Origin of the sequence: Pseudomonas sp. GD03842 (assembly GCF_029841165.1) — a bacterium.
Classification (GTDB): Bacteria; Pseudomonadota; Gammaproteobacteria; order Pseudomonadales; family Pseudomonadaceae; genus Aquipseudomonas.
This window is the reverse complement of record NZ_JAOCEA010000015.1, coordinates 1-56,523: the sequence shown is the minus strand read 5'-3', so window position 1 is coordinate 56,523 and position 56,523 is coordinate 1. Positions and strand designations below refer to the sequence as shown.

At 60.8% G+C, this 56,523-nt stretch carries 51 protein-coding genes and 1 pseudogene (1 of these 52 only partly in view); 25 read left to right on the top strand and 27 right to left on the bottom strand.

The genetic code is table 11. The features are described from left to right. The 4 genes from N5D61_RS20370 to N5D61_RS20355 all read right to left on the bottom strand — a co-directional run. Positions 1 to 1,946, bottom strand: the 5' portion of a protein-coding gene (locus N5D61_RS20370; RefSeq protein ID WP_279893998.1) for a lipopolysaccharide biosynthesis protein. It extends 49 nt beyond the left edge of the window; the window shows 1,946 of its 1,995 coding nt (coding positions 1-1,946); its start codon is at positions 1,944 to 1,946; its stop codon lies off the left edge, out of view. 18 nt (positions 1,947 to 1,964) lie between these two features. Beyond that, positions 1,965 to 2,738, bottom strand: a complete 774-nt coding sequence (locus N5D61_RS20365) for a polysaccharide biosynthesis/export family protein (protein WP_108238665.1) — start codon at positions 2,736 to 2,738, stop codon at positions 1,965 to 1,967. A gap of 179 nt (positions 2,739 to 2,917) precedes the next feature. Then, complete coding sequence (locus tag N5D61_RS20360) at positions 2,918 to 4,372, bottom strand: mannose-1-phosphate guanylyltransferase/mannose-6-phosphate isomerase (RefSeq protein WP_279893996.1); 1,455 nt, start codon at positions 4,370 to 4,372, stop codon at positions 2,918 to 2,920. Then, a complete protein-coding gene (locus N5D61_RS20355) occupies positions 4,372 to 5,808 on the bottom strand; it encodes an undecaprenyl-phosphate glucose phosphotransferase (protein WP_279893995.1) in 1,437 nt (478 codons plus the stop codon). The genes N5D61_RS20360 and N5D61_RS20355 overlap by 1 nt, the downstream gene beginning before the upstream one ends. Before the next feature lie 463 nt (positions 5,809 to 6,271). Here N5D61_RS20355 and yegS point away from each other — a divergent pair, with 463 nt between their 5' ends. Further along, on the top strand, positions 6,272 to 7,183 hold the full coding sequence (gene yegS, locus N5D61_RS20350) for a lipid kinase YegS (RefSeq protein WP_279893994.1): 912 nt from the start codon (positions 6,272 to 6,274) through the stop codon (positions 7,181 to 7,183). Positions 7,184 to 7,314: 131 nt separating this feature from the next. Here the strand turns inward: yegS and N5D61_RS20345 are convergent, their stop codons facing one another. The 3 genes from N5D61_RS20345 to N5D61_RS20335 all read right to left on the bottom strand — a co-directional run bounded on the left by N5D61_RS20345 (position 7,315) and on the right by N5D61_RS20335 (position 9,788). Continuing rightward, on the bottom strand, positions 7,315 to 7,974 hold the full coding sequence (locus N5D61_RS20345; protein WP_108238661.1) for a response regulator transcription factor: 660 nt from the start codon (positions 7,972 to 7,974) through the stop codon (positions 7,315 to 7,317). Continuing rightward, positions 7,971 to 8,861 (bottom strand): sensor histidine kinase, encoded by an 891-nt coding sequence (locus tag N5D61_RS20340; RefSeq protein WP_108238660.1) that lies wholly within the window; start codon positions 8,859 to 8,861, stop codon positions 7,971 to 7,973. The genes N5D61_RS20345 and N5D61_RS20340 overlap by 4 nt, the downstream gene beginning before the upstream one ends. A 414-nt stretch (positions 8,862 to 9,275) precedes the next feature. Next, a complete protein-coding gene (locus tag N5D61_RS20335) occupies positions 9,276 to 9,788 on the bottom strand; it encodes a hypothetical protein (protein WP_279893993.1) in 513 nt (170 codons plus the stop codon). A gap of 534 nt (positions 9,789 to 10,322) precedes the next feature. Between N5D61_RS20335 and N5D61_RS20330 the strand changes: the two genes are divergently transcribed. Both N5D61_RS20330 and N5D61_RS20325 read left to right on the top strand, forming a co-directional pair. Then, on the top strand, positions 10,323 to 11,249 hold the full coding sequence (locus N5D61_RS20330) for a chemotaxis protein CheV (RefSeq protein ID WP_279893992.1): 927 nt from the start codon (positions 10,323 to 10,325) through the stop codon (positions 11,247 to 11,249). Positions 11,250 to 11,370: 121 nt separating this feature from the next. After that, a complete protein-coding gene (locus tag N5D61_RS20325) occupies positions 11,371 to 12,180 on the top strand; it encodes an MOSC domain-containing protein (protein ID WP_279893991.1) in 810 nt (269 codons plus the stop codon). A gap of 173 nt (positions 12,181 to 12,353) precedes the next feature. Here the strand turns inward: N5D61_RS20325 and N5D61_RS20320 are convergent, their stop codons facing one another. Next, positions 12,354 to 14,282, bottom strand: a complete 1,929-nt coding sequence (locus N5D61_RS20320) for a transglycosylase SLT domain-containing protein (RefSeq protein ID WP_279893990.1) — start codon at positions 14,280 to 14,282, stop codon at positions 12,354 to 12,356. A 215-nt stretch (positions 14,283 to 14,497) separates the two neighbouring features. Between N5D61_RS20320 and N5D61_RS20315 the strand changes: the two genes are divergently transcribed. Then, positions 14,498 to 16,420, top strand: coding sequence for an ATP-binding cassette domain-containing protein (locus N5D61_RS20315; protein WP_108238656.1), 1,923 nt, complete (start codon positions 14,498 to 14,500; stop codon positions 16,418 to 16,420). Positions 16,421 to 16,483: 63 nt separating this feature from the next. Here the strand turns inward: N5D61_RS20315 and N5D61_RS20310 are convergent, their stop codons facing one another. Continuing rightward, entirely contained in the window at positions 16,484 to 16,927 is a 444-nt protein-coding gene (locus N5D61_RS20310) for a universal stress protein (protein WP_279893989.1), read from the bottom strand. A 110-nt stretch (positions 16,928 to 17,037) separates the two neighbouring features. On the opposite strand from N5D61_RS20310, the gene N5D61_RS20305 reads away from it, so the two are divergent. From N5D61_RS20305 to N5D61_RS20275, 7 genes are all read left to right on the top strand, one after another. Next, positions 17,038 to 17,475, top strand: a complete 438-nt coding sequence (locus N5D61_RS20305) for a hypothetical protein (RefSeq protein WP_279893988.1) — start codon at positions 17,038 to 17,040, stop codon at positions 17,473 to 17,475. Positions 17,476 to 18,058: 583 nt separating this feature from the next. Further along, complete coding sequence (fadB, locus tag N5D61_RS20300; RefSeq protein WP_279893987.1) at positions 18,059 to 20,206, top strand: fatty acid oxidation complex subunit alpha FadB; 2,148 nt, start codon at positions 18,059 to 18,061, stop codon at positions 20,204 to 20,206. 23 nt (positions 20,207 to 20,229) lie between these two features. After that, positions 20,230 to 21,405: an acetyl-CoA C-acyltransferase FadA gene (gene fadA, locus N5D61_RS20295; protein ID WP_279893986.1), complete on the top strand. Its 1,176-nt coding sequence runs from the start codon at positions 20,230 to 20,232 to the stop codon at positions 21,403 to 21,405. A gap of 101 nt (positions 21,406 to 21,506) precedes the next feature. Then, positions 21,507 to 21,743, top strand: coding sequence for a DUF1653 domain-containing protein (locus N5D61_RS20290; RefSeq protein WP_108238651.1), 237 nt, complete (start codon positions 21,507 to 21,509; stop codon positions 21,741 to 21,743). Between the two features lie 110 nt (positions 21,744 to 21,853). Further along, positions 21,854 to 24,457: a type I DNA topoisomerase gene (gene topA / locus N5D61_RS20285; RefSeq protein WP_279893985.1), complete on the top strand. Its 2,604-nt coding sequence runs from the start codon at positions 21,854 to 21,856 to the stop codon at positions 24,455 to 24,457. A 138-nt stretch (positions 24,458 to 24,595) separates the two neighbouring features. Beyond that, positions 24,596 to 25,117: a DUF6586 family protein gene (locus tag N5D61_RS20280; RefSeq protein ID WP_279894056.1), complete on the top strand. Its 522-nt coding sequence runs from the start codon at positions 24,596 to 24,598 to the stop codon at positions 25,115 to 25,117. Positions 25,118 to 25,241: 124 nt separating this feature from the next. Further along, positions 25,242 to 25,478, top strand: a complete 237-nt coding sequence (locus N5D61_RS20275; protein ID WP_108238648.1) for a hypothetical protein — start codon at positions 25,242 to 25,244, stop codon at positions 25,476 to 25,478. Between the two features lie 94 nt (positions 25,479 to 25,572). On the opposite strand, the gene sulA is transcribed toward N5D61_RS20275, so the two are convergent. Together sulA and lexA are read right to left on the bottom strand one after the other, a co-directional pair. Next, positions 25,573 to 26,076 (bottom strand): SOS-induced cell division inhibitor SulA, encoded by a 504-nt coding sequence (gene sulA / locus N5D61_RS20270; protein ID WP_279893984.1) that lies wholly within the window; start codon positions 26,074 to 26,076, stop codon positions 25,573 to 25,575. 11 nt (positions 26,077 to 26,087) lie between these two features. Continuing rightward, entirely contained in the window at positions 26,088 to 26,696 is a 609-nt protein-coding gene (lexA, locus tag N5D61_RS20265; protein WP_108238646.1) for a transcriptional repressor LexA, read from the bottom strand. Between the two features lie 250 nt (positions 26,697 to 26,946). Here lexA and N5D61_RS20260 point away from each other — a divergent pair, with 250 nt between their 5' ends. Together N5D61_RS20260 and nagZ are read left to right on the top strand one after the other, a co-directional pair. After that, positions 26,947 to 27,660: a TetR/AcrR family transcriptional regulator gene (locus N5D61_RS20260; RefSeq protein ID WP_108238645.1), complete on the top strand. Its 714-nt coding sequence runs from the start codon at positions 26,947 to 26,949 to the stop codon at positions 27,658 to 27,660. A gap of 101 nt (positions 27,661 to 27,761) precedes the next feature. Further along, positions 27,762 to 28,760 (top strand): beta-N-acetylhexosaminidase, encoded by a 999-nt coding sequence (gene nagZ / locus N5D61_RS20255; protein ID WP_279894055.1) that lies wholly within the window; start codon positions 27,762 to 27,764, stop codon positions 28,758 to 28,760. A 36-nt stretch (positions 28,761 to 28,796) separates the two neighbouring features. Here the strand turns inward: nagZ and N5D61_RS20250 are convergent, their stop codons facing one another. The 9 genes and pseudogenes from N5D61_RS20250 to N5D61_RS20210 all read right to left on the bottom strand — a co-directional run bounded on the left by N5D61_RS20250 (position 28,797) and on the right by N5D61_RS20210 (position 34,232). Next, positions 28,797 to 29,450, bottom strand: coding sequence for an HAD-IA family hydrolase (locus N5D61_RS20250; protein ID WP_279893983.1), 654 nt, complete (start codon positions 29,448 to 29,450; stop codon positions 28,797 to 28,799). Between the two features lie 74 nt (positions 29,451 to 29,524). Beyond that, the gene (locus N5D61_RS20245; protein ID WP_279893982.1) at positions 29,525 to 29,737 is read right to left on the bottom strand and encodes a hypothetical protein; all 213 of its coding nucleotides are present in this window, start codon (positions 29,735 to 29,737) and stop codon (positions 29,525 to 29,527) included. Between the two features lie 88 nt (positions 29,738 to 29,825). Further along, complete coding sequence (locus N5D61_RS20240) at positions 29,826 to 30,299, bottom strand: periplasmic heavy metal sensor (RefSeq protein ID WP_279893981.1); 474 nt, start codon at positions 30,297 to 30,299, stop codon at positions 29,826 to 29,828. Next, entirely contained in the window at positions 30,296 to 30,730 is a 435-nt protein-coding gene (locus N5D61_RS20235) for a hypothetical protein (protein WP_279893980.1), read from the bottom strand. Before N5D61_RS20235 ends, N5D61_RS20240 begins: the two co-directional genes overlap by 4 nt. Further along, positions 30,727 to 31,323, bottom strand: a complete 597-nt coding sequence (locus N5D61_RS20230; protein ID WP_279893979.1) for an RNA polymerase sigma factor — start codon at positions 31,321 to 31,323, stop codon at positions 30,727 to 30,729. The genes N5D61_RS20235 and N5D61_RS20230 overlap by 4 nt, the downstream gene beginning before the upstream one ends. Before the next feature lie 116 nt (positions 31,324 to 31,439). Then, positions 31,440 to 31,757 (bottom strand): YXWGXW repeat-containing protein, encoded by a 318-nt coding sequence (locus N5D61_RS20225; protein ID WP_279893978.1) that lies wholly within the window; start codon positions 31,755 to 31,757, stop codon positions 31,440 to 31,442. A gap of 355 nt (positions 31,758 to 32,112) precedes the next feature. Further along, positions 32,113 to 32,244 (bottom strand): annotated as a pseudogene (locus N5D61_RS20220) (ABC transporter substrate-binding protein); the annotation flags it as partial. Positions 32,245 to 32,634: 390 nt separating this feature from the next. Continuing rightward, positions 32,635 to 32,859 carry a DUF6555 family protein gene (locus N5D61_RS20215; protein WP_108240541.1) on the bottom strand — a complete coding sequence of 75 codons (225 nt, stop codon included), beginning with the start codon at positions 32,857 to 32,859 and terminating at the stop codon, positions 32,635 to 32,637. A 227-nt stretch (positions 32,860 to 33,086) separates the two neighbouring features. Further along, positions 33,087 to 34,232 carry an aldose epimerase family protein gene (locus N5D61_RS20210; RefSeq protein WP_108240542.1) on the bottom strand — a complete coding sequence of 382 codons (1,146 nt, stop codon included), beginning with the start codon at positions 34,230 to 34,232 and terminating at the stop codon, positions 33,087 to 33,089. 267 nt (positions 34,233 to 34,499) lie between these two features. On the opposite strand from N5D61_RS20210, the gene N5D61_RS20205 reads away from it, so the two are divergent. From N5D61_RS20205 to bla, 9 genes are all read left to right on the top strand, one after another. After that, the gene (locus tag N5D61_RS20205) at positions 34,500 to 35,192 is read left to right on the top strand and encodes a FadR/GntR family transcriptional regulator (protein ID WP_108240543.1); all 693 of its coding nucleotides are present in this window, start codon (positions 34,500 to 34,502) and stop codon (positions 35,190 to 35,192) included. A 57-nt stretch (positions 35,193 to 35,249) separates the two neighbouring features. Continuing rightward, positions 35,250 to 36,128 (top strand): SMP-30/gluconolactonase/LRE family protein, encoded by an 879-nt coding sequence (locus N5D61_RS20200; RefSeq protein WP_279893977.1) that lies wholly within the window; start codon positions 35,250 to 35,252, stop codon positions 36,126 to 36,128. A 163-nt stretch (positions 36,129 to 36,291) separates the two neighbouring features. After that, positions 36,292 to 37,296, top strand: coding sequence for a substrate-binding domain-containing protein (locus N5D61_RS20195; RefSeq protein ID WP_108240545.1), 1,005 nt, complete (start codon positions 36,292 to 36,294; stop codon positions 37,294 to 37,296). 62 nt (positions 37,297 to 37,358) lie between these two features. Then, positions 37,359 to 38,894: an L-arabinose ABC transporter ATP-binding protein AraG gene (araG, locus tag N5D61_RS20190; RefSeq protein ID WP_279893976.1), complete on the top strand. Its 1,536-nt coding sequence runs from the start codon at positions 37,359 to 37,361 to the stop codon at positions 38,892 to 38,894. A gap of 39 nt (positions 38,895 to 38,933) precedes the next feature. Then, complete coding sequence (gene araH / locus N5D61_RS20185; RefSeq protein ID WP_177411069.1) at positions 38,934 to 39,902, top strand: L-arabinose ABC transporter permease AraH; 969 nt, start codon at positions 38,934 to 38,936, stop codon at positions 39,900 to 39,902. A gap of 330 nt (positions 39,903 to 40,232) precedes the next feature. Next, on the top strand, positions 40,233 to 40,856 hold the full coding sequence (locus N5D61_RS20180; RefSeq protein WP_108240548.1) for a glutathione S-transferase: 624 nt from the start codon (positions 40,233 to 40,235) through the stop codon (positions 40,854 to 40,856). Positions 40,857 to 40,946: 90 nt separating this feature from the next. Beyond that, complete coding sequence (locus N5D61_RS20175; RefSeq protein ID WP_279893975.1) at positions 40,947 to 43,004, top strand: pyridoxamine 5'-phosphate oxidase family protein; 2,058 nt, start codon at positions 40,947 to 40,949, stop codon at positions 43,002 to 43,004. A 39-nt stretch (positions 43,005 to 43,043) separates the two neighbouring features. Further along, on the top strand, positions 43,044 to 43,247 hold the full coding sequence (locus N5D61_RS20170; protein WP_146749674.1) for a hypothetical protein: 204 nt from the start codon (positions 43,044 to 43,046) through the stop codon (positions 43,245 to 43,247). 235 nt (positions 43,248 to 43,482) lie between these two features. Further along, positions 43,483 to 44,367 (top strand): class A beta-lactamase, encoded by an 885-nt coding sequence (gene bla, locus N5D61_RS20165; protein WP_279893974.1) that lies wholly within the window; start codon positions 43,483 to 43,485, stop codon positions 44,365 to 44,367. A gap of 27 nt (positions 44,368 to 44,394) precedes the next feature. Here the strand turns inward: bla and N5D61_RS20160 are convergent, their stop codons facing one another. Both N5D61_RS20160 and N5D61_RS20155 read right to left on the bottom strand, forming a co-directional pair. After that, positions 44,395 to 44,877 (bottom strand): DUF2938 domain-containing protein, encoded by a 483-nt coding sequence (locus tag N5D61_RS20160; protein WP_279893973.1) that lies wholly within the window; start codon positions 44,875 to 44,877, stop codon positions 44,395 to 44,397. A gap of 209 nt (positions 44,878 to 45,086) precedes the next feature. Continuing rightward, positions 45,087 to 45,971 (bottom strand): LysR substrate-binding domain-containing protein, encoded by an 885-nt coding sequence (locus N5D61_RS20155; protein ID WP_279893972.1) that lies wholly within the window; start codon positions 45,969 to 45,971, stop codon positions 45,087 to 45,089. Positions 45,972 to 46,129: 158 nt separating this feature from the next. Here N5D61_RS20155 and N5D61_RS20150 point away from each other — a divergent pair, with 158 nt between their 5' ends. Beyond that, positions 46,130 to 49,159 carry an FAD-binding and (Fe-S)-binding domain-containing protein gene (locus N5D61_RS20150; protein ID WP_279893971.1) on the top strand — a complete coding sequence of 1,010 codons (3,030 nt, stop codon included), beginning with the start codon at positions 46,130 to 46,132 and terminating at the stop codon, positions 49,157 to 49,159. A 161-nt stretch (positions 49,160 to 49,320) separates the two neighbouring features. Beyond that, entirely contained in the window at positions 49,321 to 49,908 is a 588-nt protein-coding gene (locus N5D61_RS20145; RefSeq protein WP_108240554.1) for a LysE family translocator, read from the top strand. Here N5D61_RS20145 and N5D61_RS20140 read toward each other — a convergent pair whose 3' ends face one another. Both N5D61_RS20140 and N5D61_RS20135 read right to left on the bottom strand, forming a co-directional pair. Continuing rightward, positions 49,909 to 50,733: an AraC family transcriptional regulator gene (locus tag N5D61_RS20140; RefSeq protein ID WP_279893970.1), complete on the bottom strand. Its 825-nt coding sequence runs from the start codon at positions 50,731 to 50,733 to the stop codon at positions 49,909 to 49,911. Positions 50,734 to 50,739: 6 nt separating this feature from the next. Then, positions 50,740 to 52,383 carry a phosphoethanolamine--lipid A transferase gene (locus N5D61_RS20135; protein WP_279893969.1) on the bottom strand — a complete coding sequence of 548 codons (1,644 nt, stop codon included), beginning with the start codon at positions 52,381 to 52,383 and terminating at the stop codon, positions 50,740 to 50,742. Positions 52,384 to 52,676: 293 nt separating this feature from the next. Between N5D61_RS20135 and N5D61_RS20130 the strand changes: the two genes are divergently transcribed. After that, positions 52,677 to 53,288: a glutathione S-transferase N-terminal domain-containing protein gene (locus tag N5D61_RS20130; RefSeq protein WP_279893968.1), complete on the top strand. Its 612-nt coding sequence runs from the start codon at positions 52,677 to 52,679 to the stop codon at positions 53,286 to 53,288. Positions 53,289 to 53,352: 64 nt separating this feature from the next. On the opposite strand, the gene N5D61_RS20125 is transcribed toward N5D61_RS20130, so the two are convergent. The 3 genes from N5D61_RS20125 to N5D61_RS26480 all read right to left on the bottom strand — a co-directional run. Further along, entirely contained in the window at positions 53,353 to 54,102 is a 750-nt protein-coding gene (locus N5D61_RS20125; protein ID WP_279893967.1) for a transporter substrate-binding domain-containing protein, read from the bottom strand. An 18-nt stretch (positions 54,103 to 54,120) separates the two neighbouring features. Beyond that, positions 54,121 to 55,467: a GGDEF domain-containing protein gene (locus N5D61_RS20120; protein WP_108240559.1), complete on the bottom strand. Its 1,347-nt coding sequence runs from the start codon at positions 55,465 to 55,467 to the stop codon at positions 54,121 to 54,123. 2 nt (positions 55,468 to 55,469) lie between these two features. Further along, positions 55,470 to 56,523: transporter substrate-binding domain-containing protein (locus N5D61_RS26480; RefSeq protein ID WP_347881582.1), on the bottom strand; the 1,054-nt coding region annotated here is incomplete at its 5' end.

The following is a 56,523-nucleotide window of genomic DNA, read 5'->3' as shown; positions in this document are numbered from 1 at the left end:
ATTTCGAAGCGTCGGCGGTTGAGGATGATCCCGTCGACGTGCTTGAAGGCAGTGGACAGGGTGCTCAACGTGTTCTGCAGTCGAGGCACCGTCGACGTCTCCGCTCCGATCACCAGCACGATCAGATCCGCTTCGCGCAGGTGGATGAAGACTTCTTGCCTGGCGAAGAAATTGGAGGCATCGATCAACTGGATTTCACCCGCTTCGGCAGGACGCCCGTCGCCCAGCCGAACCTGATGACCATGCTCTTCGAGCAGCCGACGCAGGTGCTCGATGACGAAACTCACGCCTTCCCCGGCGTGAGCAGACGTCAGCCCGATGCTCAGCCCTTTTTCCGGCACCTGCTTGAGCGGCAACACGCTGTACAACCGATAGAGGCTGGCGATGAAGCCACTTCGCTGTTGGGGCGTGACCGTGTTCAAATCCGGCAGGGTGGTCCACAACGGGACCTTGAACTGGGCTTCGATCTTGTCGCCGTCATGAATTCGCTGATCCAGCAGGTAGAACAGGTACAAAGCCAGCAGGCCAACGCCCAGGCTCAGCGGAATCGCCAGCAACAGCATCAGCAGGCTCTTGGGAAACACTCGGCTGGGATTAAGCGTGGCGTGTTCGACCACCGAGATGTTGCTGATCTGCTTGTTGTCCAACTCGCGGTCGATCCGCGCTTTTTCGAGGCTGTCGGTGTAGAGGACGAAGTTCTTTTCCTCGGCATTCAGCTCGTTCTGCAACCGTGACAGCCTGGGTTCCAGCGCCAGTGCCTGCTGGCGGTCTTTCTCCCACTGCTCCAGTTGCGCGTCCAGTTGCTGCTTCTGCACCAGCAGGCGGGTGTAGCTGGCTTGCTGGTCATTGAGAATGTTCTGCAGACGGGTGAACAGCGGGTTCGGCGCGATGTTTTCGGTGCGCTGCACGGTGTGGCTTTCCTTGGCCCATAGCGCGCGAAGGTTAGCGATTTCCGAGTCCAGCGCCTTGACGGGCGGTGCGTTTTCCTTGAACGAACGCAGCAACTCCTGACGCTCCTCTTCCTTGCCGTTGATGCGGGTCTGCAAGTCTTGGCGGGAAGGGTTGAGGGCCATTTCCTTGCCCGAACTGATCAGGCGCGTCTGTCGGTTGATCTGCTCCTGGATCTTGTCGATCCCCGCCTTGGTCGAAGCAATGGCGCGCATCGTGTTGTTGCGCTCGGTGCGCAAGTCGTTGAGCCCTTGGGCGACATCGGCCAGCCGCTGGTTGATGCTGACGGTGCCGATCTGATCGAGTAGCGTCTGAATCTCGCGCTTGTGTTGAAGGATGTTGGCCTGGGTATCCTTCACCTCCTGTTCGTAGAAGGCATACAGATTGACCCGGCCGAGAATCCGCGCGCGCTCGATGCCGTATTGATCCACCCAGCTCTTGAGGATGGCCTGCGCCACCTCGGGGTCGTCCCACGTAAAGGTCAGCTCCATGACCGAGGAGCCGGGGTCATGGCTGACCTTGAAGTGCTTCTCCAGGTCTTCGGCCAGCCGCTCCTCGGGTGTCCTTGCCTCGATCAATCCGAGAAATTCGAAGACGCTGCGGGCCGCACCCACCAGGCCTCGCACCATGGTGCCGGGCAGGCGCTTGAGGGTAGCCAGCATCCCGGCGTTCTCTTGCGCGTCGGACACTTTAGCGATGTATTGCTGAGCCACTGCGCGGATGATCGGGCGCCCGGTGAGCATGCGCTCCTCGTCCAGCAATGGGTCGCGCAGGCCGCTGGGTGCAACGACGGTCTGACGGTCGGCGAGTTCGATCGGCACGGTACTGGTGTCGCGGCCGGGCTTGACCAGCAGCAGCGCAGTAGACTCGTAGCGGTTGGGCAAGAGAAAGGCACCCAGCACGATGATCGCGAAGGTCGCCAGGACAGTGATCTGCACTTCGCGCCGAAATATGAAGAACAGGCGCAGCAGATCGCGAAACGAGCGAATGGTGATCATATCGGTAGTCCCTTCCGATCAGTTGTTGTCGCGCAGGTTGTAATTCACCCCGAAGCCGATCGATTTCGCGAAGGGAATCAATTGGTTGAAGTACAGGTTCACGCCGTCGATCCGGTTGCCGACGGACGACTTGGGAACGAACACGACATCACCGCGTTGTAACAGCACCGGCGCGGCAGGGCCTCCGCCGCCCGCATAAAGCAGCTTGCTGTAATCGAAGAAGTAGGTCTTGTACAGACCGTCATCGCCCTGGCGCAGCAACGCGACCAACCGAGCATCGGCGTCCGGGTTGATGCCCCCGGCGCCGACCAGCGCCTGCTCCAGGTTGGTGACCGTGGACACGGAGAGGGGAGCCGGATTGCGCACGGCGCCGCCGACGAATACCACGTTGCTCGGTGCCTGACTGATGTTGATGGTCAACGCCGTTTCCCGGTAGATCGGTGCCAGTTTGTCTTCCAGTACGTGCGTCAACTGGGGAATGGTCAGGCCCGCGGCCTTCACGGAGCCAATGTAAGGGTAGGAAAAGGTGCCGTCGTTGAGCACCGGAAACAGCGTCAGCTCGTAGATCGAGTTGGCGGTGAAGGCGGAGATCGACGGCGACTCGCCGGTGTTGCGCACGATCCGCAACGTATCTCCCGCATGGATGCGCTCGGGGGGCAGCGGCTTGCCCACCAGCGCCCGGCCGGCCTCCTGCGCGGCCTTGATCTGCGGATCGTCCGGCACGCCGACGCGAGAGGGCGTGTTGCAGGCGCACAGCAGCAGAACGCTGGCGAGCCACAGCGCGGGTTTCATTGGTCCAGAACTCCTGTCATGCATGAATACGGCTCCCTTGCGGGTAAAACAATCATGTCGGCGGTACTGCCGAGTCCAATGTCACTGAGTGTCGCGGTAGCGTGGTGTCAGCGGTCCGGCCTCGCTGTGAACAGGTAAACGGGTTGCAACCGCGACAGGCGCGGCTGCCGTTGTCGACCTCAGGCTTTGGCGGTTTCCGGCACGCGGCCGTAGACATCGGTGAAACGTACAATGTCGTCTTCACCCAGGTATTCGCCGCTCTGCACTTCGATCATGACCAGGTCGATCACCCCAGGGTTGACCAGACGGTGGGTGTGCCCGGGCTTGATGAAGGTCGATTCGTTGGTGTCGAGCATGAATTCCCGATCGCCGTTGGTGACCCGCGCCATGCCACTGACCACGATCCAGTGCTCGCTGCGATGGTGATGCATCTGCAGCGATAACGAGGCCTGCGGCTTGACCACGATGCGCTTGATCTTGAAGCGCTTGCCTTCTTCCAACACCGTGTAGGTGCCCCATGGGCGCGTGACGGTGTTATGCAGCAGGTAGGCCGGGTGACCCTGGCGCTTGAGCTCCTGCGCGATGAGCTTGACCTCCTGAGTCCGGTCGGCATCGGCAATCAGCAGGGCATCGGGGGTGTCGATGATGATGAGGTTGTCCAGCCCGACGCCTCCCACCAGCCGTTTTTTCGAATCGATGTAGCAATTGGAAACGTCGTGCAGCACCACCTGCCCGTTGCACTGGTTGCCGTTGGCGTCGGCGGGGGCCAGTTCACGAATGGCCTGCCAGGAGCCGATGTCGCTCCAGCCCAGTTCACAGGGCACCACGGCGACTTTCTGGGAGCGCTCCATGAGCGCGTAGTCGATGGAGATGTCCGGCGCCAGGGCGAAGGTCGTGGCATCCAGTTCCAGTTGCAACTCGTTGCTGCCTTCCTTGCTCGTGCAATGGGGCAGACACTGGCGGACCGCTGCCAGCACATCCGGGGCGTGGGTTTCCAGTTCCTGCAACAGGGTGTCGACCCGCATGCAGAACATGCCGGCGTTCCACAGATGCAAGCCGCCGTTGAGGTACTCGGTCGCCGTCGCGCTATCGGGCTTCTCCACGAAACGCGCGACCTGGTAACCCTTGTCGCTCAGCGCCTGGCCTTTTTCGATGTAGCCGAAGCCGGTTTCCGCTCGCGTCGGAATGAGTCCGAATGTCACCAGCCAGCCGTCGTCGGCCAGCGCACGCGCATCGCTGACGGCGGCGGCAAAGGCCTCCAGGTCGTTGATCAGATGATCGGCCGGGAGGATCAACAGCTGCGCCTGATCACCGTGCAACGCCTGCACATGCAACGCGGCCGCCGCGATGGCGGGCGCGGTGTTCCGGCCGAAGGGCTCGAGGATGAAGTCCAGGTGAATCTTGCGTTTGTTCAGCAGCCGATAGTCATCGACCGTGCGGAAATAGACTTCCCGATTGGTCACGGTCAGCAGGCTTTCAACGCCTTCCAGGCCGCTGGTGCGGTTGAAGGTCTTTTGCAGCAGGCTTTCGCCATCGGGCAAGCGCATGAAAGGTTTGGGCATGGCCTCCCGTGAAACGGGCCACAGCCGAGTACCGGCACCGCCGGCGATAATGCAGGGAATAAGGGTGCCCATCAGTAAGCCTCGCGAGAGAAGAGCACTGCAGGAACAGTGCGCAGAAGAATGTACAGATCGAACCAGACGGACCAGTTTTCGATGTATTCAAGATCGAATTCCACCCGCTTCTCGATCTTCTCCACAGTGTCTGTCTCACCACGAAAGCCGTTGATCTGCGCCAGCCCGGTAATCCCGGGCTTGACTCGATGACGCGAGGTGTACTCCTTGACAGCTTGTTCGAACAAAATGCCCGCGGCCTTGGTCGCCGTGGCATGTGGGCGCGGCCCCACCATTGACATGCTGCCCGCGAACACATTGAACAGTTGCGGTAGTTCATCCAGGCTGGTCTTGCGGATGAAACGGCCGACCCGGGTGACTCTGGCGTCACCCTTGACGGTTTGTTGCTCGGCGTGGGCGTCCGCTTGGTGGGTGTGCATCGAGCGGAACTTGCAGACGGTGATCAGGCGGTTGTTGTAGCCGTAGCGCTTCTGCCAGAACAGCACCGGCCCGGGCGAGTCGAGCTTGATGGCCAGGGCAATCGCCAGCATGACCGGCGAGAGCAGCATGATCGCCAGGCTGGAGAGCACCATGTCCTCGACCCGTTTGAACAAAGGTGACCAGCCGCGCAAGGGCACATCCGAGGCATTGAACATCGGCAAGCTGGCCACTTCGGTGATGCGGTTATGGGCGTGGCGGAACGCGACCATGTCGGGCACCAGCAACACGTTGACCGGCAACCTGCGCAATTCGCGGATGATGTAATCCATGCGGTTTTCGGCGGACCAGGGGAGGGCGACCAACACCTGCGTGACCTTTTCCTCGCGGATGAGCGCTTCCAGGTCCTTGGTATTGCCCAGCAGTGGCAGCCCGGCCATGGTCTTGGGGAGGCGTCCGATCCGGTCATCGATGAAACCCGATACCCCCGAACGGATGTCCTGGTTCTGCAACAAGTATTCCGCCAGACGCTGGCCGTTTTCCGTGGCGCCCAGGATGACGGCGCTCTGCAGAAAAAAGCCGCGGGCCATCAGGCGTTGATAAAGCATCAGTAACAGTAGGCGTTCAGCGCAGAACAGCGAAAGGCTCGCGAAGAACCAGACCATCAGTTGCTCTTGCGTGATGTAGTCGAACAGGTCCATGGCCTTGTGCATGAATAGCAGCACGCAGAAGGCCAGCGACCAGACGAACAGGATCATTTTGAACCGGGATTTGTTGCTGAAAATCGTCTCTGAGTACACGCCCAGCGCCTGGAACATGAGGACACAGACGACGCCGAAGAGCACTTGCACCATGAAGTAGCTTTCGGGGGTTTGGGGGGCGCCGGTCTTCCAGTAGGCGAGAATCAACACGCCGGGGACAATCGCGGTCACTCCGTGGACGAGCCTGACGGCGAACAGGAAATACTCGATCAGACTGGTGCGAGTGAGCAGCAGGCTGTCGACCGGTTGCAGTCGCATAGAACACCTCTTCGATCCATGAATCCCTTTACTGGCCCATCTGCCCGATCGTGCGACTGAAAAGTCAATATAATGACTTTTTATCCGGGTGTTTCAAAATAAGCCAATTATTTGTCGATTAAGCACCTGATCGACCTGCATTTCAATCCCATGAATGCGAAATAAACCGTTTCTTCTCGAACGGCGCAGGAATTCACACCCTCAGCGCAGGTCGGAAACCCTCAAACGGGTGCCTGACCAGAGTAAAGCCCATGAAACAGCGAGTGTCATGGCACCGAACGTCGGGCAGCGCAGAAAAGTGGCTTTGAGATATCAGTCGAGTGCCGTTTTTGTCCCGCCACTCCTTGACGGGATGGGGCTTTGACGATTTGCACAGTAGCGAGAAAAAAATGCGCAGCGTGGGGCTATTTCACCCGGGCACGCGGTCAACATGGCACGCACGATATTCTTAGAGGGAAGGCACATGACAGCACGCAGAGCGATTTTGATTCTTCACGGCAAGCAGGCGCTCAACGAAGATGTGCGAGCTGGCGTGGAGCGTAAACGCAAACACGGTTGGGAACTGGACGTGCGTGTGACCTGGGAGGCCGGAGATGCCCAACGCCTGGTGAACGAAGCCCTCGCCGCCGACCATCAGGAAATCATCGCAGGGGGTGGCGACGGCACGTTGCGAGACGTGGCTGAAGCGCTGGCTCTGGCAGAGAAGGAAGCGAACCTGACCATTCTGCCGTTGGGCACCGCCAACGACTTCGCGCGCGCCGCAGGCGTGCCATTGGAGATCGAGCAAGCTCTCGATCTGCTCGACGTGCCGGCACGCAGCGTGGACATCGGCGCGGCGGGTGGCCATCTGTTTCTGAACATGGCCACGGGCGGCTTTGGCAGTCAGGTGACCGCCAATACCTCCGAAGACCTGAAAAAGGTGCTGGGCGGGGCGGCGTATCTGTTTACCGGGTTGTCGCGCTTCAGCGAGTTGAAGGCCGCCTATGGCGAACTGAGCGGACCGGATTTTCACTGGAAAGGTGAATTGCTGGCCCTGGGGATCGGCAACGGTCGGCAGGCGGGCGGTGGCCATCCGTTGTGCCCCAATGCCTTGGCCGATGATGGGTTGTTGGACATCAGCATCCTGCCTGCGCCGCAAGAAGTGGTGAGCGCGCTCAAGGGCTTCCTCGAAGGCGGCTTGGGCCTCGACAACCTGTTCGTGCGCGCACGCTTGCCGTGGGTCGAGCTCAAATCGGCGCAAGGGCTGGACATCAATTTGGACGGTGAACCCCTGAGGGGCGAACACTTGCGCTTCGAAGCCCGCCCCGGCGCCTTGCGAATCCACTTGCCCGCCCACTCACCGCTGCTGGGGCAGGCGAAGCGAATCGAGAAATAAGCGGCCGCCTTGTCCAGGTTGCGGTTTGCCGGGGTCGAGGGCGGCTGAAAACTGCCTTTGATCGTGACCCGCGAACCTGGGAACAGAACCCGCAACGCCCTGCCCCATGGGGGCGACAAACGTTTGCGCGATCAGTCGTCCAGGCTGATGATCTGCTCTTTTACGCAGAAGAGCACCAGGCCGGCCACGTCGTAGATCTGCAGGCGTTTCATGATCTGCGACCGGTGGGTCTCCACCGTCTTCACGCTGAGATTCAACCCGCTGGCAATCTCCCGTGTGGATTTGCCACGCACGATCAGACGCAGAATTTCAAGTTGGCGCGCCGTGAGATTGTGGTTCTCGACGGCTTCAGCCTTGCTCGAATGGGTGCTGATCAACGCCTGGTTGATCACCGTGTGCGCGATGGCCGGGCTCAGGTAGCGCTCATCGTTGCGCAAGGCCTCCAGCGCCTGCTCGATTTCGGTCGCCGTGGCGTCCTTGAGCAGGTAGCCGTGTGCACCCCCTTCCAGCGCGCGCATGATCATCTGTGGATCCGTGTGCATGGACAGGATCAGCACTTTGCTGTCCGGCAAGGCGCGGTGCAAACGTTCGAGCGCGTCGAGCCCGTTGCTGTCCCGCATCGAAATGTCGAGCAGAATGATGTCCGGCTTGAGCTCCATGGTCATTTCCAGGAGATGTTCGCCGGTGGCCGCTTCGCCGATGACCTCGTAACCGGGGATGTCTGACACGAGGGCACGAACGCCAGCGCGGATGAGGGCGTGGTCATCGACCAGAAGAAGTGTGCAAATCATGAGGGCTTGGTGATCTCCGCACGCCCCCGGACGCGCGGCGCCCAGGGGAACAGCGCATGAATGTGGGTGCCGTTGCCGGGCTGGCTGTCGACCGTCAAGTGTCCGCCCAGCAGCGTCGCGCGCTCGAGCATGCCGGCCATGCCGCGTTGGCCCTCTTGGCCGGGGTTCGAGGCCGGGACGAATCCGGCTCCGTCGTCCGCGATGCTCAGTGCCAACCCCTCCGGACGGCGCTGGATATGGACCCGCAGGTTTTTCGCCTGGGCATGGCGAAGCATATTGGTGACAGCTTCTTGCGTAATCCGAAACGCCGCAACGGACATTTCCTCGGGAATGCCCGCCAGCTGCTGGTGGCATTCGAGACTCCAGCGCACCGGCGTGTCCGCCAAGGTCTGGCGAAGGTGTGCCCGCAGGCTGGCCTCCAGCCCCAGGGTGGTCAATTGCCGCGGATTGAGAATGGCCGACACGTCTCGCACCTTGGCGAGCGTTTCATCGAGGATCCCGCTGAGCAGGGTGCAGTGGGGCTGCAGGTCGTCACCGGCGCGACGTTGCAGCCAATCACTCTGCAATTTGGCCGCCGTCAACATCTGGCCGATGTCGTCGTGCAATTCACGACTCAAGCGGTGGCGCTCGGTTTCCTGCACCTGGAGCATGTGGTCGGCGAGCTCTTGAGGTTGAAACTGGATGGTGTGGTTGGGGCGGCTGAGGCAGTAGCCGACGCACAGGCACGCCAGACCGTTCAATAGCCCGAGGCTCAAAGGCATGCCGCTGCCAAGGAGCCAGAACGCGCTATTGCACACGGTTGTCAGTAAACACAGTCCGGCCGCCCACCGAAATGCGTTGATCGAGCCCATAGTCCGTGAATTGAAGGTCTTGTTGCTGCCATGCATAGCGGATGAAGCCATCGGATAATTGTTGCGAATACCTGAGCAGTTGTTCCCCAGGTCACTTAATGGGGCCAGCGAGGCCCCTATAGCCCGCTCGCCTTATACGTGCGTGTACAAAAACAGGGTCGAGGTTCAACAACGATAGCGCTTACAGATGCGTTCAGTCGCGGGCGCCGATATTACCTTAAATACCGGGTTTATTAAGCGCTAAGTTCAAACAAGGGACTGGACAATAAGTTGTCCGAGTCGTCAGGAAATGATCCGATAAGAGCGAATTCATGGGCATTGGAAGATCTTCAACCCTCGACGCACGACAGGTCATTGCGGGTCATTTCACTGCCCGCCGGAGATGAACACCCAAGCGCTTGCCCGGCACGCTCGGCCCTGTGTACGAACGCGTGGGAGAGACTTCGCCGCTCAGAGAGGGCCGGGATGATCGCCGTTGCTGGCGAGCGAATCGGGCAAAGGGTGGGCCACAGCCCGGGGAACCGTCCAGTTCACTGAGACGTCTGGGCTGCTTTCAAGCTGACCGACCCCGCAACAGCAACCGAATTGATCGAGCAGTTCGCGCTGCTCGGTGTCGTCCAATGGCAGTCCACCTGTCGCTGGGTCGACCAGCTCGACCTGCCACGCCAGGAGCGACAGGCATTGACGCAGGGAGACCAATGCCTTGGGCTGCAAGCGCCCGGCGGCACTGGCGAAATACAACAGGTAGCGCAGTTGCCGGGCAAAACCGGCGATAGGTTGAACCGAAGCGGCGTCCGCCCTGCCCGCAATCCGTTGCAGGGTGCCCAACAGGCATTCGATGGCGTCTTTATCGTCGCCAATCAACTCCAGATGAGTGAGGCACTCTTCCGCGCGCGTCATCAGCTGTTGGGCGTCGTACAGAAAATCACTGTGCACCTCATGCCATTCATTGCCGTTCAGCATGTGAAATCTCCACTCTTCATGGAACGCGATCCGAGGACGCGCGGGGCGAGTGGCCCAAAGTTAAGGTTGAAGGCAATGGGAAGTCTGTAGGGCTTTTCTGAATATTGTGATGTGCGTGTCACCGAGCAGGCGTTGCCTTTCGGATTGCACCACGCAAAACCGCGGATCCCTGCGTCCGTTTCTATTGCTTCGACGAGGGGATCGGGATAGTCCACGAACGCGGCCACGTAGCTGACTCCATTCACTCAATGAGAATGGCGTCACAATAATGAGTATTGGAAACCGCGAATATCAGGTTCGCCCTGATGGAGATTAAGGGATACCCCTAGGGTGCAGCGTAGATGCGCCTCGCCGATCGAGGAAATAGCGCTACGGTTGGCGGGCGTTGAAACCAGAAGAATGCCAATGATTGCATCGTGATGTTACTATGATATCAAATTTTTGATAAGCAGACGTCCTTGATTAAGGTCTGCGCCAACCCTGCCGATAACTCAAGTGCGGACTCACTTGAAACCCCTGCTCCAGGAGCAACCGATGGCTGGCATTCTCGACACAGTAGACCAACGTACACAGCTGGTAGGTGAGAACCGCCTGGAAATTCTCATGTTCCGCCTGGCCGGTCGACAGTTGTTCGCAATCAACGTATTCAAGGTTCAGGAAGTCCTGCAACTGCCCAAGCTGACCCTGATGCCCCAACGTCATCCCTACGTGTGCGGCGTGGTCAACCTGCGCGGGCAGACGCTGCCCGTCATCGATCTGTCGCAGGCCATCGGCATGCGGCCGCTGGTGCCTGGCGCGTCCAGCACCATCATCGTCACTGAATACAACCGCTCTGTTCAGGCGTTCCTGGTCGGCGGCGTGGATCGCATCGTCAACATGAACTGGGAGGCGATTCTGCCGCCGCCCGGCAGCGCGGGACGTCAGCACTACCTGACCGCCATCAGCAAGGTCGACGACCAGTTGGTCGAAATCATCGACGTGGAAAAGGTCCTTGCGGAGATTGTGCCGTACAGTGCCAAGGTGTCCCGCGAAAAGCTGGACGATCCGATCCTCAGCAAAGCCCGCGGGCGCGAAGTCCTGCTGGTGGACGACTCCAAGGTCGCCCTGTCGCAGTTGCGCGACACCCTGGGCCAATTGGGCGTGAAATTGCACGTGGCCAGCGACGGTCTGAAAGCATTGAACATGCTCAAGGCGTGGGCTGACAGCGGCGAAGTCATGACGGATAAATTGCTGATGGTCTTCACCGACGCAGAAATGCCGGAAATGGACGGCTATCGCCTGACCACTGAAATTCGTCACGATCCCCGTCTGCGTGGCTTGTATGTGGTGCTGCACACCTCGCTGTCGGGCAGCTTCAACGAGTCGATGGTGAAGAAGGTCGGCTGCGACAACTTCCTCTCCAAGTTCCAGCCGGACAAGCTGGTGGATGTCGTGCGCGAGCGCCTGATGCTAGAGAACTGATCACCCGACCCACCAGGCCCCTCGCTGTATCGAGGGGCTTTTTTGTATCTGTACCGTTCGCGATGGCTACGGCTCGTATAGAGTGAGCTTTTTTCGCTCACTTCACCTCAAGGACGCGTCCATGCTGCACCTCAGCGCGCTGTACCGCTACCCCCTCAAGTCCTGCAAGGCCGAACCGCTGCAACAGGCCCGTTTCGATGAGTTGGGACTCAGTGGCGACCGACGCTGGATGCTGGTGGACGAAAGCAATGGCCGTTTCTTCACCCAGCGTGCCTTGCCCCATATGTCTCAGTTATCGGTCTCGTGGAGCGAGCAGGGTGGGGTGACACTGTCGGCCCCCGGCCATGCGCCGTTGCACGTCCCGTTGCCCGACGACGTCGAGGGCAACCTGCGGGGTGTGACGGTCTGGCGCGATACGTTGCGTGTGCCCGACGCGGGCGACGAGGCGGCGCGCTGGGTCAGTGACTTCATCGGCAAGCCTACCCGCATGGTGCACATGCCCAAGGAGCGCGCACGCTGGCTGCCCTCCGGATACGGCACCATCGACGACAAGGTCAGTTTCGCCGACGGTTTTCCACTGTTGTTGATCGGCCAGGCGTCGTTGGACGATCTGTCGGCCAAGATCGGGCGGCCTCAGGAAATGCTGCGGTTTCGTCCGAATCTGGTGATCGAAGGCGCTGAAGCCTTCGCCGAGGATGGCTGGAAGCGAATTCGCATCGGCAACCTGGAGTTTCGGGTGCTCAAGGGCTGTTCCCGCTGCATCCTGACCACCATCGACCCGGCCACTGGTGTGCGCAGCGAAGACCGGGAGCCATTGAGCACGCTCAAGACATACCGTGAGCGCGAGGGCGAAGTCTGGTTCGGGCAGAACCTGGTCAGCGATGGTGCCGGGGAGGTTGCCGTCGGGATGCAAGTCGAGGTGTTGGAATAGCGGCGGCGACTAGCGCACTCCGGTTGCCAGTGAACCGGATCACGGTTCCGCCAGTGTCGAAACGGCCTTCAACCGAGCGTTTCTGACGCATACCGGTGACGTCGAGGGGCGGTGATCCCTCGACGCTTCTCGATGATCCGGCGTTCGGGGTATCGCTGCCCCGGGTGGACCTGTCACAGATCGTCGAAGAACCGCTCGTGCCAGTCCACCAACGGCTGTGGAGCATTGAGCTTCTGGCCGTAGATCACCGCATAGGACAGCACGTTCTGCACGTACTGGCGCGTCTCGTCGAACGGGATGCTCTCCACCCATACATCGAATGCGAGGTGATTGGCTCCCCTGAGCCATTGACGCACGCGGCCTGGGCCGGCGTTATAGGCGGCCGATGCCAACACCCGGTTACCGTTGAACTGCGCGTGGACCTGGCTCAGGTAGGCGGCCCCCAACTGAATGTTCTTGTCCGGGTCCAGCACCTGGGCTGGGGACGCCAGCGGGATGCTGAACTTGCGCGCGGTTTCCTTGGCCGTCGCTGGCATCAACTGCATCAGGCCGCTGGCACCGACGCTGGAGCGCGCGTCATCCATGAAGGCGCTTTCCTGACGGGTGATGGCGAACACCCAACTGGAATGCAAGCCGCGAACCTGGGCTTCACGGACCAGCGTGTCGCGGTGGGCCATCGGGAAGCGAATGTCCAGATCGTCCCAGTACTGCGCCTGGCTGATGGTGCGAATGGCCGGGAAATACCAGCGCATGTCGTAGGCCAGCTTCGCCTGCGCGACCATTTCATCGCGGGTGAAGTGTCGGGTGACGTGATACCACTCGCGGCGCCCGTTCACCACTTCGCCCCGGTCGTAGAATTCCAGCGCTCTGCGAATGCCCGGCGTGTTGCGCACCTTATTGATTGTCGCCTGGGTCAATGGCAATGGCTTGTTGTTGAGCATGTAGGGCGTTTGCGTGCGATCGGCAGCGAGGAACCCATAGAAATCGCGTTCTTTGGACACTGCGCGGTACAGCGCAGGCAATTGCGGGTTGTTGGGCTGGGACAGCTCCAGCGCTCGGGCCTGCCAATAGCGCCAGCGGTTGGTGGTCGCCAGGTCCTGGGGCAAGCGCCGAGTCAGTTCATAGGCATCGCCCCAGCGCCCGAGGCGAAGCAGCAGGCGCAAGCGCCACTCGGTGACGGTGTCGTCACGCAGGTCCGGGTCATATTTGGTCATGACTTCCAGTGCGCGGCCATCGTAGCTGCGGGCCAGGGTCAGGCCGATTTCCTTGGCAATCTGCACCTGCTCCTCATGGGAAAAACGCAGCACGGGCGAGTAGCTGTCCAGCAGCTCCATGGCGCGCTGCGGGTCCTGCTTGGCCAGGCGTCTCAACCCGAGGCCGACCACGTCGGACATGGCCTCGTCGGCCGGCATGAACTGGCTCTGGTTGTTGACCAGCTCGGGCTTCTGCGCGACAGCGATCAGCAAGCGGCCCTGAGGGGCCAGGGTGGTCATGCTGTTCACCAGTTGGTTGGCCAGCGCGTAGTTACGGGCCTGGGCGGCGAGTTTGGCGCGCTGCCAGCGCTTCTGCTCGGTGAGTTGCCCCTCCACGGCCCATTGCGTGAAAAGTGCATCGCAGGCGGTGGGCAGCGTTTTGCCGGTCATCCAGAGCTTCTCGGCGTTGGCGTAGCCCTCCGAGCGCATGTTGTGGCTGAGCTGGTAGCTGCCATAGAGGCAGTCCAGTTCGGTGAAATTGAGTTTGGGGTCGTAGTACCGAACGAAAGGTTGCCAGTCGCCACGAGCGGCCAGCAGGCGGAGCCAGCGCAACTTCATGAAGTTGGCCTGCGGCAGGTCGCCATGCGCCGCGAGAAACTTCTCGACTTCGTCATTGCTCGCCGTGTTCAGGCGTGCCGTCAACTCATCGTAGGCCAGATAGGGTTCAAGCGGGTAGTCGGCCAGGGCCGATGCGTACATCCGGTACGGCCCGGCATCGCCCTTGGCCAGGGCGCGCTTGGCTTGATCGTAGTATTGACGTTGAGTGGTGATATCGACCGCTTGGACGGACTGGGCAGCGGTGGCCGACAGAAGCAGGCAGGACAAAAGGCTGAACAAACGACTGCGCATGAGACTTCCGTGCAGATGAACCGTGAAAAGTGTCGCTAGCTTAGCGGTTTGCCCGCGCCGGTTGAAGCACCCGGTCGTAGACAGTCACAGATGGATACAAACCGCCGCTGCGAACACCCTCTGCCTGGCCAGTGTGCAGCAACGCCACGTGTCATTCAGTCCCCTATGCGCGGATCATCTCAGGTAGAATGCGCGCCCGGTTTTTGGAGAAGCTCATGACCCTGCTCAAATTAAGCGATGTGTCCCTTGCGTTCGGCGCCATGCCGTTGTTGGACAAGGTGTCCTGGCAGATCGCCCGTGGCGAGCGGGTGTGCATCATCGGTCGCAACGGCACCGGCAAATCCAGCATGTTGAAACTGGTCAAGGGCGTGCAACTGCCTGACGACGGGAGCGTCTGGCGCGCGCCGGGTCTGAAGATCGGCGAATTGCCACAGGAGTTGCCGGTGGCCGACGGTCGTACCGTGTTCGACGTGGTGGCGGAGGGGCTCGATGGCGTCGGCGCGTTGCTCGCCGAGTACCATCACCTGAGCCAGAATATCGTGACCGCTGAAGACCTGGACAAGCTGATGCACGTCCAGTCGGACCTCGAAGCCCGTGACGGCTGGCGTCTTCAGCAACTGGTCGAGAGCACATTGAGCCGCCTGCAGCTCCCGGCCGACAAGACCCTGGCCGATCTCTCGGGTGGCTGGCGCCGGCGCGTGCTGCTGGCCCAGGCGCTGGTGGCCGAGCCGGACTTGCTGCTGCTCGACGAGCCGACCAACCACTTGGACATCGGTGCCATCGCATGGCTCGAAGAGGCCCTGAAGGACTTTCAGGGCGCCGTGCTGTTCATTACCCACGACCGGTCTTTCCTGCAGAACCTCGCCACCCGGATTCTCGAGCTCGATCGCGGCGGGCTGATCGACTGGAACGGCGACTACGCCAGCTTCCTCGTGCACAAGGAAGCGGCCCTTGCCGCCGAGGAGACCGCCAACGCGCTGTTCGACAAGCGCCTGGCGCAGGAGGAAGTGTGGATTCGCCAGGGCATCAAGGCGCGTCGGACCCGTAACGAAGGTCGTGTACGCGCCCTTAAAGCGTTGCGTGTCGAGCGCAGTCAGCGCCGTGAGCGCACCGGCAAGGCGAATATTCAGCTGGATACCGCGGAGAAGTCCGGCAAGCAAGTGATGGTCCTGGAAAATGTCAGCTTTGCCCATCCTGGCGGCCCGACGTTGATCAAGGATTTTTCCATGGTGCTGCAGCGCGAAGATCGCATCGGCCTGCTGGGCGCCAACGGGACCGGCAAGACCACGCTGCTCAAGCTGATGCTCGACAACCTGCAGCCGACGTCTGGCAAGGTGGAAGTGGGTACCAACCTGGAAGTCGCGTATTTCGACCAGTTGCGCCATCAGTTGGACCTGGAAAAGACGGTGATCGATAACATCTCCGAAGGTCGGGACTTCATCGAAATCGACGGCCAGAACCGTCACGTATTGAGCTATCTGGGCGATTTCCTGTTCAGTCCGCAACGTGCCCGAACCCCTGTCAAGGCGCTGTCCGGAGGAGAGCGGGCGCGTCTGTTGCTGGCCAAGTTGTTCAGCAAGCCTGCCAACCTGCTGGTGCTCGACGAACCGACCAACGACCTGGACGTTGAGACGCTCGAGCTCCTTGAAGAAGTGCTTTCCAACTTCAAGGGAACGGTGCTGATGGTCAGCCACGACCGGGCCTTCCTCGACAACGTGGTCACCAGCACGCTGGTGTTCGAGGGCGAAGGCAAGGTCCGCGAATACGTCGGGGGTTATCAGGACTGGCTACGCCAGGGCGGTTCGCCGCGTCTGCTGGGTGTGGCAGAAAGCAAATCCGGCAAGGCGGACCTTAACTCGGCGATCGTCCAGCCGACGGCTGAAGCGCCCGCGCCCGTGCGCGAAGACGGGGCCGCACCGAAGAAGAAGCTGAGCTACAAGCTGCAGCGTGAGCTGGAAGCGTTGCCGGGTGAAATCGACGCCAAGGAGCAGGAGATCGCGGCGATTCAGGCCGAGATCGCGCAACCAGGCTTCTACCAGCGTCCCGCAGCAGAAACCACTCAGGTGCTGAGTGCGTTGGAACAGGCGAATCAGGCACTCGATGCACTGGTCGAGCGCTGGGCCGAGCTTGACGAGTGACAGCAGGGCAGCGCTATAAAAAAGCCCGAACCTACAGAGGTTCGGGCTTTCGTCTGAAGCGGGTCACTCGGTTCGCTTGATCAGCCGAACCGCCAGCACGTCGCACGGGGCGCCATGCAGCACATCATTGGCGGTTGAGCCCAGCAGTAGCGACAGGCCATGACGGCCATGGCTGCCAACCACGATCAGGTCGACCTTGTGTTCTTTGGCCAATTGATGGATCTCTTGCCGCGGCTGGCCGTAGGTCAGATGGCTGTCTCCGGTTTTCACCTCCGGATATTTGAGTTTCAACGCCTCGAGTTTTTCCTTGGCCTGGTCGAATTGCTGTTGTTGCAGTTGGGACAGATCCATCGGCACATCGCCGCCGAACGCCATCGCCATGGGTTCGACGATGTGCACCAGCGACAGCTTGGCGTTGGAGTTCAAGGCCAATTTCGTGGCTTTCTTGATGACCGGATCGCACTCTTCAGTGAGGTCCACGGCTACCAGAATATGTTCATAGGACATGGGATGTTCCTTCTGAGGTCTGCGATGGTTTTGATTATGGCTCTTTTCACGCGCCTCATGGCACGCCGTGACGTTTCGCTCGTCGCTCCCCGCGACTGGGGCATAGACATATGACGGTGTGGATAGTGCTGTCAATCATTGCCGTCGTATTGAGCCCGTTGGTGTGGCTTCGCCCGTCCCGTTCGCAGAGCGGTCGAATGGCGATGCGCATGGCTGCGCGGCGCATCGGCCTGGCCATGCAACTGACCCCTCAGGAGTGGCCGCACTGGTTGCCGGCCGAGCCGCCCAGTCCTTGCGCGCAATACTATCGGCCTCGCGCGAAACCTGAGCCAGACCTTTGGGCGTATTGGCAGACAGCTCCGGGTCAGTGGGTCAATACATGGCGAGAGCCTTGCGACGATCCACGTGTGCTCCCGCACCTGCAGACGCTACCTGAGGACGTCTACAAGATAGAGGCTGGGCCCCAACTGGTCGCGGTGTATTGGGCCGAACGTGGCGATGAAGAAGTGTTGCAGCGCATTGCTGCGGCGTTGAAGGCGCTGGCCTAGGCATCAGCACCTGGCCCGTGAAGCTGAAATGCAGGCATTAAAAAGCCCGATAACAACATCGGGCTGGGGGTTGGCCAGGCAGGCCGTAATTCATGGCATTTTGCGGTGCAAGGCCGCGAGAAACGTTCCGATTCGATCCACTTCCTTTTCGAAAACGACCCGTCTTGATGCGCAGTGCGCTGAATGTAGACCTTATTGGTGCATTTGTCTGCCATGGATCCGATTATTTTTCGCTATCGGCAGGTCAATCGTCGGTTCATGCGTTTAACGGTGCGCGCCTGCATTGAACGTGATCAGCACGATGAATATCCCCACATCAGGTGTTTCTTTCACCTGCGATTTGCCAGTTTTGTCCGCTGTCAGGTGAATTGACAATTGCTGGAATATGGCAGAAGGTAGGCGCACCCAAATCAAACGGGCGTATGAATTGAGCGTTTGCCGTAGGAATGCTCTTACAGACGCTCGAATCGCGTCGACGGGGTGACTGGCGTTTGGTATCTGCAACCACGAAAGCCTCGTGTTTTGCGCCGGATTTCAGCGTCTGATGCGTATTGTTCAGCTTCCATATCGTGGAGATCAGTTGATGATTTACGAAGGTAAAGCCATCACGGTTAAGGCTCTTGAAAGCGGCATCGTCGAATTGAATTTCGACCTCAAGGGTGAGTCCGTCAACAAGTTCAATCGCCTCACCCTCAACGACCTTCGTCAAGCGGTGGCTGCCATCAAGGCCGACGCTTCGATCAAAGGCGTTATCGTCACCAGCGGCAAGGACGTCTTTATCGTCGGCGCCGACATCACCGAATTTGTCGACAACTTCAAACTGCCGGAGGCCGAACTGGTTGCCGGTAATCTCGAAGCCAACAAGATTTTCAGTGACTTCGAAGACCTCAACGTCCCAACCCTCGCGGCCATCAATGGCATCGCGCTGGGTGGCGGGCTGGAAATGTGCCTGGCAGCGGATTTCCGCGTCATGTCCACCGACGCCAAGATCGGTCTGCCGGAAGTCAAGCTGGGGATCTATCCCGGCTTCGGCGGAACCGTTCGGTTGCCACGCCTGATCGGCGTTGATAATGCGGTCGAATGGATCGCTTCGGGCAAGGACAACCGTGCCGAAGATGCACTGAAAGTGGGCGCGGTCGACGCCGTAGTGGCTCCGGAAAAACTGCGCGAGGCCGCGCTGGACTTGATCAAGCGGGCCATCTCCGGCGAGTTCGATTTCAAAGCCAAGCGCCAGCCAAAGCTGGACAAGCTCAAACTCAATGCTATCGAGCAGATGATGGCGTTCGAAACGGCCAAAGGCTTCGTGGCCGGCCAGGCGGGGCCGAACTACCCGGCACCGGTCGAAGCAATCAAAACCATCCAGAAAGCCGCCAATTTCGGTCGTGACAAGGCGCTTGAAGTCGAAGCCGCCGGTTTCGTGAAGATGGCCAAGACTTCGGCTGCAGAGAGCCTGATCGGTCTGTTCCTGAACGATCAGGAACTGAAAAAGAAAGCCAAGCGTTATGACGAGGTCGCCAAGGACGTCAAGCAAGCCGCGGTTCTGGGCGCCGGCATCATGGGCGGTGGCATCGCCTACCAGTCCGCTGTCAAAGGCACGCCGATCCTGATGAAGGACATCCGTGAAGAGGCCATCGGTCTGGGCCTGAACGAAGCATCGAAATTGCTGGGCAAGCGCGTCGAGAAAGGTCGTTTGACCCCTGCCAAGATGGCAGAAGCGCTGAGTGCGATTCGTCCGACCCTTTCCTACGGCGATTTCGGCCATGTGGATCTGGTGGTTGAGGCTGTCGTCGAGAACCCGAAAGTCAAGCAGGCAGTGCTGGCTGAAGTGGAAGGGCAGGTGGGCGAAGACGCCATTCTGGCGTCGAACACCTCGACCATTTCGATCAGCCTGTTGGCCAAGGCGCTCAAGCGTCCCGAGAATTTCGTCGGCATGCACTTCTTCAACCCGGTGCACATGATGCCGCTGGTCGAAGTGATTCGCGGCGAGAAATCCAGCGAAGTGGCCATCGCCACCACCGTGGCGTACGCCAAGAAAATGGGCAAAAACCCCATCGTGGTGAATGACTGCCCAGGCTTTCTGGTCAACCGCATCCTGTTCCCTTATTTCGGCGGGTTCGCCAAGCTGGTCAGCGCCGGTGTGGACTTCGTGCGCATCGACAAGGTCATGGAGAAATTCGGCTGGCCCATGGGCCCGGCGTACCTGATGGACGTGGTGGGTATCGACACCGGCCATCATGGTCGTGACGTGATGGCAGAAGGCTTCCCTGATCGTATGAAGGACGACCGCCGCTCTGCCGTCGACGCCTTGTACGACGCCAATCGACTGGGCCAGAAGAACGGCAAGGGCTTTTACGTCTACGAAACCGACAAGAAGGGCAAGCCGAAGAAAGTCGTCGACGCTTCGGTACAAGAGGTGCTCAAGCCGGTCATCTATGAACAGCGCGAAGTCAGCGACGAGGACATCATCAACTGGCTGATGATCCCGCTGTGTCTGGAGACCGTGCGCTGCCTGGAAGACGGGATCGTCGAGACGGCCGCCGAGGCTGACATGGGCCTGATTTACGGCATCGGCTTCCCTCCGTTCCGCGGCGGTGCGCTGCGTTACATCGATTCGATCGGTGTGGCTGAATTCGTTGCCCTGGCTGACCGATACGCTGATCTGGGCGCCCTGTACCACCCCACTGCGAAGCTGCGCGAAATGGCCCGTAACGGCCAACGCTTCTTCGGCTAAGTGCCCAACGAACAGGTGAGAATATGAGCTTGAATCCTAGAGACGTCGTGATCGTCGACTTCGGTCGCACACCGATGGGCCGCTCCAAGGGGGGCATGCACCGCAACACCCGCGCCGAAGACATGTCGGCGCACTTGATCAGCAAGTTGCTGGAACGCAACACCAAGGTCGATCCGGCGGAAGTCGAGGATGTGATCTGGGGCTGCGTGAACCAGACGTTGGAGCAGGGCTGGAACATCGCGCGCATGGCGTCGTTGATGACTCAGATCCCCCACACGTCGGCCGCTCAAACCGTCAGCCGCCTGTGCGGCTCGTCGATGAGTGCCTTGCACACCGCTGCTCAGGCGATCATGAGCAACAATGGCGACGTTTTCGTCATTGGGGGGGTGGAACACATGGGCCATGTCGGGATGATGCACGGTGTCGACCCGAACCCGCACCTGTCGCTCTACGCCGCCAAGGCTTCGGGCATGATGGGCCTGACCGCCGAAATGCTCGGCAAAATGCATGGCATCACCCGTGAGGCGCAGGATGCTTTTGGCGTTCGCTCCCACCGTCTGGCGCATCAGGCCACCGTTGAAGGCAATTTCAAGGACGAAATCATCCCAATGCAGGGGTATGACGAAAACGGCTTCCTGAAGATGTATGACTACGACGAGACCATTCGTCCCGAGACTTCGCTGGAAAGCCTGGCGACGCTCAAGCCGGCCTTCAACCCCAAGGGCGGTACCGTGACCGCGGGCACTTCGTCGCAGATTACCGACGGCGCCTCCTGCATGATCGTCATGTCGGGCCAGCGAGCGATGGACCTGGGCATTCAGCCGATGGCCGTCATTCGGTCCATGGCCGTTGCCGGTGTGGACCCCGCCATCATGGGCTACGGCCCGGTCCCGGCGACCCACAAAGCCCTCAAGCGTGCGGGCCTGAGCATCGAAGACATCGACTACTTCGAACTCAATGAAGCCTTTGCGGCGCAGGCACTGCCGGTGCTCAAAGATTTGAAAGTGCTCGACAAGATGGACCAGAAGGTTAACCTGCACGGCGGCGCTATCGCTCTGGGGCATCCGTTTGGCTGTTCGGGGGCGCGCATTTCCGGCACGCTGCTCAATGTCATGAAGCAGAAAGGCGGCACCCTCGGTGTGGCCACGATGTGTATTGGTCTGGGGCAGGGCATTTCCACCGTTTTCGAACGCGTTTGATCGGTGCGAATGCGCAAGCCGGGGCCTGGTGCCCCGGCTTTTGTTTTTGTCGGGAAACGTTTTTTAAAGTTTTTTTCCCGTTCGTCCGTGAGGTCAGCAGCATGCAACTACAACCAGGTCTCTACCGTCACTACAAGGGGCCCGAGTACCGAGTATTCGGGGTCGCGAAACATTCCGAGACCGAAGAGGAAGTGGTGTTCTATCAGGCGTTGTACGGCGAGTACGGGCTGTGGGTCCGTCCCTTGAGCATGTTTCTGGAGTCGGTCGAGGTTGACGGCGAGCAAGTGCCGCGCTTTGCTTTGGTCCAGGCCGAACCTGACCTTTTTTCCCGGTCTTGAGGCGAGACCTTGCAGTAGCCTCTGCTTGACCTCACCTTATAGCCACTATATATAGCGGGGCCTCGACGGCTCCAACGTCTTTTTTTCTAGCATTAGGAATTTTCCGATCCATGGGCAAATCGCTGGTCATTGTGGAATCCCCGGCTAAGGCCAAGACCATCAACAAGTACCTGGGCAGCCAGTACGTGGTGAAGTCGAGTATCGGCCATATCCGAGACCTGCCTACCAGCGGTTCGGCTGGCGCTGCGAAAGAGCCGGCTGCCAAAAAGGGCAAGACCGCTTCCGAGGCGCCGGCGTTGTCGCCCAAGGAAAAGGCCCGGCGCCAGTTAGTGGCGCGTATGGGGGTCGACCCCGAGCATGGCTGGAAAGCCAAGTACGAAATCCTTCCCGGCAAGGAGAAGGTGATCGACGAGCTGCGCCGCCTCGCCAAGGATGCCGACACCATCTATCTCGCGACGGACTTGGACCGCGAAGGGGAGGCCATTGCCTGGCACCTGCGGGAAGCCATCGGCGGTGACGACGAGCGCTACAAGCGCGTGGTGTTCAACGAGATCACCAAGAAAGCCATTCAAGACGCTTTCTCCAAACCTGGCGAGTTGGACATTGCCCGGGTCAACGCCCAGCAGGCCCGGCGCTTCCTCGACCGCGTCGTGGGCTATATGGTCTCGCCGCTGCTGTGGCAGAAGATCGCCCGCGGTCTGTCGGCAGGCCGGGTGCAGTCGGTGGCGGTGAAGCTGGTGGTCGAGCGCGAGCGTGAGATCCGTGCCTTCATTCCGGAAGAGTATTGGGAAGTTCACGCCGACCTGGGCACGGCCAAGGGCGCTAACGTGCGCTTCGAGGTCGCTCGGGAGAACGGCGAAGCCTTCAAGCCCCTGAACGAAGCGCAGGCCATGACGGCATTGGAGAAGCTCAAGGCTTCGTCCTATAGCGTGGCAAAGCGCGAAGACAAGCCCACCAGCAGCAAGCCGTCGGCGCCGTTCATCACCTCGACCCTGCAACAGGCGGCCAGTAACCGGCTGGGCTTCGGTGTGAAGAAGACCATGATGATGGCCCAGCGGCTGTATGAGGCGGGCTACATCACCTACATGCGTACCGATTCCACCAACCTGTCCGCCGATGCCGTGGCCATGGCGCGGACTTACATCGAGAGTGAATTCGGCAAGAAGTACCTGCCCGATTCGCCGAACGTCTACAGCAGCAAGGAAGGCGCGCAAGAGGCTCACGAAGCGATTCGGCCGTCCGACGTCAACACTCACCCGAGCAAACTGTCAGGGATGGAGCGTGACGCCGAGCGACTGTACGACCTGATCTGGCGTCAGTTCGTGGCTTGTCAGATGCCGCCTGCCCAGTACCTGTCGACCACTGTCAGCGTGACCGCGGGCGATTTCGAACTGCGCGCCAAGGGTCGCATCCTTAAGTTCGACGGTTACACCCGCGTACTGCCGCAAATGAGCAAACCGGGGGATGACGCCGTGTTGCCGGACATGGCTCAGGGCGAAACACTGAAACTGATCAAGCTCGATCCGAGTCAGCATTTCACCAAGCCGCCGGCGCGTTATTCGGAAGCGAGCCTGGTCAAGGAGATGGAAAAACGCGGCATCGGTCGCCCTTCGACCTATGCGGCGATCATTTCGACGATCCAAGACCGGGGCTACGTGGCCCTGCACAACCGGCGTTTCTACTCGGAAAAGATGGGCGACATCGTCACCGAACGTCTGTCCGAGAGCTTCTCCAACCTGATGGACTACGGCTTCACCGCCGGTATGGAGGAAAATCTCGACGACGTGGCGCAGGGCGAGCGCGATTGGAAGAACGTACTCGACGAGTTCTACGGTGACTTCAAGAAAAAGCTGGAAGTAGCCGAAGTCGCTGGCGGCGGCATGCGTGCCAATGAGCCGGTGATGACCGACATTCCGTGCAAGGTCTGTGGTCGTCCGATGCAGATTCGTACCGCTTCGACGGGGGTCTTCCTCGGCTGCTCGGGCTACAGCCTGCCGCCGAAAGAGCGCTGCAAGGCGACCATCAACCTCACGCCTGGCGATGAGATCGCTGAAGATGACGAAGGCGAATCCGAATCTCGCGTGCTGCGGGGCAAGCATCGTTGCCCGATTTGCAGCACGGCGATGGACGCCTACCTGCTGGATGAAAAGCGCAAGCTGCACATCTGCGGCAACAACCCCGACTGCCCGGGTTACGAGGTTGAAGAGGGGCATTACCGGATCAAGGGCTACGAAGGTCCGAGTGTCGAGTGCGACAAATGTGGCGGCGAAATGCAGCTCAAAACCGGTCGTTTCGGCAAGTTCTTTGGCTGCACCAATTGCAAGAACACCCGCAAGCTGCTGAAGAACGGCGAAGCGGCGCCGCCGAAGATGGACCCGGTGAAGATGCCCGAGCTCAAGTGCGAGAAGGTGGACGACACCTACATCCTGCGTGACGGTGCCTCGGGCCTGTTCCTGGCGGCCAGCCAGTTCCCGAAAAACCGTGAGACCCGTGCACCTTTGGTCTTGGAGATCGTGCCGCACAAGTCTGAGATCGACCCCAAGTATCATTTCCTGTGCGAGGCCCCGCAGAAGGATCCCGATGGCCGTCCGGCAGTGATCCGCTACAGCCGCAAGTCGAAGGAGCAATATGTCCAGACCGAAGTGGACGGCAAGCCAACCGGCTGGCGTGCGTTCTACGACGGCGGGGTATGGAAGGTCGAAGACAAGCGGTGATCGCTTGACGCCGCGTCCAAATCGTCTGGCGGCCCAAGGCGCTTTGCGTTAAAAGAATCCCTCGGTGGCCGTGTTATGCCTCGAGGGATTTTTTTGCCTGGCGTGCTCGTTCAATTCTTTGATGGGAGGCCACAAGTCATGGCTCACGAACTCTATACCCGCACCAACCAAAAGCTGTTCTTTGCTGGCCTTGCCTTGGATGCGATGGCCAAGGCCTCGGCCAGCACCGCGATGAACGCACAGGGTCTGCTCCAAGCTGAACGCGAGGCGGCGGTGTTTCATCTCTACGGCGCGCTGCTGGGGTTGTGTCACGAAATTGCGGGTTTCTACCGCTTGCCGCAGGCCACCACCGCGCGCGCCGAAGATTTGCTGACGCCCAAGGTCCTGGAAGCCATTGCCATTCCGGAAATGGCTGAGTTAGTGGAGTTGGCCGGGCAGCGCGAAACCTGGCTGGCGCAATTGCTCGGCGCTTATGGCGCGTTGTTCCAACCCCCGCGCGAACCGAAGAAGCCGAAGGCGGATGTCACGCAGCCGCTGATCATTGCGGTGGCTGTCGAGGAGGTTGACGCGGAGGAACTCACGCGCGAGGAGATGGAGTCCTGGCGCCAGCAGCTCAAGGGCTTGGCGATCAGGTTCCGCGAAGGTCTCAGCGAGTGTTGAGCGCTTGAACGGAAAAGACTGATCCGCCCTGTCGGTGCGCCGAGCGTCAGTGCATTTCTTTCCAGGCCTAGGGGTGGCGTCATCAGGCTGTTATACTGCCCGCCTTTCGTGGAGAACAGTCCTGATGCCAACCTCTTTTCTGGAAATTGTCGAACTGCCTGACGGCCGCATCGAGTTGCGCCGCGCTGAAGATGAAGGTTCCCTCGTGACCTTGAACTTCTCTGATGACGCCAAGGCATTTCTGCAAGGCCAACACGTCGAGGTCGCCAAGGCGATGCTCAGCGTCGGTGTTCAAATGGCCGGTCGTCTCGCTGAAGGCGAGCTGACCAAGGAGGAAGAGGGCCCTCGCGTTCTGCATTGAGTTTCCGGCGTACCCCGGCAGCCCGAGCTGCCTGTAGCATGCTTGGATTCGCGGAACGTCTTTCTTCTCAAGCCTCTGAACGGCCTGCGAGCAATCACCCCAGGCGGATGTTCAGGCTTTGCGCTTCGCCAGCGCGCGCAGCGTGGATCAACTGCTGCTTCGCACTGCTCGAGATAGGGTTGATCCAACTCACGACAGTATGGCTGCGACCCAAGCGCAGCGCTTCACAGGTCAGTTCCAAGGCCGTTTGAGTGCCGCGGGGGTGCATCAGGATAATGCGTTCCCGGTTCAGGCCCGCGTCCCTCAGCCAGGCTTGTGTCACACTGGCGGGTGGCGCAACAAGGGTCAACCAGCGGTCGTTTCGGCCTTCGCTCAGATCGCGCAGAATCGGCGCCAGCAGATTCAGGCAACTACCCGCAGCACCGCGCAACGACAACTCACTGAAAGCTTCAGGCTCGTTGTTCCATGGGGCTTCGACGACCGTGTCGAGCACCGGGATCTGAACCAGAGCCGTTTCCAGCAAGTGCGCGCCGGGCATCATGAACGCTTCGAACAGCGGCAATTGTGCGTGTTGTTGCGGTGTGTGCGGGAACTGCATAAACATGCTCCTTAGCGGCGAATGACGCCGACGCTCAGCCCTTCGATGACCAGATCCTGGTCTTTGAGATTGACTTCGATAGGGGCGAATTCAGGGTTCTCGGCGATCAGCCAGACCTTGCTGCCTTCACGCTTGAAACGTTTGACGGTCACCTCGTCGCCGATGCGTGCCACGACGATCTGCCCGTTGCGCGCCTCTCGAGTGGTGTGCACGGCCAACAGGTCGCCGTCGAGGATGCCGACATCCTTCATGCTCATCCCATGGACGCGCAGGAGGTAGTCTGCAGCCGGATGGAAAAACGCAGGGTTGATCGCCAGTGATTCTTCGACATGCTGCTGGGCGAGAATCGGCGCACCCGCAGCGACCCGTCCGATGATTGGCAGCCCGCTTTCCTCGGGCTTGGCCTCGAAACCGGGGATGCGAATACCGCGAGAAGCACCGGGCGTCATTTCAATCGCGCCCTTGCGAGCCAGCGCCTTGAGGTGTTCCTCAGCAGCGTTGGGGGATTTGAAACCGAGTTCCTGAGCGATTTCCGCACGGGTTGGCGGGTAGCCGTTCTCTTCTAGACAGCGTTTGATGAAGTCCAGGATTTCGGCTTGGCGTGATGTCAGTTTGATCATGTGAATCGCTCTGTCTTTTTATACAGTGACTGGGATTATATACAGTGATCGCAACTTGGCAATCCTCCTTTTGACGATGGGCGCGTACGACAGGAGGCCGCTGACATTGCAACCTCGCGCAAGAGTGGCTAAAAGCCGTGATTTATATGATTAAATGCCGTGACCGGTCGGACAGAAAGCGAACAGCCAGGGTTGACAGGTGGTCGGCTGAAACGTATGTTTCAAACAAGTGTTTGTCAGGCGGATAACCATGGCTCAGTCGGAAACAGTTGAACGGATCCTCGACGCTGCGGAGCAGCTGTTCGCGGAAAAGGGTTTTGCAGAAACGTCGTTACGGCTGATCACCAGCAAAGCGTCGGTCAACCTGGCGGCGGTGAATTATCATTTCGGGTCGAAGAAAGCCCTCATTCAAGCGGTCTTTTCCCGTTTCCTGGGACCGTTCTGCGCCAGTCTCGACAAAGAGCTCGAGCGCCGCCAGGCCAAGCCCGATCACAAGCCTTCGCTGGAAGAACTCCTCGAGATCCTCGTCGAGCAAGCGATGGTGGTGCAACCTCGCAGCGGCAACGATCTGTCCATTTTCATGCGTCTTCTGGGGCTGGCATTCAGTCAGAGCCAAGGCCATTTGCGTCGTTACCTGGAAGACATGTATGGCAAGGTGTTCCGTCGTTACATGCTGCTGGTGAATGAGGCGGCGCCGCGTATTCCTCCCATCGAACTGTTCTGGCGCGTGCACTTCATGCTGGGTGCCGCCGCGTTCAGCATGTCCGGCATCAAGGCACTGCGGGCAATTGCCGAAACCGATTTTGGCGTCAACACCTCGATCGAGCAGGTGATGCGTCTGATGGTGCCGTTTCTGGCCGCGGGTATGCGCGCAGAGACCGGCGTCACGGATGCGGCGATGATCAGCGCTCAGCTCAAGCCTCGCAGCAAGAGCAGCGTCCCGGCGGCCCCCGCCAAGGTCTGATGTAGCCTCAGGGTGCGGCGCATTTGCATCGCACCCGTCGATCCCGCACCATGCGCGCTCTGAGCAATGGTTGTTGAAGGATCTTCCTTATGAGTTCTGGCCTGCATGGCTCCCTGATGGTGGACATCGCCGGTACCTGGCTGACGTCCGAAGACCGTCAGTTTCTGCGTCAGCCCGAGGTGGGCGGCCTGATCATTTTTGCCCGAAACATCGAAAGCCCTCGGCAGGTCCGCGAGTTGAGCGCGGCCATCCGGGCGATTCGCCCTGATCTGCTGCTCGCCGTCGATCAGGAAGGCGGGCGGGTGCAGCGTTTGCGCCAAGGCTTTGTGCGGCTGCCCGCCATGCGTGCAATTGCTCATCGTCCTAACGCGCAAACCCTTGCCCGGCAGTGTGGCTGGCTGATGGCGACCGAGGTGCTGGCCGTTGGGCTGGACCTCAGTTTCGCCCCGGTGCTGGACCTCGATCACGAACGCAGTGCGGTGGTGGGCAGCCGTGCGTTCGAAGGCGACGCCGAACGCGCCGCCCAACTCGCCGAAGCCTTCATCCAGGGCATGAACGAGGCAGGGATGGCGGCCACTGGCAAGCACTTCCCTGGCCATGGGTGGGCCGAGGCGGATTCCCATGTCGCGGTTCCCCGTGATGAGCGCAGCCTGGACACCCTTCGCGCCAATGACCTGATACCGTTCGCGCGTTTGAGCAAGCGCCTGGCTGCGGTCATGCCGGCCCATGTCATTTATCCGCAGGTCGATACGCAGCCCGCGGGTTTCTCCCGCCGTTGGTTGCAGGACATCCTCCGCGGAGAGTTGGGCTTCGAGGGGGTCATCTTCAGCGATGATCTGTCGATGGCTGGCGCCCATGTGGTAGGTGATGCCGCGAGTCGGATCGACGCCGCCTTTACCGCAGGCTGTGACATGGGACTGGTCTGTAACGATCGTGCTGCGGCGGAGTTGGCACTGACCGCCGCGCAACGGATGAAGGTAACCCCTCATCCAAGGATCGCGCGCATGCGCGGCCAAGGGATCTCGACCACCGAGTATCGTCAACAGCCACGCTGGCTTGAAGCGCTCAGCGCCCTGCGTGCGGCGGATCTGATCGATTGACCGGCAGGCTGCTGCCGGCCTGTGAAGGGGTTTTCCTCAGCGAGGGCGCAAGGCCAGCCAACCCTGCTCGGTGATGCTCACCTGGTAGGTGTCGTAGCTGGCGAGGGTTGGATGTTCGGTGTCGAGCGCATGCCGGTGGGTGGCGGTGATGACCATTACGTGGGCGCCAGCCGCTTCGGCCGCTGCGATTCCCGCCGGTGCGTCTTCGAATACCAGGCAGTCTTCGGGGCGGGCACCCAGCTTGCGCGCCGCGAGCAGGAAACAGTCCGGCGCGGGTTTCCCCTGCTCGACGTCTTCGGCGGACACCATGATCCTGGGCAGTGGAAGGCCCGCTGCCTGGATTCGGCGTTCGGCCAGTAAACGAGGAGCGGAGGTCACCACCGCCCAGCGGTCGGCAGGCAGCGTTGCGAGAAATCGCGCCGCACCTTCGATGGAAATTACCCCTTCTACGTCATCCATTTCGGCTTGAGCCATCAGTGCCGCCTCATGCTCCGGGTCCACGCCGGGCAAGTTCAGGCGGCGGATGGTGTCGATGCAGCGTACGCCGTGGATGGTGGACAGCAGCGATTCGACATCCAGTCCCTTATGGATCGCCCACTGACTCCAGACGCGTTCTGCAGCGGCAATGGAGTTGGTCAGCGTACCGTCCATGTCGAACAGAAACGCGGCGAATGTGTGCTGCTTCAGCATCCCGATGCTCCCATGCCTGATGCGTAGTGACAGGATCGGGATGCTAGCACGCGGGCTCCGGATAGCGAGCAGCTTCAATACCGGCGCCAGTGGCCGGGTTCCCACAACCATGCATTACCCGCCCAGCGATAATGGCCTGGTACCCATTGGGCGCCGGGCGCGGGGATGGCCGGGATGACCTCGACGGGGGGAGGGGGGCGGCGCGGATGTGTCTGTTCAACGACGCAACCGGACAGCGAAAAGGTGACGGCCATGGCCAGTAAGATGGCTTTGCGAGTAGGGGACATGGTAGATCCTTGTGGCAGATAGCCCCGCCTGAATAACGGAGCCTTCCACCCTTGAACGTCTCAGATCAGGAAAATCCGTCGCAGGCAGTCACTGTTTTTGAGGTTCGACGTGTGGGGACTGGCGCCGGGTTGTCATGGCAAGTGCCAAAGCGTGGCGTTCGTCCGCGGGCAGGCTGGCGGCAAAGTCCGCCAGCGTCGAATCGACGCGGCTGCGCAGCGTGATGTCGGCAGTTCGAGCGCGGTCCAGGTCCTGATCCAGCGCGTTGCGATCCAGCGTGTCGCCCTGCAGGCGGCGCACCACATCCTGGTGAGCCTGGCGACTGGCAAGTATCAAGGACTGGTTCTGCGCATGGGTTTCTCGCAACATGCGTCGCAATTGGTGGCGACGGGCCTCAGGCAACTGTGCCAGGGCCTGACGCAGGCCGTGCTGGACGTTGACGACCTGAGGGCGCTTCTGGCTCGACCATTGGTAGACGCCGCCCGCGACGCCGCCGATCAGGAAAACGTTGGCCAGCAATGATGCGATCAACCAGCTTCTCAGGCGTCCGGAGGAGGGTGTCATTGCTCGGCCTCCCCGGCATCCAGGTTGAGTATCCATTCCGCGTCGCCGTGGTCGAGGACGCTGGGCAGCAGATCTGGCGCACCGGAGAGCGGCAGGCTGAGCGAGGCCACGAGCATGCCGGTGGCCACGCCAGCCAGGCCGACGCCAACGAACCCTAGGCGCGACCACCAGTCGCCGTATCGTCGCCATGCTGACGGGCGCCGTGCCGAGACAGCCGAAGCAAGCACGTGGCGCTCCAATCCTGCGTCTGGTACGGGAGGGCGATGGCGGTCGAGTCGTTGATCGAGCCATGCAGCTTCTTTCAAGGCGCACAGCGCCTGTGGATCGTTGCGTTCGATCAGCGCCCTGGCGCTCTCCCGGTCGGCCGCGGGCCAGCGGTCCAGGTTCGCGCCATGGGCATCGGCCAGATCAGCGAAGCGTTCAGGGGTCATGAGGTTCCTCTCCTTGGGGTGTGCTTGCCCGTGCCGGTAGCAAGCTCCGACTCGATGAGTTGTTTACGCAGATTACGGCGCGCCCGGGACAACAGGCTTTCCAGCGCCTCGACAGTGATGTCCATCGCAGCCGCCGCCTCGGTGTTCGACAATTGCTGGTAGTACTGCAACACAATTGCTTCCCGCTGGCGCTCCGGCAGCGCTGCGAGCGCCGCCGCCATTTGCTGATGTTGAGCTTCAGCCTGCCACTGGTCATCGAGCGCCGGGGCGGTATCGACCAGCTCGCTGAGCCGAGAATCATCGTCCAGGGGTTGTTCTTTGCGCCGGCGCAGGCGGTCGTAGCACAAATTCAGCGTCACCCGATGCAGCCAGGTGTCGAAGCGCGCCTGACCCGCGCGCCATTGGCCGGCCGCTTTCCATAGCCTGAGAAAGCTCTCCTGGGCCACATCGCGGGCTTCTTCGGCGTCGCCCAACAAGCGGCCAGCCAGTGCTAACAAGCGTGGAAGCTTGCGCGACACCATTTCTTTCACGGCTTCCGGCTCGTTGTTGCCAATGCGGGCCAACAGTTCAAGGTCCGGATCAGGTTCGTTCAATCGGGCGTCTCGATCGTAGAGTTAAACCGTTCTGTCCAGATGACTCTGGCCCAGAGGAGCGCTGGCGGGCTCGCCTGCAAGATTCTGTATCTACAGACCGCAGCGCTGCCATAGGTTCAGCGGACCCAATGACCTTCTATCCAGTACCAGTTTGGCCCACGGGCCTCCCAATGCCCTGGTTGCCACCGGGCATTTTGGCGGACGGGTTGCCAATGCCCGGGCAGCCATACGTATTGCCCCCGTTCCCAGCGCCAGTGGCCTTGGTCCCAGACATACCCGGGCCTTGCCATGGGAACCGGCTCCACGCGGACGGGGGGTGGTGCCTGAATGATGAATTCTTCCCGGGCGTAGCTCGGTGTGCTGGCCAATGCGGCGAGTGCGACCGGGATGAGCAGGGCATAGCGTAATTTCGCCAGGGATCGTGCTGCGCTCATTTCAACTCCTCCAGACCTGCACATGAAGTGGGTGCAGTTGACGGATTAAACGCAGCCAATGAAAAAATCCGTCGCGCTCCTTCGAAAGATTTTCGTGCAGAGATATCGGCTATGCAACGCAATGATCGGCCGTAGATGTCAAGCGTGATACGTAGGAAAAGTTGTCCACGAAAATCGTGAATATCTCTGTGGATAACCTGCTGTAAGCCCTCAGCGACAAGGGCTTACTTACAATGATCGTTTAATGATCAGTTCTTTCAATCGCTCTGATCGGAGGCGCCAATGGTCAGAAAATGCTTCAGTGGAACGCGGAACTGAACGAGGAATCGATCACGCGCTGGGTGTCCGAGCGAGGATGTTTCCAGTCGACTGTGCAGGGCGCGTCCTTCAGGACGCCTGATGCTTTGATCGAAGCGCGAACGTTGTCGTCATTCTGATCGCCGACGACCAGCGTGACGGGGAGTGCGGCGTGGGCGACCGGGCTCAACTAAGCCAGGGCGATCAGGTCCAGGCGGATATACAGAACAGAGTCATTGCGAAATCTCGATGTACGCCGGGCTGGTGCAGCGGCGCCGACGCGAGGGGTTGAAGCGACCAGGAGGGCCTGGCCGTGAGGATAGGACTGCAGGGATGTGCCAGTTTCCAGCCACTGAATCGAGTGGCGATTAGGGAGCCGAGCCGCCACGGTTTGTTCCGCTTTGGGCTAGATGTGAAGAACGGGGGCTATGGGGGGGCAGGCAGCGCGCGCTCTTTCATGCAGAGTGTGGAAACGGCGTTGCTCAGTCGACAGGGTGCGGGTAAAGGGCGGGACGAGGCACTGCCTCGCCCCGCATAGCCCAGCGATGCGCGCCGATCTACCCGCGCCGCGTTTCGCTCATCAGGATTCGGCCCACTCCACATCCGTCAGGCCCAACTGTTCGGCCTTGGGTTTAGTCACTTTAGGCACCTTGTCCGAGCGGTATTTCGGGATCTGTCCAAAGCCTGCATCCACGGACGCCCAATGCCAGGCCGAAGCGTTATCCATGGCTTCAGCGCTGATATAGAAGCTCTTGTACTTACCATGCAGCAGGTAGTCGATTCTGAAATGCTTATACTGTGCCACTCTCCCAAACCTCCCTTTCAGTCACTCACTGTTCCTTGAGTCGCATCCGGACAGAAAATTCACTCGAATTGATCCTTTCGCTCCAAACGGTGGGGAATCGTACAAAAAAGCGCTTGCGGCCGACAAATGCCATCCATATGGATTGTTTTGAAGATGAATGGTAGAGGTCGCGAGCCGTCACGACGGTGGAAGAGACGCTGCTCTTCACCGCCGCGCGTGAAACGTCGTTATTCGCTGGAGAATTTGAAGACGGTGGTCTGGGTGTACGCCTTGCCGGGATCAAGTCGGGTCGATGGGAATCCCGGCTGGTTCGGCGAGTCAGGGTAATGCTGGGTCTCGAGGGTGAAGGCGCCCCAATGCGGATAAATTTTGCCCGCTTTGCCTTTCACGGTTCCGTCCAGAAAGTTGCCGGTATAAAGCTGCACGCCCGGCTCGGTGGTGAACAACTGCAGCCGTCGGCCGGATTTCGGGTCAACCACATCGGCGGCCAGGCGGCTCACCTTGCCTTGCGTGTCCAGCACCCAGTTATGGTCGTATCCGCCTTGGGTCGGCTCGGCAAATTTCAGCTGCTGATTGTCTTCACGTATCCGCTTGCCGAACGCGACAGGTTTGAGAAAGTCCAGGGGCGTGCCGACCACCGAAGGCAATTCGCCGGTCGGAATCAGCTTTTCGTTGATCGGGGTGTAGTGGCTGGCATGCACCGTGGCGACCTGGTCAAGGATGTCGCCATTGCCAGCGCCCGCCAAGTTGAAATAACTGTGATTGGTCAGGTTGAGCACCGTCGGTTTATCGGTGGTGGCGTGGTACTGAATGCGCAGTTCGTTCTTCTCGTTCAGGCTGTAGGTCACTTCGGTCTTGAGGGTTCCTGGAAAGCCCATTTCACCGTCTGCCGACACGTAGGTCAGCCTGACGCCCACCCAACCTTTGTCCTTGATTGGCTCGGCTTTCCAGACCTGCTTGTCGAAGCCCTTTGTACCCCCGTGCAGCGCGTTGGTCTTGTCGTTTTGCGGCACCTGGTAGGTTTTGCCATCGAGCGTGAATTGGCCGTTGGCCAGGCGGTTACCGAATCGGCCGATGGTGGCGCCGAAGTACGCGGTGCCATTGATGTAACCCGCGACGTCATCGAAGCCCAGCACCACATCCTCGGTCTTGCCGTGTTTGTCCGGCACCAGCAGGGATTGCAGCGTACCGCCATAGGTGATCACGGAGGCTTGCATGCCATGGCTGTTGCGCAGGGTGAATTTCTGAATGGCGGTGCCATCAGGCATTTGCCCAAATGCAGCTTGTTCGCTCATCAAGCCTGCGGCGGCGTGAGCCTGCAGGGCGGTGGTCAGCACGGCCAGGCCGATGGCAGGGATCAAAGTCTTACTCATCGCTTGCTTCCTTTTTTGTTATGAACGCCACTTCTTAAGGTATTTGGTCTTACTAATTGCGATGTTTCTGTCTCGTTCTCTCGTCCATAAGCAAAAATAGCTCGATTTTAAATTTAATCGTAATACTATTTGTGAATCCTGAACGAGGTGGGATCCACTGCCCATGAGGTGTAGTCCAGCTTTGACCCCCTGTACAGCCGTTTGACTCTCATTCATATGATGATTAGCTTCGTTTCCGCGGACCACTCCGCAGAAAGGGGCTGAGGAATGAGCAACAGTTTTCATGCGTCAACGGTGGACCGCCTGGGCGCCTGGATTGCTCACGGGAATGTCGTGCCGGGGCAGTCGTTGAAGGTTGAGGCGGCGTTATGTGAAGAATTCGGCGTGAGCCGGACGGTGATCCGCGAAGCGATCAAAACGCTGGCCGCCAAGGGCATGCTGGAGGTAGGGCCCAAGGTCGGGACGCGGGTATTACCGGTCCGCGAATGGAACCTGTTCGATCCGCAAGTCGTCGGTTGGTTGGCAGCCAAGGGCTTGTCGAGAAGCTTTGTCATGGATTTGCTGGACCTGCGTCGGGCCATCGAGCCGATGGCCGTGCGCTGGGCGTGCGAGCGGGCGACCCCCGATCAGATCGCGGAGATTCACGGCGCTTATGCGCAATTGGCCGCAAGCGTCGCGGACAAGGGTGACTACAACCATGCCGACCAGCGTTTTCACGAAGCGGTGCTGGCGGCCAGTCACAACCAGTTCATCGAGCAGATGCTTCCGGCGCTGGGTGCATTGCTGGCCATCTCATTCGAGGTGTCGTCCGCCGTGCCAGGAGAGCTGGGCCGCACGCTGCCCTTGCACAAGGACCTGGCCGACGCCATCGCCACCCGGGATTCGGCCAGGGGCGTGTGGGCCTGCATGAGTTTGATCGAGAACGCCTGCGAGGTGATTTCCCGCTCGTTGGCGACGTGACACCGATCATCGTCGGTGCGGTGAACGCTTTACAACAACAAGAACAGGACATTCACGATGAAGTGGCAAGCGGTCAGTGACCAGCGATTCAAATTGGCCGAAGGGCCTTTCTGGGATGATCAGCAGCAGGCCCTCTACTGGGTAGACATTGCTGGCTTCCGCGCCTTGCGCCTGTATCAGGGCCAGGTACGCCACTGGCAATTCAATGAGCCGGTTTCGGCATTCATACCGACCTCCAAGGGCGACGCATTGGTGACGCTGGCCAGTGGCGTATATCGCCTGAATCTCGATTCGCCTGTCGAACGGCCGGCGCTCACCTTGCTGTGTGTCGCCGATCCGATGGCGGGTAACCGCGCCAACGAAGCGCGTTGCGACAGTCAGGGCCGCCTGTGGTTGGGCAGCATGCAGAACAATCTGGATGCCGAAGGCGGTGATGTGCCGCTGGAGCGACGCTCCGGTGGCCTGTTTCGCGTCGAGGCCGGCGGGCGCGTTACAGCGTTGCTCGCCGGGCAGGGGATCGTCAATACGCTGCTCTGGGCGGACGATGATCGCACGCTGCTGACCGCCGACAGCCTGGATGGCGTGATCTACCGTTACCCCATTCAAGCCGACGGCGCGTTGGGCGAGCGTGATGTCTGGGCCTCGGAGCACCCGCGAGGTGTGCCGGACGGCTCAGCGATGGATGCACAAGGGTATGTCTGGAACGCGCGCTGGGGAGGCCATTGCCTGATTCGTTTCGCGCCGGATGGGCGCGTGGACCAACTCGTGGAATTGCCGTTGAGCCACCCCACCAGTTGCGTGTTCGGTGGGCCGGACATGACCACGCTCTTCGTCACCAGTGCACGGCCCGCCAGCGAGGCGTTGCCGCTGGATGGCGCGGTGCTGCAGGTCGAGACCGGCATTCGCGGATTGCCCTCACACCGCTTCGCAGGCTGAGGCTGGAGGAGAACGAGGAGGTGTGACACTCGGTTACATAGGCGTCATTGATAATATGATATGACTGTTTTCAGTCGTTTGGCCCGTCGCGTTGCCTCGTGCGGGCTGTCACGACACTCACTGCTGGACGCTGTAGCTAGTCAATAAAAATAAGGAGTTAGCTATGTTGAGTCGCCACGGGATTCGTTCCCTGTGCTGTGCTGCTGTTGCCACCGCAATCGTCGGAATGAGCGGCGGCGCTATCGCCGCTGACACGGTCAAGATCGGTTTCCTCGTCAAGCAGGCTGAAGAGCCCTGGTTCCAGACCGAGTGGCAATTTGCCGAGAAAGCGGGCAAGGATCATGGCTTCGAAGTCATCAAGATCGCCGTGCCCGATGGCGAAAAAACCCTCACCGCGATCGACAACCTGGCCGCCAACGGCGCCAAGGGTTTTGTCATCTGCCCACCTGACGTGTCCCTCGGCCCAGCCATCGTGGCCAAGGCCAAAGCCAATGACCTGAAGGTCATGGCGGTCGATGACCGGTTCGTCGATGCCAAGGGCAAGTTCATGGAAGACGTTCCCTACCTGGGCATGGCGGCGTTCGAAGTCGGCCAGAAGCAGGGTGCGGCCATGGCCACCGAGGCGCAGAACCGCAAATGGGACTGGAAAGAAACCTACGCCATTATCAACACCTACAACGAACTGGACACTGGCAAGAAACGCACTGACGGCTCGGTCGACGCGCTGAAAAAGGCTGGCCTGCCGGAAGACCACATCCTCTTCACTCCCCAGAAAACACTCGACGTGCCCGGCAGCATGGACGCCACCAACGCTGCACTGCCGAAGCTGCCCAGTGGCGCGAAAAACCTCATCGTCGGCGGCATGAACGACAACACCGTGCTCGGTGGGGTACGGGCCACCGCAGGCGCGGGTTTCGCCCCGGATAACGTGATCGGCATCGGCATCAACGGCACTGACGCCATCGACGAACTCAAGAAACCGAAAAGCGGCTTCTTCGGTTCGATGCTGCCCAGCCCTGACAAAGAGGGCTACAACACTGCGCTGCAAATGTACGAGTGGGTCACCACCGGTAAAGAGCCGGCCAAATACACGGCCATGGACGACGTGACCCTGATCACCCGCGAGAACTTCAAGGACGTGCTGACCAAGATCGGTCTGTACAAGTAATCCGCAGCGTACAGTGCAAGGCCTCGCTTTACCTTGAGGGTAGGGCGAGGAGGAGGTGGTTCATGCACCAGGCTTCAGTAACCCAGGCGCAACAGTCGCGTGCAGGCGGCAGTCTGCGTTTCAACGGCATCGGCAAGACGTTTCCGGGCGTGAAGGCGCTGTCCGACATTCACTTCGAAGCTCGGCCAGGGAGCGTCCACGCGCTGATGGGCGAGAACGGGGCGGGCAAGTCCACGTTGCTCAAGATTCTCGGGGGCTCCTACCAGCCCAACAGTGGCGATCTGCAGATCGGTGATCAGCATCTGGCCTTCAAATCCACGGCAGACAGCATCGCTGCGGGCGTGGCGGTCATTCATCAGGAATTGCATCTGGTGCCCGACATGTCCGTGGCCGAAAACCTGCTCCTCGGGCACATGCCCAATCGTTTCGGGCTGGTCAATCGACGAGCGATGGTGCGTCGCGCGCGTGAGCTGCTCACGGGGCTGGCGGACGAGATCGACCCGGCAACGCGGCTGGGTGATTTGTCGTTGGGGCAGCGTCAACTGGTGGAAATTGCCAAGGCCATGTCGCGCAACGCGCATGTCATTGCCTTCGATGAACCCACCAGCAGCCTGTCGGCCCGGGAGATCGACCGCTTGATGGCGATCATCGTCAAGCTGCGCGATGAAGGCCGGGTGATTCTTTACGTGTCCCACCGCATGGAAGAGATTTTCCGGGTCTGCGACGCCGTCACAGTGTTCAAGGATGGGCGCTTTGTGCGCACCTTCGAGGACATGGCTGAACTGAATCATGACCGCCTGGTGACCTGCATGGTCGGGCGCGATATTCAGGACATTTACAACTACCGGCCCCGCCAGCATCAGGGGCCGAGCCTGCGGGTGACCGGGCTGCTGGGGCCGGGCCTGCAGGAACCGGTCAGTTTTGCGGTGGAGAAGGGTGAGGTGCTCGGCTTCTTTGGCCTGGTCGGCGCGGGCCGTACTGAACTGTTTCGGCTGCTGTCGGGGCTCGCCCGCAGCCAGGCAGGGACGCTCCAGCTCGATGGCAAGCCGCTCAACCTGAAATCACCGCGCGATGCCATCGATGCCGGGATTCTGTTATGCCCCGAGGACCGCAAGAAAGAAGGGATCGTGCCGCTGTCCAGCGTGGCGGAAAATATCAACATCGGCGCACGGCCCCGCCACGTCCATCTAGGCTGCCTGATTCAGGGCCGCTGGGAGCGTGAAAACGCTCGGCATCAGATTCGCTCGATGAACGTCAAAACACCTTCGCCGGAACAACAGATGCTGTTTCTTTCCGGCGGCAATCAGCAAAAGGCCATTCTGGGTCGTTGGCTGTCGATGCCGATGAAGGTCCTGTTGCTGGACGAGCCAACCCGCGGCATCGATATCGGCGCCAAATCCGAGATCTATCAGATCATCCATAACCTGGCGGCGGAGGGCATTGCTGTGATCGTCGTGTCCAGCGACCTGATGGAAGTGATGGGCATTTCCGACCGCATCCTGGTCATGAGTGAAGGCGCCATCACGGGCGAGGTGTCCCGCGAAGAAGCCAATGAACAACGCTTGTTGCAACTGGCGTTACCGCGCACGCGTGGTTGAAAACGAGTCACCCAAGTGAAAAACAAAAATGAGGTGCGTATGTCTACCGAAACCAGCAGCCTGACGGCACCCCGCCAGGGCATGAACCTGCGGCGGTTCTTCGACGATTGGGCCATGCTTCTGGCCGCACTGGGCATTTTCCTGCTCTGTGCCTTGCTCATCGACAACTTCATGTCGCCGTTGAACATGCGCGGTCTGGGGCTGGCGATTTCCACCGTGGGCATTGCGGCCTGCACCATGCTGTTCTGTCTCGCGTCCGGGCATTTCGACCTGTCGGTCGGCTCGGTGCTGGCCTGCTCCGGCGTGATCGCAGGGATCGTGATCCGCGACACCGACAGCGTGTTCTTTGGAGTCTCGGCGGCATTGGCCATGGGGCTCGTTGTCGGGCTGATCAACGGCATCGTCATCGCCAAACTGCGGATCAACGCCCTGATCACCACGTTGGCGACCATGCAGATTGTCCGCGGGCTGGCCTACATTTTTTCCAACGGCAAAGCGGTCGGCGTCGGTGAAGAAGGGTTCTTCGTGTTCGGCAACGGCCAGTTGTTCGGTGTACCCGTGCCGATCCTGATCACCATCGCCTGCTTCGTGTTTTTCGGCTGGCTGCTCAACTACACCACGTACGGGCGTAATTCCCTGGCCATCGGCGGTAACCAGGAAGCGGCGCTGTTGGCCGGTGTCCATGTCGATCGGACCAAGATCATCATCTTCGCCGTCCACGGCCTGATCGGCGCTTTGGCGGGCGTGGTACTGGCGTCACGCATGACCTCGGGACAACCCATGATCGGGCAGGGCTTCGAGCTCACGGTGATTTCTGCGTGCGTATTGGGCGGTGTGTCGCTCAGCGGCGGTATCGGGATGATCCGTCATGTCATCGCCGGTGTGCTGATTCTGGCGATCATCGAGAACGCCATGAACCTCAAGAACATCGACACGTTCTACCAGTACGTCATTCGCGGCACGATTCTCCTGTTGGCCGTGATCATCGACCGTCTGAAGCGTCGCTGATCGGCAGCCGCTCTTTGCCTGTGATACGGCCGACAGGGAACACTGTCGGCCGTAGCGGCCACCTCAGGGCCGTCCGTTGCCGCGGTGCGCGCTCGTGCAGCGTGGGCCTTTTCCTCCCATACCTTCACCTCATCGTTCACCCGCGAAGCTGGTGCCCCCGTCTGCACCTCGACGATTGATTATTCCATCATCTGAAATGCTGGATTGTTTTTTCTGGTGATTCTGCTGATTCATGATTGGGTCCAACATTCCTCCCATCAGCGCGACGAAGCCGATCTCGACAGAAGGCTCCCGCTGAACCTGAACCCATCAGCCAACGGAGCACCTGCCATGAACGCCATCAAACTCTATCACTTCCCTTTGTCCGGCCATTCCCATCGCGCCCAATTGATGCTGTCGCTGCTCGGCCTGGAGCCGCAGATTGAATTCGTCGATTTGGCCAAGGGGGCTAACAAAACCCCAGAATTCCTGGCCTTGAACGTATTCGGTCAAGTCCCGGTGATCGACGACAACGGCACGGTCGTGGCGGACTCGACGGCGATCCTGGTCTACCTCGCCAACAAGTACGACACCACGGGCCAATGGCTGCCACGGGACGCAGAAGGTGCCGCACAGGTGCAGCGTTGGCTGGCGGTGGCGGCAGGGCAAATCAATAACGGCCCGGCCCGCGCCCGATTGATCACCGTATTCGGCGCCGGTTTCGATCCGAAAGACACCATCGAGCGCGCCCATGCTGTGCTCCGGGTCATCGAGCACCATCTGGAAGGCCGCGAATTCCTCGCCACAGAGCACGCCACCATCGCTGACGTCGCTGGCTACAGCTACATCGCCCATGCACCGGAAGGCAATGTGTCGCTGGATGCCTACCCCAACGTGCGGGCCTGGCTGGCGCGTATCGAAAGCCTGAAAGGTTTCGTGCCCATGCCCAAGACCCGCGCAGGTCTGGTGGTCTGAGCCGAGCAGCAATGTCGAACGCGGTTCGGTAGGCGCTGAGCGGTTGGCGCCTATCGGACACCCCTCACTTCCCCAGCGGGAGTTTGCGCCATGAACGATACCCCTTTCGAAAAGAACGCCCCCTGGCACGCCGGTGAATTGCAGCTTCAGACCCACGCAGGAGTCGCCGAGCGCATGGACGTCGTGGGACGCAAGTTCGTTCGCGATTACATGCCGGACCAGCACCGCGAGTTCTATCAGCAGATTCCCTACCTGATGGTGGGCGCGGTGGATGCAGAAGGCTGGCCATGGGCGAGCATGATCGAGGCTCATGAAGGTTTCATCACCTCCCCCGACCCTCGTCGGCTTGACATCGCCTGGCTGCCGGGTGCCGATGACCCGGTGACCGGTGGCTTTCAGCCCGGAAGTGCGTTGGGGTTGCTGGGCATCGATTTGCAGACCCGTCGGCGCAACCGCCTCAACGGCCACATTCGCTCATTGGATCGGCATGGCTTTTCGCTGGCGGTTGAATATTCGTTCGGCAACTGCCCCCAGTACATTCAACTTCGGCCCTTGCAAGACGGTGAAGCATCGCCGTTGCCCGGCCGAGCGCCGGTGCAGGCGATGGATGCGCTGGACGAGGCCGCAACAGCGGCTATTCGTGGGGCCGATACCTTTTTCGTGGCCAGCTACGTCGACCTCGAAGGGGACCTGCCACACCGCTCGGTGGACGTGTCCCACCGGGGCGGACGCACTGGGTTCGTGCGGGTTGAAGACGACGTGCTCACCATACCGGACTTCGCGGGCAACCTGTTTTTCAACACTCTGGGGAATTTCCTGCTCAACCCCAGGGCTGGACTGCTGTTCATCGACTTTGCCACCGGTGAACTGTTGCACGTTGCAGGCGAGGTGACGCTGATCCTGGACGGACCTGAAGTGGCCGCCTTTCAGGGCGCTGAGCGGCTCTGGCAGGTCAAGGTGCGCAAAGTGCTCAGACGACCCGCCGCGCTACGCTCTCGCTGGAGCTTCGAGGGCTTCTCGCCCAATAGCTTGATGACCGGCGATTGGGAACAGGCGGCGGCGCGCCGGCAAGCCGACGCCCTGCGCGACCAGTGGAGAACCTTGAAAGTGGTGCGCGTCGAAGATGAAAGCGCGGACATTCGCTCGTTCTACTTCGAAGCCGCCGACGGGGCCGGTCTCCCGACGTTCAAGGCCGGGCAGCATGTGCCATTGCGGGTGCGCCTGCAGGGCCAAGACAAACCTGTGATTCGAACCTACAGCCTGTCCAGCGCCCCCTCCGACGATTTTTTCCGCATCAGCGTCAAACGTGACGGCCAGGTGTCCGGTCACTTGCACGATACGCTCAAGGTCGGCGACTGCATCGAGGCCCGCGCGCCGCAAGGGGCCTTCACCGTCGAGCCGCTGGAGCCCCGGCCGTTGGTCTTGCTGGGCGCCGGAATCGGGGTGACCCCCATGCTGTCGATGCTCCGCGAGGTGCTGTATCAGAACAGGCGCAAGCGCCGTAATCGCCCTGTCTGGTTCATTCAAAGTGCACGTCGTCTGGTGGACCTGGCTTTTCGTGAAGAATTGGACACACTCATTGCCAATGCCGGTCAAGAACTGACGGTTGTCCGCCTGCTGAGCCAGCCTGAGAGCGAGGCCCGCGCAGGTCGGGATTTTCACTTTGCAGGTCGCATTGACCTGAATCTGCTCAAGACGCTGCTGCCGTTCAATGACTTCGATTTTTATGTCTGCGGCCCGGCGAGCTTCACACAAGGGTTATATGACGAGCTGAGGGCGATGCACATCCGTGACGAGCGGATTCATGCCGAGACCTTCGGCCCCTCGACCCTCAAGCGCACCACCGAGCCACAGGCCGTCGGCCTCGATCAGCCACCTGCGGCTACCGCGCCGGTGCCGGTGGTGTTCGAGAAGTCTGCCAAGGAGGCCCGCTGGCAACCCGCCGGTGGGACATTGCTGGAACTGGCCGAAAGCCGTGGCCTTGAACCTGAATACAGCTGCCGCAGCGGTGCGTGTGGTACCTGCAAAACCCGGCTGATCAAAGGCCAAGTGCATTATCCCGTGCCGCCCGCTGAAATGCCCGCGGCCGATCAGGTGCTGATCTGCTGTGCCGTCCCGGCCTCCGGGCCGCTGGTGCTCGATCTCTGAAACATGGCTGACGCCGACGTGATGCGAAAGGTGATAAAGATGAATGAATGGCCCGCGTTCGAGAAAGAAGACGATCCGAACCTGATTCAAGTGACCGAGCAGGAAGTGTCGTGGCTGTTGCCACAGTCGCTCGCCTCGCTGGCAGGGGAGTTGGCCGCCGAGCATGAGGAGCAGGACAACCCGGCGACGGTACGGCTGATCAGTTGGGTGCGTTCGGTTTCAGCGTTCAGTCGCCCTCGGTGATTGCGCCTTTTTGCGTGGTGTAGTAAACGTCAGGGCGCGAACGGGCAGGCGACATCGGTGGGCGACATGAATGCGACGACCAGGCGAGCGATTGTGGGCTTCGCCGGGGGCCTGCTGGCCAGACGCGGGGAGACCCATCATGATCGCTACTGTTGATACGACACGCCGCCCAGTCATGAGCGACCCTGTGGGTGTCGATGTTCCCCCGGCCCCCGTCTCGACAAGGATGTAAAGATTGATCACGCGCAGAAGGTTTATCGGCGCATCGCTGCTGGCGATGCCCGCGCTGTACGGCATGCATGCTATGGCGTCTGACGCCAGCCCCATCTCAAACACAGATCTGGAACGACAGCTCGCCGCGCTGGAGCGTCGCCATGGCGGGCGTCTTGGCGTTGCCATGCTCGATACGGGGAATCAGCGCCTGATTGCCCACCGTGCCGATGAGCGTTTCGCGATGTGCAGCACGTTCAAGGCGTTGGCTGCTGCTTATGTCTTGGCGCGGGTTGACCGTGGGGAGGAGGACCTTTCGCGACGGGTCGTCTACGGCCCGGAACAGTTGGTGCCGTATTCGCCGGTGACGCAAAAGCACACGGGCGAGGGCGGGTTGAGTGTGGGATCGATCTGCGAAGCGGCGGTCACCCTGAGTGACAACACGGCGGCCAATTTGCTGCTGGACAGTTTTGGCGGCCCGCAGGGGTTGACCGACTGGTTGCGCAGGGCAGGGGACCCGGTTACGCGTCTGGATCGCCGCGAACCCACGCTCAACGAAAACCGGCCGGGCGATGTTCGAGACACTACGACGCCGTTGGCCATGCTGCGAACCTTGCAGACGCTGGTGCTTGGCGAAGCGTTATCAGGGGCTTCGCGGGACCAGTTGATCGCCTGGCTGGTGAGTAACACGACCGGCGATCAGAAACTGCGGGCCGGTCTACCAGCGGGCTGGCGGGTCGGCGACAAGACGGGCTCGGGGAGCAACAACGCCAGCAATGACATTGCCATCGTATGGCCACCCAATCGCCCGCCGCTGATCGTCACGGTGTATTACAGCGGCTCGACGGCCGACGCTGGCCAGGTCAATGCGCTGATGGCTGAGATCGGCAACTACGCGGCCGCCCTGTAACGATGTGAACCCTGCCAGCGCGTCTGGCTATCCGACCAGCAGCGCCGTCCAGTACATGCCGATGGCGAACACCACATGCCCCACCACATTCTGCAGCCGTGCCACGGTCGGGTTCGGTGCATTGCTGCAGGCCACCCCGACGCCCATGCCCGGTTGCAAGATGAACCAGCCCGCGCCTACGGTGACCAGCCCCACCAGCAACGCCGGAAAGAACGTCGGGGTGTGCGCCCACTGCACACCCCAGATGAACAGCAACGCGGCTGCGAAGAGTACGCCGATTGCGTAGTGCATGATCCAGCCGATCTTGAGTTCATTGGCCACCTCGGGCGAGTTGGCAATGCCGTTGCGATGCACGTACTGCCCGTTGCGCATACCCGCAAACCAGCGTCCGACCAGATGCCAGGGCGCGGTGGGCAAGCCCAGGGTAATTTTCAGCAAGTGTGCCCAGAGATCCAGCAAGGCCGTGCCGCCGATGCCGATCAATACCGAATAGAAAATGAACGCGAACATGGGTGATCCAGAGCCTTGTCAGTGGTTATTGGAATGCAGCGAGCGGCCAGTCCTAAGAAGGCCCGTAAGCGGGCCTGCCATGGGGATTGATCGATCATGGGGCATTGCAGGGTGTTTCCGAGCAGGCGGTGTTGCACACGCAACATACCAGACGCCATCGCTTTCGCCGATGGCCGAAAAGCGCAAACGCGGTGCCGCTGGGCAAAAGCCTAGATCTGCTCCAGCAACCATGCTCGGAAGGCCTGGAGCGAAGGCAACATTTCATTGCGCGGCGGGTAGGTCAGGTAATAGCTGCGCTGACTGGCAAACGGCAGGTCCACCCCGATCAACTCGTTGCTGGCCAGTTCGTCGGCCACCAGAATGCGCGGCACCAGGCCGATTCCGATGCCCGCTTTGACTGCCTGGATCAGGTGCGATGTCAATTCGAAACTCGGGCCCAGGCGCATCAGGCGGTGCGGCAGGCGATGGTGGCTGAACCAGTCCCCCCAGGCATTGGGGTTGTTGGCAACGTTGAGCAGCATTTGCCCGGCGATGTGCTCCGGCGTCCAGTCCCGCTGCTCATCGGCGGCCTGGGGGGAGACTACCACCACCAGCTCTTCGGCGTGCAGGCGATGGCTGATCTGGCCCGGTAGGCCCGTGGTGCCGACGACGATGGCCGCATCGATGCCGCTGGTCTCGAAGTCCACCCCATCGATGCGAGAATTGATATGCACCAGCATGCCGGGGTGTTGCTTGTAGAAGCCGTGCAGGCGCGGCAGCAGCCACTTCGAACCGAAGGTCGGCAGCGTCGCCAGCCGCAGGCTGCCGGCGCCCGATTGGTAGGCGATGGCCTGGAGGGTCGCACTGCGAATTCGCCCCAGGGCCTCGCTCATTTCCCGCTGGTACAGGCGCCCCACCTCGGTGAGCTGCACTTGCCGGCCTTCACGGCGGAACAGCGTCAGCCCCAGTTGTTGCTCCAACGCCTGGACCTGGCGGCTGACCGCACTCTGGGTCAACGACAGTTCCAGGGCGGCCCGGGTGTAGCTCTCATGACGGGCCGCCGCTTCGAACGCCAGCAGCAGGGACATGGACGGAGTAAGGTGGCGGTAATTCATTCGTAAAAGTCATCGATAGCGGCAGCAATATCCGTTTGTCCTGCGCTGCAACCTGCAGGATCATGGACACCATAACGATCCGAGGCTGACCGATTAATGCCCGGGCGACAAGTATTTTGCCGTTTTCCGTGATCAGACCGACAAGAGGCCATCCCCTGATGATCGCCCCATTGACTGCCGCCGCTCCCGCCGCCGGCTATCCCGATTTTCTCGACGCGTTGCGCGCCAGCGGTTTTCGCGGCCAGATCAGCGCCGACTACGCGACCCGTACGGTGCTGGCCACCGACAACTCCATTTATCAGCGCTTGCCACAGGCGGCGGTCTTTCCGCAGGACGCCGACGACGTAGCGCGCGTCGCTGCGCTGATGGCTGAGCCGCGCTTCCGCCAGATCACGCTCACCCCTCGCGGCGGCGGGACCGGCACCAACGGCCAGTCGCTGGCCGACGGCATCGTGGTCGACCTGTCCCGGCACATGAATTCCATTCTCGAAATCAACGTGGAAGAGCGTTGGGTGAGGGTTCAGGCGGGCGTGGTCAAGGACCAGCTCAACGCTGCGCTCAAGCCTCACGGGCTGTTCTTCGCGCCGGAGCTGTCGACCTCGAACCGCGCCACGATCGGCGGCATGATCAACACCGACGCCAGCGGGCAGGGCAGTTGCACCTATGGCAAGACTCGGGACCACGTCCTCGAACTGCACACGGTCCTGCTCGGCGGTGAGCGGCTGCACACGCAGCCCCTCTCCGACGAGGCGCTGGACGTGGCGTGCGCACAACAGGGCCGCAGCGGCGAGGTCTATCGCACGGCGCGGCAGATTCAGGAGACCCAGGCTCAGCTCATCGAAACCGTGTTTCCCAAGCTCAATCGCTGCCTGACCGGCTACGATCTGGCGCACCTGCGCGACCACCAGGGGCGTTTCAACCTCAACAGCGTGTTGTGCGGGGCTGAGGGTTCGCTGGGGTACGTGGTCGAAGCCAAGCTCAACGTGCTGCCGATCCCCACCTACTCGGTGCTGGTGAACGTGCGCTATTCCAGCTTCATGGACGCCTTGCGCGATGCGAACGCCTTGATGGCGCACTCGCCGCTGTCCATCGAAACCGTTGACTCGAAAGTGCTGATGCTGGCGATGAAAGACATCGTCTGGCACAGCGTGGCCGAGTATTTCCCAACCGATGACGAGCGCCCGACGCTGGGGATCAACCTGGTTGAGTTCAGCGGTGACGACAGCCAGATCGTCAGCGCGCGAGTCGCGGCATTCATCGAGCATCTGCAGCGCGACACGAGTGTCGAGCGGCTTGGCCATACGCTGGCCGAAGGGGCGGCGGCGGTCAACAAGGTCTACGCCATGCGCAAGCGCTCGGTCGGCTTGCTGGGCAACGTCGAGGGCGAAATCCGTCCCCAGCCGTTCGTCGAGGACACGGCCGTTCCGCCGGAGAAGCTCGCGGATTACATCGCCGAATTCCGCGCCTTGCTCGACGGTCATGGCCTGGCGTACGGGATGTTTGGCCACGTCGACGCCGGCGTGCTGCACGTGCGTCCTGCCCTGGACATGAAAGACCCGGCCCAGGCGGCGCTGGTCAAGCCGATTTCCGACGCCGTGGCAGAGCTGACCCAGCGCTATGGTGGCTTGTTGTGGGGGGAGCACGGCAAGGGCCTGCGCTCCGAATACGTGCCGGCCTTCTTCGGCGAACTCTACCCGGCGCTGCAGTTGCTCAAGGGGGCATTCGATCCGTACAACCAGCTCAACCCCGGAAAGATCTGCACCCCGCCGGATGCGCAGGACGGTCTGCTCAAGGTCGACGAAGTCGCTCTGCGGGGGGATCTGGACCGCCAGATCGACGAGCGTGTCTGGCAAAGCTTCGGCAGCGCGGTGCACTGCAACGGCAACGGCGCCTGCTACAACTTCGATCCACACGATGCGATGTGCCCGTCATGGAAAGCCACCCGAGAACGTCGGCATTCGCCGAAAGGCCGCGCCTCGCTGATCCGCGAGTGGCTACGCCTGCAAGGCGCGGCGAACATCGACGTGCTGGAAGCGGCCCGTGGCAAGGCAGGCTGGCTTCGAGGCCTGCCTGCGCGTCTGGGCAACAACCTCAAGCGCGCCCGTGGCCAGGCAGACTTTTCACATGAGGTGTATGACGCCATGGCTGGCTGCCTGGCCTGCAAGTCGTGCGCAGGGCAGTGTCCGATCAAGGTCAACGTGCCGGATTTCCGTTCGCGTTTTCTGGAGCTCTATCACGGCCGTTATCAGCGCCCCCTGCGTGATTACCTGATCGGCTCGTTGGAATTCACGCTGCCCTACATGGCCAAGATACCCGGCCTGTATAACGCGGTGATGGGGTCCAAGTGGGTCACGGGGGTACTGGAGCGGCAGGTGGGCATGGTCGACAGCCCTTTGCTCCATCGCTACAACCTGCAGAGCACCTTGACCCGCTGCGAGGTTGCCGTCGCCAGCGTTCCGGCGTTGCGGGAGCTGAGCGATGCTGAACGCCAGCGCAGCGTGGTGCTGGTGCAGGACGCCTTCACCCGCTATTTCGAAACGCCACTGCTGGCGTCGCTCATTCAACTGGTGCATGCCCTGGGTTATCGCGTCTACCTCGCGCCGTTCAGTGCCAACGGCAAGCCACTGCACGTTCAGGGCTTCCTCGGGGCGTTCGCCAAGGCGGCTGTCCGTAACGCCACTCAACTCAAGGCGCTGGCCGATTGCGGCGTCCCGCTGGTCGGCCTGGACCCGGCAATGACGCTGGTGTACCGCCAGGAATACCTCAAAGTCGATGGGCTGGAAGGCACGCCCAAGGTGTTGTTGCCCCAGGAATGGCTGGTTGATGTATTGCCGCAGTCGGCGGACTCTGGCGCGCCCGAGTCCTTTCGCCTGCTGGCCCACTGCACCGAGAAGACCAATGTCCCGGCCAGCACCTCGCAATGGGAAAAGGTCTTCGCCCGGATCGGGTTGACGCTGGTGACCGAGGCCACTGGCTGCTGTGGCATGTCAGGTACCTATGGCCACGAGGCGCGCAATCTCGAAACCTCGACGACCATTTTCGAGCAGTCCTGGGCGGTCAAGCTGGACAAGGCCGGAGAGGCGTTGGCCACTGGGTATTCTTGCCGCAGCCAGGTCAAGCGTCAGACCGACCGGCAGTTGCGCCACCCGCTGGAGGTGGTGCTGGAGCGGTTGTTGGCCCACCGTTGACGTCAGCGCTGCAAGCGTCCGGGCGCCGCCAGACCGCTGGCGGCGCTCAGGCGCGGCCGAGGCTCGGCGTTGCCGCCGAAGGATGGGTCAGTTTTCTTCAATACCCAATCAGTCCCACCCCCTATCGTGGCCCTTCATTCTTTGAACGGAGCGGGGCGGTAATGAACCTGATGATTTCCATGGCGGCGTTCGCGCTGGCGGCATCCATTTCGCCAGGGCCGGTCAACGTGGTAGCGCTCAGTTCCGGGGCGCAGTTCGGCCTTGGCGCGAGCCTGCGGCATGTGATGGGGGCGACGGTGGGGTTTGTGGCGTTGCTGGTCTTCACCGGGCTGGGCCTGCATGAAGTGCTGCATCGGTACCCGATGTTGACGGACGTGATTCGCTGGGCAGGCATGGCGTTTCTGCTTTACCTGGCCTGGAAACTGGCGGTGGACGATGGTCGTCTGAATGTCGACAGGCCCGTGCAGCCGCCCTCGTTCTGGCACGGCGCGGCGATGCAGTGGCTCAACCCCAAGGCGTGGCTGGCGGCAGTGGCCGGAATGGGCGCGTTCGTGGCAGACGGCGAAGCGCGGCTGATCGGTCTGTTTGCCCTGATCTATTTCGTGATCTGTTACCTGTCCGTCGCCTGCTGGGCCGGCGCAGGCGCGTTTCTGGGGCCATGGCTGCGCAGTCCTTCCCGCATCAGAACCTTCAATCGCAGCATGGCCGCGTTGCTGGCCGGATGCGCAATGTCGCTGCTGTATGTCTGATCAGCGCCGGTATTGCCCAGGCGTTGTGGCAAGGTGCTTTTTGAACGCTCGCTGAAAATGTGCCTGATCCGAGAAGCCGCTCTGGTGAGCGATGTCGGCAATCGCCTCACCTTCACGCAATCGCGCCTGGGCGTGCTGTATCCGCCGATTGATCACGTAGGCGTGCGGCGTCATGTGGTAGTGCTGCTCGAACGCCCGGATCAGGTAGGCCTCGGACAGGTTGGCGGCCTGACAGATGTCTTGCAGCCGAATCGCCTGCAGAAAGTGCTCGTTGATGTAGCGGGCGGCCCGTTCGACCCGTTCGTTGGCCTTCTTCAACGGTGCGTCCGACCCGCCCAGTCGCTGCTGCAGGAGGGTGAAAAAGCCGACGGCCTGCTTTTGTTTGGCCAGCGCATCCAGCGCGGGGTCGAGCAGGGCCCGATGCAGGCGAAGCAGCCCGTCAAATAACGCGGGGTCCTGGCTGGAGATGGCCGGAACCGGCTGAAAACCTTCGACGCCGCATGTCTCCTGCACCCGGCCGAGCCAGTGCGGGTCGACGTAAAACATCACGTATGACCACGGTTGATCGTCAATGGGGTTACAGGCATGGACGTCGCCGGGATTCATCAGCACGACGGTGCCGGTGTCGATCGTCTGTCGGGATTTCTCGTGCAGATACGTGCTGCGCCCGGCGGTGATCGCTCCGATGGAGAAGATGTCATGAGAGTGCCGTGCATAACAGACTTTGCGGCCATCGGCGATGGAGCGCGCTTCGATGAACGGCAATTGCGCATCCCGCCAGAACACCGGTGTCGCGGGGTGGCTGGCGGAGTGCGAAAGGGGCATGTCAGGTCATCCTGCGGGCTGTCTGCAGCTGTGGAAAATGTCCAGCGCGGGCTGGTACTCGGCGGTGTCGACGCCGAGCAAGCCTAGCACCGAATGGAACAGGTAGTCATGGCTCAGGCCCGCCTGGTCCTGCTTGGCCGCCAGGCAACCGCGGTCGATGCCGGCATCTTTCAGCGTCGCGTTGCCGAACCACATGACCATGGGCACATGGGTTTGCGCGCTGGGCGCGATGGCGTAAGGCGCGGCGTGCAGGTAAATGCCGTTTTCACCAAGGGATTCGCCATGGTCCGAGACGTAGATCATCGAGGTGTCGACTTTGTCCTGATTGCGCTTGAGCAACTCGATGGTCTGGGCCAGGAAGTGATCGGTGTAGAGGATCGTGTTGTCGTAGACGTTCTTCAACTCATCGGACGTGCAACTGCCCAACTGATTGGTACGGCACACCGGGGTGAAGCGCTCCATGGAGGCGGGGTAGCGGTCGAAGTACTCCGGGCCGTGGCTGCCGTCAGCGTGCAGCACGATGATTGCGTTGTCCTGCAGGGTGTCGATGTAGTCCTGCAACCCGAACAGCAGGGATTCGTCGAGGCAGGTCTGGCCGTCGCAGAACGGGCTCGGCTGGTTTTTCGGAATGTCGCTATGGGGCACGCGCAGGCAGGTGCCCTTGCAGTCGCTGTTGTTGTCCAGCCAGACCACCTTGAAACCGGCGCGTTGAAGCATGTCCAGCAAGCCCTCGTAGGTCTTGCCTTTCTTGTCGCTGTAATCGGTGCGCGGGAACTTGGAAAACATGCACGGCACCGACACAGCCGTGGACGTTCCGCAGGAGGCCACCTGGGTGAAATTCAGGATGTCCTGCTTTTTCAGTTCCGGATTGGTTTCCCGGGCGTACCCGTTGAGCGAGAAATGGTCGGCCCGCGCGGTCTCGCCGACCACGAAGATCATCAGGCTCTTCTTCGGCCGCGCCTGCGCCTGCGGGCTGAGCACCGAGTCGGCGCCTACGGTCTGGATCTTGACCGTTTCCTTGATGGCGACGGTCTGCTTGGTCAGTTTTCCAATCGCGTAAAGGTAATTGGTCGGGTTGATGAAGTGGGTCAGTTTGTCTTCATCGCGAAAGATCGGCGCGTAGGTCGAGTAGAACGGCCCGACGGACGCCGCGATCACCAGCACACACCCTACGCAGACCAGCACCTTGTTGACCAGCCCGGGCAGCACGGGGCGATAGGTGACCGGTGCCAGCCAGATCAGCGCCACCGGAACGACCCCCAGTAGGCCCAGATAGAGGAACAGCCTGCCGCTGAGCAGGTCCTTCACTTCACCGGGGTTGGTTTCCAGGACGTTCTGCATCATGCCGGTGTCGATGCTGACACCGTAGCTGTTCATGAAGTACGCCGCTGCCGCCGAGCAGAGTGCGACGAGGCTCAGCACCGGTTTGAGCGTCGGGCGAAACGAGAACGGTGTGAGCAGCAGCGTGAAGGCGCCCCACAGCAGAAGCCCGAACGATACCCGGAACGCCGCTTCCCTGACGCCCTGCAATTGGCTGAGCCCAATAAGCGCATGCCAGGTCGCCAGGTTGTAGAACGCCACCAGGCAGAGGGAAAACAGCATGACCAGGCGGGTGGAGGTGATGGGGCGCAGCTTTGAACGTACTTCCATATAAAGCACTACTCGAAACGAGCCCGAACGTGGCGTGCCAGTTGGCGTATCCCTGCTACCTGCGCGCCCGCCGAGGCTGTCGAAGGTCGACAGGGTTGATTGAAAAGCGGGATGGCGCGGAGTTTTTCAAAACGATTGTGAAGACTTCGTGAATACAGTGTGGACAGGGTGTTGCCCCATGCGAGGTTTTTCGCGGAGAGTGCGTTGCGCGTCGTGGCGCTTTTGCTAGCCTGCGAGCAAAAGCGCTGTTGCGCGCCTTTCTGTCTTGTTACTGAACCCTGGGGAACGTGTGGATGAAACTCGTCGGTATGCTGGATTCACCCTATGTGCGGCGCGTCGCGATCAGCCTGAAACGGATGGGCATCGCGTTCGAGCATGAGTCGGTCTCGGTGTTTCGTGGCATGGAGCGCTTTCGGGAAATCAACCCGGTGATCAAGGCGCCGACCTTCGTGACCGATGAGGGGCACGTGCTGATGGAGTCGAGCCTGATTCTCGACTATGTGGAGTGCTTGCAAGGGCCCGGAAAAGGCCTGATGCCCTCAAGCCTGCCTGAGCGCACGCGCACGCTACGTCTGACAGGCCTGGCACTGGTGGCGTATGAAAAGGCGGTGCAGATCTACTACGAGCGCAATTTGCGCCCGGCCCAGATTCAGCACGCGCCGTGGGTGGAGCGGGTCAGTGAGCAACTGAAAACGGCGTGCGCGACGCTTGAACGGGAGTTGGCCGACCACCCCTTGAGTGCGGGAGCGGACATCGGGCAGGACGGGATCAGCATTGCGGTCGGCTGGTCGTTCATCAAACTGGTGGTGCCGGATCAGGCCAGCGCCCTGGATTACCCGCTGTTGGCCGACTTCGCCGCGCAGGCTGAACGGCTGGACATCTTCACGAGCCTGCCGATGGTCTGACGGGCTGGCTGCCCGACTCGCTGGTTGGATCAGGAACTGCGCGGCCGGGAAGGGCTGGCGTTGATCACTGCGCCAGCACCTTCGCCACCGTCCCGTCATCCTTCAAGCGGCTGAAGGCGGTGCTGACGCGTTTGAAAACGTCGTCCGGTGTCTTGGCGCTCATGGCCACGTACAGCCCCTTGGACAGATCGTCCAGGGTGTAGACGCTTTCCAGCTCTTCGAAATCGATCTGCAAATCCTGGCACTGCTTGCGCGCCTCGCGCTCCGGCATGGGCACCAGCATGACTTGCCCGCTGAGCAGCTTGCGAAGGTTGTCTAGGTTGTTCGACGACACCACCATCTTGCTGAAGCCCTTGCGTTCCAAGTATTCCTGGCGAGCATCGTCCCGGATCACACCCACGGTGTAGCCGGCGGCGTCTTGCAGGTCGTTGACCACGATGTCGTGCCGGGACCGCAATTTGTAGAAAAGCGGCGTCACTTCGTCCAGCTCCCCCACCCACTTGAACAGCGTTTCACGTTCAGCGCTGCGGATGATCGGGTAAATCAGCACGTTGGGTTCCAGGCGCGCGATGTCGTAGGCACGCGCCCAGGGATACAGGCTCATGTGGTAATCGGTGACGCCCGCCTTGGCCAGGGTTTTTTCCACCAGTTCACTGGCGGCACCCACAACCTTGCCGTTCTCCAACGAGCTATAGGACGAGTCTTCAGTGACGACCTGAATCGTCTCGGCCTGGGCTGAAAGAGCGAACAGCAGGGTCATGCACAGGCACAGGCCGTTCAGGCTCCGTCGGATCGTAATGTGAGGGCAGCTCATGTCATTCGGTCTTCCTGTTCAGATCACGCACCGGTTCCGGCCTTGGCTCTTTGCGCGATACAGGGCCTTGTCGGCCGTCTGCAGCAACTGGTCGAATCGTTCCATGTTGGCTGGCTCCAGCTCAGCGATCCCGATGCTCATCGTGATGAATGGCGAGACAGGTGAGGCGCTGTGTGGCAGCTCCCGATTGGCCAGCAACTCCTGCAGCCGTTCGGCGCAGGCCAGCGCCTGCTGCTTGTTCTGGCCCGGCAGCAACACGGCGAACTCCTCGCCACCCAACCGCGCGACCAGTTCGCCAGAGCGCGAGAACAGCGCGCTCATCGTCAGTGCCACATCCCGCAGGCACTGGTCACCGTTCGCATGGCCGTAGGTGTCGTTGTAGGCTTTGAAGTAATCGATGTCGCACATCAGCACCGAAAAGGGCTGCTTGTGACGCAGCGCGCGGTTGAACTCCAATTCCTTGAGCTCATCGAAGTGCCGACGGTTCGCCAGGCCGGTCAGCGGGTCGAAACGGGTCAATGCTTCCAGCCGGGTGTTCGCGGCCTTCAACTGCGCCGTACGCTGCTCCACCAATTCGGCGAGTTGATCACGGCTGGCGGCGAGGGCCAGTTCGTCACGGGTCTGGCGTTCGATGTGGTCGGCCAGTTTGTCTTGCAGGTCGTTGACGCCCGCCTCCAGGAGGTCCAGCTCGTCGCTGGCCTTGCCGCGCCGTCCCAGTACCAGATGCTGTTTGAGGTTCTGCGGCGTGAGTTGCTCCAGATGCCGGGCGATACGTCGTACGTGCAGGGTCACCGAGCGATTGAACATGCCCATGATCAGGCCGGCCAGGGCCAGTGACTGAATGATCTGGGTCAGCATGATGATGCCCACCTCTTTCCAGAGGCGTTGCCAGAGCAGGCTTTCATCGCCCTCGATGGTCAACTCGCCCACCACCTCGTTGGCGCCGGGGTAGGGCGTCACCGTCAACTGGCGGTGCAAGGCCGGAGCGAGTGCCGAACTGTTGTGCCCAGGGTGTTGACGGGTCAGGACTTGCGGGGCGCGCCCCGGACGCAGGATGGTCAGTTCGACCCGGCCCACCGGTGCCGCGAGGGCGACGCTGTCGATCTGCGTCTGCAGCGCCTCGTTGTCCATCTCCCACACCGCTTTGGACAGGGTGCCCTGGAACACCTGATCGATCAGGCCCAGTTCTGCATTCATGTTCGACAGGTTGGCGTTCCAGGCGAACCAGGTGCGAACCGACACCGTGGCGAAGGTGAACAGTACACAGAAGGCCAGCGTGGCCAACACCAGCCGACGTGCCAGCGAACCGGTGCGCCGCGCCACGCGCGTCTCTTCGGAGGTTTTCGACTCGGACTCTGCGAGCATGCTCAATTCCATTTCCGTGCAATGGCATCGTAGGTTCCGTTTTCACGGATGGCCTTCAGGCCTTGTTGAAACAGCTGCACGGTAGCATCGGATGTGCCAACGCTGAAAGCCATACTGAAGCCGCCGGCTGCTTCGAGCTCCGGGATGCGCAAGGAGGGGACGAGCGTCTCCTTGGGATCGTCACCCGCCTGCCGCGCAAGGTAATCGGCATTCAATTCATCGGAAATCCACAAATCGACATGACCGGTACGCAATTTCTGATAGTTCAACTCGTAGCGATTGCTCGACTGCAATTGACGGCCGATGAGGAACCGGTTGCCCATCAGGTATTGCTCGCCGACGTCTTCGTTGACGGTTGCGGTCTGCCAATCGCGGGCGTCGTCCAGGTCCATCAGGGTAATCGGGTGGCTGGATGACGAATACAGGTACCAGCGCGAAGCGGCGATGGTGCCAACCCATTTGAACAACGGTTCGCGCTCGGCGGTGCGGGTGATGGAGTAAATGAGCACGTCTGGATCGTGCAACGCGAGGTCATATGCGCGGGCCCAAGGCATCGATTGAATATCGGCCTGTACGTTGACCTCTTTCAGAACGGCCTGAACCACCTCGGTGCTCATGCCGGTCATTTTGCCGTCTTGGGTCATGTTGTAAGGCGGCAGTTCTTCGGTGACGATCCGGATGGGTCCGGCGTACGCCGTAAAAACACTCAGACACGACACCACCGCGCCGTACAGGACGCTGCGAGCCTGTTTTCCGAATGTGCGGGGTGTCATAGACAGCGACCTCATGGGGGCTGCATTGCCGGTGGTCGTCTGTTCCTCCCTGGAGATGGACGAGCACGACCGATGTGCTTCATTTGCCCTGATATCGGCTGAAAAAACCGCGACTTGAGGGGGTTGTCTGCCATTTATCATTTCACGGGAGGGTGGGGTTTTGGCTCTCGATATCCAGGTACATCCCTCCAGCATCATCAGCAGTCGAGTGGCGCTGTTTGTTTGGATGGAGGCGAGGTGATCCATTGGCAGCGTTGAACGGTCCCGATACGGAGGGCTGATT

What these genes read in the sequence shown, in the direction of transcription:
- N5D61_RS20365 (WP_108238665.1), bottom strand. Translation starts at nt 2,738, where the DNA reads ATGAAACCCGCGCTGTGGCTCGCCAGCGTTCTGCTGCTGTGCGCCTGC.
- N5D61_RS20360 (WP_279893996.1), bottom strand. Translation starts at nt 4,372, where the DNA reads ATGGGCACCCTTATTCCCTGCATTATCGCCGGCGGTGCCGGTACTCGG.
- N5D61_RS20355 (WP_279893995.1), bottom strand. Translation starts at nt 5,808, where the DNA reads ATGCGACTGCAACCGGTCGACAGCCTGCTGCTCACTCGCACCAGTCTG.
- yegS (WP_279893994.1), top strand. Translation starts at nt 6,272, where the DNA reads ATGACAGCACGCAGAGCGATTTTGATTCTTCACGGCAAGCAGGCGCTC.
- N5D61_RS20345 (WP_108238661.1), bottom strand. Translation starts at nt 7,974, where the DNA reads ATGATTTGCACACTTCTTCTGGTCGATGACCACGCCCTCATCCGCGCT.
- N5D61_RS20340 (WP_108238660.1), bottom strand. Translation starts at nt 8,861, where the DNA reads ATGCATGGCAGCAACAAGACCTTCAATTCACGGACTATGGGCTCGATC.
- N5D61_RS20335 (WP_279893993.1), bottom strand. Translation starts at nt 9,788, where the DNA reads ATGCTGAACGGCAATGAATGGCATGAGGTGCACAGTGATTTTCTGTAC.
- N5D61_RS20330 (WP_279893992.1), top strand. Translation starts at nt 10,323, where the DNA reads ATGGCTGGCATTCTCGACACAGTAGACCAACGTACACAGCTGGTAGGT.
- N5D61_RS20325 (WP_279893991.1), top strand. Translation starts at nt 11,371, where the DNA reads ATGCTGCACCTCAGCGCGCTGTACCGCTACCCCCTCAAGTCCTGCAAG.
- N5D61_RS20320 (WP_279893990.1), bottom strand. Translation starts at nt 14,282, where the DNA reads ATGCGCAGTCGTTTGTTCAGCCTTTTGTCCTGCCTGCTTCTGTCGGCC.
- N5D61_RS20315 (WP_108238656.1), top strand. Translation starts at nt 14,498, where the DNA reads ATGACCCTGCTCAAATTAAGCGATGTGTCCCTTGCGTTCGGCGCCATG.
- N5D61_RS20310 (WP_279893989.1), bottom strand. Translation starts at nt 16,927, where the DNA reads ATGTCCTATGAACATATTCTGGTAGCCGTGGACCTCACTGAAGAGTGC.
- N5D61_RS20305 (WP_279893988.1), top strand. Translation starts at nt 17,038, where the DNA reads ATGACGGTGTGGATAGTGCTGTCAATCATTGCCGTCGTATTGAGCCCG.
- fadB (WP_279893987.1), top strand. Translation starts at nt 18,059, where the DNA reads ATGATTTACGAAGGTAAAGCCATCACGGTTAAGGCTCTTGAAAGCGGC.
- fadA (WP_279893986.1), top strand. Translation starts at nt 20,230, where the DNA reads ATGAGCTTGAATCCTAGAGACGTCGTGATCGTCGACTTCGGTCGCACA.
- N5D61_RS20290 (WP_108238651.1), top strand. Translation starts at nt 21,507, where the DNA reads ATGCAACTACAACCAGGTCTCTACCGTCACTACAAGGGGCCCGAGTAC.
- topA (WP_279893985.1), top strand. Translation starts at nt 21,854, where the DNA reads ATGGGCAAATCGCTGGTCATTGTGGAATCCCCGGCTAAGGCCAAGACC.
- N5D61_RS20280 (WP_279894056.1), top strand. Translation starts at nt 24,596, where the DNA reads ATGGCTCACGAACTCTATACCCGCACCAACCAAAAGCTGTTCTTTGCT.
- N5D61_RS20275 (WP_108238648.1), top strand. Translation starts at nt 25,242, where the DNA reads ATGCCAACCTCTTTTCTGGAAATTGTCGAACTGCCTGACGGCCGCATC.
- sulA (WP_279893984.1), bottom strand. Translation starts at nt 26,076, where the DNA reads ATGCAGTTCCCGCACACACCGCAACAACACGCACAATTGCCGCTGTTC.
- lexA (WP_108238646.1), bottom strand. Translation starts at nt 26,696, where the DNA reads ATGATCAAACTGACATCACGCCAAGCCGAAATCCTGGACTTCATCAAA.
- N5D61_RS20260 (WP_108238645.1), top strand. Translation starts at nt 26,947, where the DNA reads ATGGCTCAGTCGGAAACAGTTGAACGGATCCTCGACGCTGCGGAGCAG.
- N5D61_RS20250 (WP_279893983.1), bottom strand. Translation starts at nt 29,450, where the DNA reads ATGCTGAAGCAGCACACATTCGCCGCGTTTCTGTTCGACATGGACGGT.
- N5D61_RS20245 (WP_279893982.1), bottom strand. Translation starts at nt 29,737, where the DNA reads ATGTCCCCTACTCGCAAAGCCATCTTACTGGCCATGGCCGTCACCTTT.
- N5D61_RS20240 (WP_279893981.1), bottom strand. Translation starts at nt 30,299, where the DNA reads ATGACACCCTCCTCCGGACGCCTGAGAAGCTGGTTGATCGCATCATTG.
- N5D61_RS20235 (WP_279893980.1), bottom strand. Translation starts at nt 30,730, where the DNA reads ATGACCCCTGAACGCTTCGCTGATCTGGCCGATGCCCATGGCGCGAAC.
- N5D61_RS20225 (WP_279893978.1), bottom strand. Translation starts at nt 31,757, where the DNA reads ATGAGCGCAGCACGATCCCTGGCGAAATTACGCTATGCCCTGCTCATC.
- N5D61_RS20210 (WP_108240542.1), bottom strand. Translation starts at nt 34,232, where the DNA reads ATGAGTAAGACTTTGATCCCTGCCATCGGCCTGGCCGTGCTGACCACC.
- N5D61_RS20205 (WP_108240543.1), top strand. Translation starts at nt 34,500, where the DNA reads ATGAGCAACAGTTTTCATGCGTCAACGGTGGACCGCCTGGGCGCCTGG.
- N5D61_RS20200 (WP_279893977.1), top strand. Translation starts at nt 35,250, where the DNA reads ATGAAGTGGCAAGCGGTCAGTGACCAGCGATTCAAATTGGCCGAAGGG.
- N5D61_RS20195 (WP_108240545.1), top strand. Translation starts at nt 36,292, where the DNA reads ATGTTGAGTCGCCACGGGATTCGTTCCCTGTGCTGTGCTGCTGTTGCC.
- araG (WP_279893976.1), top strand. Translation starts at nt 37,359, where the DNA reads ATGCACCAGGCTTCAGTAACCCAGGCGCAACAGTCGCGTGCAGGCGGC.
- araH (WP_177411069.1), top strand. Translation starts at nt 38,934, where the DNA reads ATGTCTACCGAAACCAGCAGCCTGACGGCACCCCGCCAGGGCATGAAC.
- N5D61_RS20180 (WP_108240548.1), top strand. Translation starts at nt 40,233, where the DNA reads ATGAACGCCATCAAACTCTATCACTTCCCTTTGTCCGGCCATTCCCAT.
- N5D61_RS20175 (WP_279893975.1), top strand. Translation starts at nt 40,947, where the DNA reads ATGAACGATACCCCTTTCGAAAAGAACGCCCCCTGGCACGCCGGTGAA.
- N5D61_RS20170 (WP_146749674.1), top strand. Translation starts at nt 43,044, where the DNA reads ATGAATGAATGGCCCGCGTTCGAGAAAGAAGACGATCCGAACCTGATT.
- N5D61_RS20160 (WP_279893973.1), bottom strand. Translation starts at nt 44,877, where the DNA reads ATGTTCGCGTTCATTTTCTATTCGGTATTGATCGGCATCGGCGGCACG.
- N5D61_RS20155 (WP_279893972.1), bottom strand. Translation starts at nt 45,971, where the DNA reads ATGAATTACCGCCACCTTACTCCGTCCATGTCCCTGCTGCTGGCGTTC.
- N5D61_RS20150 (WP_279893971.1), top strand. Translation starts at nt 46,130, where the DNA reads ATGATCGCCCCATTGACTGCCGCCGCTCCCGCCGCCGGCTATCCCGAT.
- N5D61_RS20145 (WP_108240554.1), top strand. Translation starts at nt 49,321, where the DNA reads ATGAACCTGATGATTTCCATGGCGGCGTTCGCGCTGGCGGCATCCATT.
- N5D61_RS20140 (WP_279893970.1), bottom strand. Translation starts at nt 50,733, where the DNA reads ATGCCCCTTTCGCACTCCGCCAGCCACCCCGCGACACCGGTGTTCTGG.
- N5D61_RS20135 (WP_279893969.1), bottom strand. Translation starts at nt 52,383, where the DNA reads ATGGAAGTACGTTCAAAGCTGCGCCCCATCACCTCCACCCGCCTGGTC.
- N5D61_RS20130 (WP_279893968.1), top strand. Translation starts at nt 52,677, where the DNA reads ATGAAACTCGTCGGTATGCTGGATTCACCCTATGTGCGGCGCGTCGCG.
- N5D61_RS20125 (WP_279893967.1), bottom strand. Translation starts at nt 54,102, where the DNA reads ATGAGCTGCCCTCACATTACGATCCGACGGAGCCTGAACGGCCTGTGC.
- N5D61_RS20120 (WP_108240559.1), bottom strand. Translation starts at nt 55,467, where the DNA reads ATGCTCGCAGAGTCCGAGTCGAAAACCTCCGAAGAGACGCGCGTGGCG.